Annotated in this window: 54 protein-coding genes, 1 other RNA gene and 1 pseudogene (2 of these 56 running past the window's edge); 16 read left to right on the plus strand and 40 right to left on the minus strand. The window is 54.6% G+C overall.

From position 1 onward, the window contains the following. From RGU70_RS16395 to gyrA, 12 genes are all read right to left on the minus strand, one after another. Positions 1-667, minus strand: the beginning of a protein-coding gene (locus RGU70_RS16395) for a UDP-glucose/GDP-mannose dehydrogenase family protein (RefSeq protein ID WP_322210449.1). It extends 716 nt beyond the left edge of the window; only the first 667 of its 1383 coding nucleotides appear in the window; the start codon lies at positions 665-667; the stop codon falls past the left edge of the window. A gap of 53 nt (positions 668-720) precedes the next feature. Beyond that, positions 721-1896 (minus strand): lipopolysaccharide assembly protein LapB, encoded by a 1176-nt coding sequence (gene lapB / locus RGU70_RS16400; RefSeq protein ID WP_322210450.1) that lies wholly within the window; start codon positions 1894-1896, stop codon positions 721-723. 15 nt (positions 1897-1911) lie between these two features. Continuing rightward, complete coding sequence (locus tag RGU70_RS16405; protein WP_322210451.1) at positions 1912-2235, minus strand: LapA family protein; 324 nt, start codon at positions 2233-2235, stop codon at positions 1912-1914. Between the two features lie 248 nt (positions 2236-2483). Then, positions 2484-2789 (minus strand): integration host factor subunit beta, encoded by a 306-nt coding sequence (locus RGU70_RS16410; RefSeq protein WP_322210452.1) that lies wholly within the window; start codon positions 2787-2789, stop codon positions 2484-2486. Between the two features lie 16 nt (positions 2790-2805). Beyond that, positions 2806-4527 carry a 30S ribosomal protein S1 gene (gene rpsA / locus RGU70_RS16415; protein WP_322210453.1) on the minus strand — a complete coding sequence of 574 codons (1722 nt, stop codon included), beginning with the start codon at positions 4525-4527 and terminating at the stop codon, positions 2806-2808. A 286-nt stretch (positions 4528-4813) separates the two neighbouring features. After that, the gene (gene cmk / locus RGU70_RS16420; RefSeq protein WP_322210454.1) at positions 4814-5473 is read right to left on the minus strand and encodes a (d)CMP kinase; all 660 of its coding nucleotides are present in this window, start codon (positions 5471-5473) and stop codon (positions 4814-4816) included. A gap of 13 nt (positions 5474-5486) precedes the next feature. Beyond that, on the minus strand, positions 5487-6818 hold the full coding sequence (aroA, locus tag RGU70_RS16425) for a 3-phosphoshikimate 1-carboxyvinyltransferase (RefSeq protein WP_322210455.1): 1332 nt from the start codon (positions 6816-6818) through the stop codon (positions 5487-5489). Between the two features lie 9 nt (positions 6819-6827). Continuing rightward, the gene (locus RGU70_RS16430) at positions 6828-7724 is read right to left on the minus strand and encodes a prephenate dehydrogenase (RefSeq protein WP_322210456.1); all 897 of its coding nucleotides are present in this window, start codon (positions 7722-7724) and stop codon (positions 6828-6830) included. Positions 7725-7747: 23 nt separating this feature from the next. Further along, complete coding sequence (gene hisC / locus RGU70_RS16435) at positions 7748-8857, minus strand: histidinol-phosphate transaminase (protein WP_322210457.1); 1110 nt, start codon at positions 8855-8857, stop codon at positions 7748-7750. 111 nt (positions 8858-8968) lie between these two features. Next, complete coding sequence (gene pheA / locus RGU70_RS16440) at positions 8969-10042, minus strand: prephenate dehydratase (RefSeq protein ID WP_322210458.1); 1074 nt, start codon at positions 10040-10042, stop codon at positions 8969-8971. A gap of 145 nt (positions 10043-10187) precedes the next feature. Continuing rightward, positions 10188-11273 carry a 3-phosphoserine/phosphohydroxythreonine transaminase gene (gene serC, locus RGU70_RS16445; RefSeq protein ID WP_322210459.1) on the minus strand — a complete coding sequence of 362 codons (1086 nt, stop codon included), beginning with the start codon at positions 11271-11273 and terminating at the stop codon, positions 10188-10190. A 104-nt stretch (positions 11274-11377) separates the two neighbouring features. After that, complete coding sequence (gene gyrA / locus RGU70_RS16450; protein ID WP_322210460.1) at positions 11378-14044, minus strand: DNA gyrase subunit A; 2667 nt, start codon at positions 14042-14044, stop codon at positions 11378-11380. A gap of 445 nt (positions 14045-14489) precedes the next feature. Between gyrA and ompA the strand changes: the two genes are divergently transcribed. The 5 genes from ompA (at position 14490) to RGU70_RS16475 (ending at position 17816) form a co-directional block, all read left to right on the plus strand. Continuing rightward, entirely contained in the window at positions 14490-15122 is a 633-nt protein-coding gene (gene ompA / locus RGU70_RS16455; protein ID WP_322210461.1) for an outer membrane protein OmpA, read from the plus strand. 116 nt (positions 15123-15238) lie between these two features. After that, positions 15239-15934, plus strand: coding sequence for a bifunctional 2-polyprenyl-6-hydroxyphenol methylase/3-demethylubiquinol 3-O-methyltransferase UbiG (ubiG, locus tag RGU70_RS16460; protein WP_322210462.1), 696 nt, complete (start codon positions 15239-15241; stop codon positions 15932-15934). A gap of 46 nt (positions 15935-15980) precedes the next feature. Next, entirely contained in the window at positions 15981-16640 is a 660-nt protein-coding gene (locus tag RGU70_RS16465; protein WP_322210463.1) for an HAD-IA family hydrolase, read from the plus strand. 55 nt (positions 16641-16695) lie between these two features. After that, positions 16696-17058: a transfer-messenger RNA gene (gene ssrA / locus RGU70_RS16470) on the plus strand. Between the two features lie 527 nt (positions 17059-17585). Next, positions 17586-17816: a SymE family type I addiction module toxin gene (locus RGU70_RS16475; protein WP_322207405.1), complete on the plus strand. Its 231-nt coding sequence runs from the start codon at positions 17586-17588 to the stop codon at positions 17814-17816. 11 nt (positions 17817-17827) lie between these two features. On the opposite strand, the gene RGU70_RS16480 is transcribed toward RGU70_RS16475, so the two are convergent. Genes RGU70_RS16480 through RGU70_RS16490 form a run of 3 tightly spaced genes read right to left on the minus strand, consistent with a single transcriptional unit; the run spans position 17828 to position 20177 of the window. Then, entirely contained in the window at positions 17828-18274 is a 447-nt protein-coding gene (locus tag RGU70_RS16480) for a LacI family transcriptional regulator (RefSeq protein ID WP_322207406.1), read from the minus strand. Next, positions 18271-19695, minus strand: a complete 1425-nt coding sequence (locus RGU70_RS16485) for a recombinase family protein (protein ID WP_322207407.1) — start codon at positions 19693-19695, stop codon at positions 18271-18273. The genes RGU70_RS16480 and RGU70_RS16485 overlap by 4 nt, the downstream gene beginning before the upstream one ends. Continuing rightward, a complete protein-coding gene (locus RGU70_RS16490) occupies positions 19692-20177 on the minus strand; it encodes a DUF2924 domain-containing protein (protein ID WP_322210464.1) in 486 nt (161 codons plus the stop codon). Before RGU70_RS16490 ends, RGU70_RS16485 begins: the two co-directional genes overlap by 4 nt. Positions 20178-20326: 149 nt before the next feature. Here RGU70_RS16490 and RGU70_RS16495 point away from each other — a divergent pair, with 149 nt between their 5' ends. After that, entirely contained in the window at positions 20327-20896 is a 570-nt protein-coding gene (locus RGU70_RS16495) for a recombinase family protein (protein ID WP_322210465.1), read from the plus strand. A gap of 4 nt (positions 20897-20900) precedes the next feature. Here the strand turns inward: RGU70_RS16495 and RGU70_RS16500 are convergent, their stop codons facing one another. From RGU70_RS16500 to RGU70_RS16525, 6 genes are all read right to left on the minus strand, one after another. After that, on the minus strand, positions 20901-21692 hold the full coding sequence (locus RGU70_RS16500) for a cation:proton antiporter (protein WP_322210466.1): 792 nt from the start codon (positions 21690-21692) through the stop codon (positions 20901-20903). A gap of 9 nt (positions 21693-21701) precedes the next feature. After that, complete coding sequence (gene rsgA, locus RGU70_RS16505; protein WP_322210467.1) at positions 21702-22748, minus strand: ribosome small subunit-dependent GTPase A; 1047 nt, start codon at positions 22746-22748, stop codon at positions 21702-21704. Positions 22749-22840: 92 nt separating this feature from the next. After that, complete coding sequence (locus RGU70_RS16510) at positions 22841-24664, minus strand: ABC transporter ATP-binding protein (RefSeq protein ID WP_322210468.1); 1824 nt, start codon at positions 24662-24664, stop codon at positions 22841-22843. 49 nt (positions 24665-24713) lie between these two features. Beyond that, entirely contained in the window at positions 24714-25478 is a 765-nt protein-coding gene (locus tag RGU70_RS16515; protein ID WP_322210469.1) for a thioesterase II family protein, read from the minus strand. Beyond that, positions 25475-26320 (minus strand): thioesterase domain-containing protein, encoded by an 846-nt coding sequence (locus RGU70_RS16520; protein WP_322210470.1) that lies wholly within the window; start codon positions 26318-26320, stop codon positions 25475-25477. Before RGU70_RS16520 ends, RGU70_RS16515 begins: the two co-directional genes overlap by 4 nt. Positions 26321-26335: 15 nt before the next feature. Then, a complete protein-coding gene (locus tag RGU70_RS16525; protein WP_322210471.1) occupies positions 26336-26977 on the minus strand; it encodes an acyl carrier protein in 642 nt (213 codons plus the stop codon). A 4-nt stretch (positions 26978-26981) separates the two neighbouring features. Here RGU70_RS16525 and RGU70_RS16530 point away from each other — a divergent pair, with 4 nt between their 5' ends. Further along, complete coding sequence (locus RGU70_RS16530; protein ID WP_322210838.1) at positions 26982-27092, plus strand: hypothetical protein; 111 nt, start codon at positions 26982-26984, stop codon at positions 27090-27092. 93 nt (positions 27093-27185) lie between these two features. Here RGU70_RS16530 and RGU70_RS16535 read toward each other — a convergent pair whose 3' ends face one another. The 5 genes from RGU70_RS16535 to RGU70_RS16560 all read right to left on the minus strand — a co-directional run bounded on the left by RGU70_RS16535 (position 27186) and on the right by RGU70_RS16560 (position 32857). Next, on the minus strand, positions 27186-28016 hold the full coding sequence (locus RGU70_RS16535; RefSeq protein WP_322210472.1) for a 1,6-dihydroxycyclohexa-2,4-diene-1-carboxylate dehydrogenase: 831 nt from the start codon (positions 28014-28016) through the stop codon (positions 27186-27188). A gap of 80 nt (positions 28017-28096) precedes the next feature. Then, a complete protein-coding gene (locus RGU70_RS16540; protein WP_322210473.1) occupies positions 28097-29434 on the minus strand; it encodes an MFS transporter in 1338 nt (445 codons plus the stop codon). Between the two features lie 632 nt (positions 29435-30066). Then, the gene (locus tag RGU70_RS16550) at positions 30067-31212 is read right to left on the minus strand and encodes a hypothetical protein (protein WP_322210474.1); all 1146 of its coding nucleotides are present in this window, start codon (positions 31210-31212) and stop codon (positions 30067-30069) included. 491 nt (positions 31213-31703) lie between these two features. Then, positions 31704-32309, minus strand: a complete 606-nt coding sequence (locus tag RGU70_RS16555) for a thiamine pyrophosphate-dependent enzyme (RefSeq protein WP_322210475.1) — start codon at positions 32307-32309, stop codon at positions 31704-31706. Beyond that, positions 32306-32857 carry a thiamine pyrophosphate-binding protein gene (locus tag RGU70_RS16560; RefSeq protein WP_322210476.1) on the minus strand — a complete coding sequence of 184 codons (552 nt, stop codon included), beginning with the start codon at positions 32855-32857 and terminating at the stop codon, positions 32306-32308. The genes RGU70_RS16555 and RGU70_RS16560 overlap by 4 nt, the downstream gene beginning before the upstream one ends. A gap of 192 nt (positions 32858-33049) precedes the next feature. On the opposite strand from RGU70_RS16560, the gene RGU70_RS16565 reads away from it, so the two are divergent. After that, positions 33050-33982, plus strand: coding sequence for a LysR substrate-binding domain-containing protein (locus RGU70_RS16565; RefSeq protein ID WP_322210477.1), 933 nt, complete (start codon positions 33050-33052; stop codon positions 33980-33982). Between the two features lie 191 nt (positions 33983-34173). Here the strand turns inward: RGU70_RS16565 and RGU70_RS16570 are convergent, their stop codons facing one another. After that, a complete protein-coding gene (locus tag RGU70_RS16570) occupies positions 34174-35376 on the minus strand; it encodes an ABC transporter substrate-binding protein (protein ID WP_322210478.1) in 1203 nt (400 codons plus the stop codon). Positions 35377-35829: 453 nt separating this feature from the next. Between RGU70_RS16570 and RGU70_RS16575 the strand changes: the two genes are divergently transcribed. The 3 genes from RGU70_RS16575 (at position 35830) to RGU70_RS16585 (ending at position 40232) form a co-directional block, all read left to right on the plus strand. Beyond that, complete coding sequence (locus RGU70_RS16575; RefSeq protein WP_322210479.1) at positions 35830-37260, plus strand: aldehyde dehydrogenase family protein; 1431 nt, start codon at positions 35830-35832, stop codon at positions 37258-37260. A 102-nt stretch (positions 37261-37362) separates the two neighbouring features. Further along, the gene (locus RGU70_RS16580) at positions 37363-38280 is read left to right on the plus strand and encodes an NAD(P)-dependent oxidoreductase (RefSeq protein ID WP_322210480.1); all 918 of its coding nucleotides are present in this window, start codon (positions 37363-37365) and stop codon (positions 38278-38280) included. Between the two features lie 1556 nt (positions 38281-39836). Further along, positions 39837-40232 (plus strand): hypothetical protein, encoded by a 396-nt coding sequence (locus RGU70_RS16585; protein WP_322210853.1) that lies wholly within the window; start codon positions 39837-39839, stop codon positions 40230-40232. On the opposite strand, the pseudogene RGU70_RS16590 reads toward RGU70_RS16585, so the two are convergent. The 7 genes and pseudogenes from RGU70_RS16590 to RGU70_RS16625 form a co-directional block, all read right to left on the minus strand. Further along, positions 40175-40868: pseudogene (locus tag RGU70_RS16590) on the minus strand (transposase); the annotation flags it as partial. The gene RGU70_RS16585 and the pseudogene RGU70_RS16590 overlap by 58 nt on opposite strands. Positions 40869-41202: 334 nt before the next feature. After that, positions 41203-41916 (minus strand): hypothetical protein, encoded by a 714-nt coding sequence (locus RGU70_RS16595; RefSeq protein WP_322210481.1) that lies wholly within the window; start codon positions 41914-41916, stop codon positions 41203-41205. 480 nt (positions 41917-42396) lie between these two features. Then, entirely contained in the window at positions 42397-43371 is a 975-nt protein-coding gene (locus RGU70_RS16600) for a nucleotidyl transferase AbiEii/AbiGii toxin family protein (protein WP_322210482.1), read from the minus strand. 40 nt (positions 43372-43411) lie between these two features. Further along, positions 43412-43621 (minus strand): hypothetical protein, encoded by a 210-nt coding sequence (locus RGU70_RS16605; protein ID WP_322210483.1) that lies wholly within the window; start codon positions 43619-43621, stop codon positions 43412-43414. A 718-nt stretch (positions 43622-44339) separates the two neighbouring features. Then, positions 44340-46007, minus strand: coding sequence for a type I restriction endonuclease (locus RGU70_RS16615; protein WP_322210484.1), 1668 nt, complete (start codon positions 46005-46007; stop codon positions 44340-44342). 212 nt (positions 46008-46219) lie between these two features. Next, the gene (locus RGU70_RS16620) at positions 46220-46588 is read right to left on the minus strand and encodes a hypothetical protein (protein WP_322210485.1); all 369 of its coding nucleotides are present in this window, start codon (positions 46586-46588) and stop codon (positions 46220-46222) included. Then, the gene (locus tag RGU70_RS16625; RefSeq protein ID WP_322210486.1) at positions 46570-47073 is read right to left on the minus strand and encodes an SIR2 family NAD-dependent protein deacylase; all 504 of its coding nucleotides are present in this window, start codon (positions 47071-47073) and stop codon (positions 46570-46572) included. Before RGU70_RS16625 ends, RGU70_RS16620 begins: the two co-directional genes overlap by 19 nt. Positions 47074-47183: 110 nt before the next feature. Between RGU70_RS16625 and tnpB the strand changes: the two genes are divergently transcribed. Further along, entirely contained in the window at positions 47184-47312 is a 129-nt protein-coding gene (tnpB, locus tag RGU70_RS17700) for an IS66 family insertion sequence element accessory protein TnpB (protein ID WP_416186538.1), read from the plus strand. A 226-nt stretch (positions 47313-47538) separates the two neighbouring features. Here tnpB and RGU70_RS16630 read toward each other — a convergent pair whose 3' ends face one another. Together RGU70_RS16630 and RGU70_RS16635 are read right to left on the minus strand one after the other, a co-directional pair. Beyond that, positions 47539-48402: a hypothetical protein gene (locus RGU70_RS16630; RefSeq protein ID WP_322210487.1), complete on the minus strand. Its 864-nt coding sequence runs from the start codon at positions 48400-48402 to the stop codon at positions 47539-47541. A gap of 123 nt (positions 48403-48525) precedes the next feature. Next, positions 48526-48771 carry a hypothetical protein gene (locus tag RGU70_RS16635; RefSeq protein ID WP_322210488.1) on the minus strand — a complete coding sequence of 82 codons (246 nt, stop codon included), beginning with the start codon at positions 48769-48771 and terminating at the stop codon, positions 48526-48528. Between the two features lie 76 nt (positions 48772-48847). On the opposite strand from RGU70_RS16635, the gene RGU70_RS16640 reads away from it, so the two are divergent. The 4 genes from RGU70_RS16640 (at position 48848) to RGU70_RS16655 (ending at position 52280) form a co-directional block, all read left to right on the plus strand. Beyond that, on the plus strand, positions 48848-49273 hold the full coding sequence (locus tag RGU70_RS16640) for a translesion error-prone DNA polymerase V autoproteolytic subunit (protein ID WP_322210489.1): 426 nt from the start codon (positions 48848-48850) through the stop codon (positions 49271-49273). A gap of 18 nt (positions 49274-49291) precedes the next feature. Beyond that, positions 49292-50551 (plus strand): Y-family DNA polymerase, encoded by a 1260-nt coding sequence (locus RGU70_RS16645; RefSeq protein WP_322210490.1) that lies wholly within the window; start codon positions 49292-49294, stop codon positions 50549-50551. Positions 50552-51006: 455 nt separating this feature from the next. Continuing rightward, positions 51007-51732 carry an NADPH-dependent F420 reductase gene (locus RGU70_RS16650; RefSeq protein WP_322210491.1) on the plus strand — a complete coding sequence of 242 codons (726 nt, stop codon included), beginning with the start codon at positions 51007-51009 and terminating at the stop codon, positions 51730-51732. 290 nt (positions 51733-52022) lie between these two features. Further along, positions 52023-52280 (plus strand): hypothetical protein, encoded by a 258-nt coding sequence (locus RGU70_RS16655; protein ID WP_322210492.1) that lies wholly within the window; start codon positions 52023-52025, stop codon positions 52278-52280. On the opposite strand, the gene RGU70_RS16660 is transcribed toward RGU70_RS16655, so the two are convergent. The 4 genes from RGU70_RS16660 to RGU70_RS16675 all read right to left on the minus strand — a co-directional run. Next, positions 52277-52963, minus strand: a complete 687-nt coding sequence (locus RGU70_RS16660; RefSeq protein ID WP_322210493.1) for a cupin domain-containing protein — start codon at positions 52961-52963, stop codon at positions 52277-52279. The two genes, RGU70_RS16655 and RGU70_RS16660, sit on opposite strands and share 4 nt — an antisense overlap. A 42-nt stretch (positions 52964-53005) precedes the next feature. Next, a complete protein-coding gene (locus RGU70_RS16665) occupies positions 53006-53695 on the minus strand; it encodes a glutathione S-transferase (RefSeq protein WP_322210494.1) in 690 nt (229 codons plus the stop codon). Positions 53696-53846: 151 nt separating this feature from the next. Then, positions 53847-55373: an efflux transporter outer membrane subunit gene (locus tag RGU70_RS16670; protein ID WP_322210495.1), complete on the minus strand. Its 1527-nt coding sequence runs from the start codon at positions 55371-55373 to the stop codon at positions 53847-53849. 1 nt (position 55374) lies between these two features. Beyond that, a protein-coding gene (locus RGU70_RS16675; RefSeq protein ID WP_322210496.1) for an efflux RND transporter permease subunit crosses the window boundary here: on the minus strand, positions 55375-57671 show its 3' portion. Its footprint extends 901 nt past the window's final position; the window shows 2297 of its 3198 coding nt (coding positions 902-3198); its start codon lies off the right edge, out of view; it ends in the stop codon at positions 55375-55377.

The following is a 57671-nucleotide window of genomic DNA, read 5'->3' on the forward strand; positions in this document are numbered from 1 at the left end:
TGGCGTTGGCGGCGTATTTGGTGAATTCAGCCGAGCGCACATCCATCCAGAAAGTGCGCTCATGATTTCGGTTAAAGGGCGCATACAGGGTTTTCATTTTCTGTTTCGCGACAATACCGTCACTGGTCTGGTCACAACCGATGACGATGCGATCTGGTCGCATGAAATCCTCAACCGCCGCGCCTTCTTTCAGAAATTCGGGATTCGATACGACGGAAAATCCGAGATCGGCAATCGCGCCACCGCGCTGTTGAAGTTCCTCGCGCAGAGCCAGCGTGACCTTGTCGGCTGTGCCGACCGGCACCGTCGATTTGTCGACGATCACCTTGAAGCCGGTCATGTATTTACCGATATTGCGGGCCGCTGCCAGTACGTATTGCAGATCGGCAGCGCCATCTTCATCGGGCGGAGTGCCGACCGCGATGAACTGGAGTTCGCCATGCGCCACGCTGGCGGCAATATCCGTGGAAAAAATCAAACGGCCGGCTTGCCGGTTACGCTTGACCACATCTTCCAGACCCGGCTCGTGGATGGGTATGCCTCCACCGTTCAACAAGTCGATTTTGCTCTGATCCACGTCGAGGCAAAACACGTTATTTCCCAATTCGGCGAGACAAGCGCCTGTGACGAGGCCAACATAGCCGGTGCCGACAATTGTTATTTTCATACTTACTTCCCCATAAATGCATTTTGTGGCGACGTGGATACGTTAAACACGCATCAATTCATCACATTCAGTTCTTCAGTGCGGCGCGGCGGGTAGGTTTCCCAGCAGTTGCAGCCGGGGCAGTGCCAGTAGAACTGCCGTGCCTTGAAACCGCAATGCGAACATTGATAGCGCGCCAGTTTTTGGGTATAGCCATGCACCAGCGTTTTGACGATCGCCAGCTCGGGCCGTACTTCCGCCGAGGCGTTCATCAGACGGGCTTCCAGGAATTTATCCAGCCCCAGCAAAGTCGGCGTGCGGCGCAATTCATCGGCGGCCAACTGACTGGCGGCTTCGACGCCGTCGCGCTCGAGTACCGCCTTGAAGACCACTTCGAGCAAGTCAATCGAGGGGGCTTCCGCCAGATAGGAGCGCAGCAAATTGACGCCTTCCTGTGGTCGCCCTACGGCTTGATAGTTGTCCATCAGCCGCTGCGCCACTAAGGCGACGTGCGGCACGCTCTGATGCTCCACACGACGCCATGCCATCAATGCGGCTTCGCGGTCGCCTTTCGCCAGATGCGTATCGCCCAGCAATATGGTGGCGCGCACGCTGTTGCGATCAACGGCAAGGGCTTTCTCCAGCATGACCATGGCAGCGTCGGGATCGGTATGCACCAGCTCGTCCTCCGCCAGTTCACAGTAGAACTGCGCGATTTCCTTGGGTCGGGTACCAACGCCAGACTCCTGCAAGGCTTCGGTTGCCTTGATCGCCCGCAGCCATTCTTTCTCGCGCTGATAGATTTCCAGCAGGGCGCGGCCGGCTTGTGCGGTATAGAGCGTGTTCATCAATTTGTAAAACGTGGATTCGGCGCGATCCAGCAAACCGGCTTTCAGGTAATCCTGTCCCAGCTCGTACTGCGCCTGCAGTTTTTGCTCCAGCGGCAAATCGGGTCGTGCCAGCAAATTCTGATGCACGCGGATGGCGCGTTCCGTCTCGCCGCGACGGCGAAACAGGTTGCCCAGCGCAAAGTGCATGTCGGCGGTTTCGGGATCGAGCTTGACGATGTCGATGAAGGCATCGATGGCCTTGTCCGGCTCTTCGTTCAGTAGAAAATTCAGGCCTTTGAAATATCCACGCGGCAAGGTGCGGGATTCCGACAGCAGTTGATTAATGTCGATCCGGGCCGCAATCCATCCGAGACCGAAAAACACGGGAATGCCCAGCAACCACCAGAATTCAAATTCCATAGAAATGTACTGTTCTTAAATGAGGTGCTGGGGGGAGATGATGTTGTCGGGTTGCGGCGAGGTTTGCGCACGTAGCTGCGCTTCGGTTTCTTTGGCGATCAGGGCCAGTGCCTTTTTATGCCGGGAGGCTTCGCGCCGGTGTCTGAGCACAGTGGGAATCATCGCCAAAACGCCTAGTATCACGCCGCCGACAAAACAGACCAGCAGCACCAGCACCAAGGGGTCGCTACGTTGATATCCGAGGAAAAAGTGCAGCGTGATTTCTTGTGTGTTTTTTAGCGCAAAGCTGAAAAAAATGATGAAAAAAATGGCCGCTAACAATCGGGTGATAATTTTCATGGCAAATCCTTATTGAGCACTACTGGCGATATCGCCGATTGCACTGATTGTATTCGATACGGGGATGCCGCCTTTGCGGGTAATTCCCTGTCATGCAACACGGCGATTGGCTGTTCATCCCTAAGCCCAAGCGCAAGTGCGAAATTGTACGTGAAAAAAAACGGCATCCGAGGATGCCGTTTCAATTTATTGCATTGTTTTACCTGGCTTGCGGCAGGGAAACAAGGTGGTCAGGCATGACGCCTGACTCAGTCTTCCAGAATTGGCTGTCCCGCCATGGCGTCCACCCGTTCGCGTAACTCTTTACCCGGCTTGAAATGGGGTACCCGTTTTTCGGGCACCATCACTTTTTCGCCAGACTTAGGATTACGTCCGATGCGCGGTGGTCTGCGGTTCAGCGAAAAACTACCAAAACCGCGGATTTCGATACGCTGCCCTGTGGACAGCGCATCGACCATGGCGTCGAGTATCGTTTTGACCGCGTAATCCGCATCTTTAGCTACCAGCTGCGGATAACGCTCGGCCAAACGAGCAATCAGCTCAGACTTTGTCATTCAGGTTCTCGACAACTTAGTTCTTGTTGTCGAATTTTGCCTTCAACAAAGCGCCCAGGCTGGTAGTGCCCGATGCTGCATTGGAGTCGGAGGCGGTCGACATTTTTTGCATGGCTTCTTGCGTATCGACATTGTCTTTCGCCTTGATCGACAGCTGGATGCTGCGAGCTTTGCGATCGATGTTGAGGACCATTGCTTCGACGCTGTCGCCCACTTTCAGGTGAGTACCGGCATCTTCCACGCGGTCGCGGGAGATTTCGGAAGCACGCAGATAGCCTTCAACTTCTTCGGACAACTGGATCACAGCGCCCTTAGGCTCGACCGACTTGACGATGCCGGTAACCAGCGCGCCCTTGTCGTTCATTGCCGAGTAGTTGTTGAACGGATCGCCTTCGAGTTGCTTGACGCCCAGCGATACGCGTTCGCGTTCGACATCGATGGCCAACACGATAGCTTCCAGCTCGTCGCCCTTTTTGAAGCGACGCACGGCTTCTTCGCCGGTTTCGATCCAGGACAGGTCGGACAGATGCACCAGACCGTCGATATTGCCGGTCAGGCCGATGAACACGCCGAAGTCAGTGATCGACTTGATCGCGCCGCGAACCTTGTCACCCTTTTTGTGGGTCACTGCAAAGTCATCCCAAGGATTGGCTTTGCACTGCTTCATACCCAGGCTGATACGACGACGTTCTTCGTCGATTTCCAGAACCATGACTTCCACTTCGTCGCCCAATTGAACGACCTTGTTTGGTGCCACGTTCTTGTTAGTCCAGTCCATTTCGGAAACGTGGACCAAACCTTCGATACCCTGCTCGACTTCAACGAATGCGCCATAGTCGGTCAGATTGGTGACCTTACCGAACAGACGTGTGCTTTGTGGGTAACGACGTGACAGGCCAGTCCATGGATCGTCGCCCAATTGCTTGACGCCCAGAGAAACGCGGTTCTTTTCTTGATCGTACTTGAGGACCTTGGCCGTAATTTCCTGACCGACGGTGAGCACTTCCGAAGGATGACGCACACGACGCCATGCCAGATCGGTGATGTGCAACAGACCATCGATACCGCCCAGATCCACGAATGCGCCATAGTCGGTGATGTTCTTGACGACGCCGGTAACCACGGTGCCTTCTTTCAGCGTTTCCATCAGCTTTTGACGCTCTTCGCCCATCGATGCTTCGATGACAGCGCGGCGCGACAGCACCACGTTGTTGCGCTTGCGGTCCAGCTTGATGACCTTGAATTCCAGCGTTTTGCCTTCGAACGGCGTGGTGTCCTTGACCGGACGGGTATCGACCAGCGAACCCGGCAGGAAGGCACGAATGCCGTTGGTCAGAACGGTCAGACCGCCCTTGACCTTGCCATTGACAGTACCGATAACAATCTCGCCGGACTCCATCGCTTTTTCCAGCGAGAGCCACGATGCCAGACGCTTGGCCTTGTCGCGCGACAGGATAGTGTCACCGAAACCGTTTTCCAGTGATTCGATAGCAACGGAGATGAAGTCACCGACGCTGACTTCGAGTTCACCGTTGTCGTTCTTGAATTCTTCGATTGGGATAAAGGCTTCAGATTTGAGGCCTGCGTTGACGATCACAAAATTGTGGTCGAGACGAACGACTTCCGCCGAGATAACTTCGCCGGAGCGCATATCTTGACGTGATAGCGACTCTTCAAACAGAGCAGCGAATTCGCTGGAACCGGCAGAGCCAGCAGCAAGGATAGTAGTGGTTGACATAGGTTAGATAGAGAGTTTGTTCCAATATCAGATGAACGCAAGGACACAAACTGCGCACACCCGCGATACTGGGTTAGGTTTATCAAGGTCGGGCAGGACTTTGCGTCTGCCTGACAACAATGGAAATACAAAATGAAGCAAAAACGACAGCGGCAATACACAACAGTAATACAGCAACGAACATGGCAAGGCATTACAAAAGAACACCGACTACATGCGCCTTAAAGCAGAAATCATCGCTTGCTTATAAAGCTGAATTTATAAAGCTGAATTTATAACATTCAATTTATAACGCTAAATACCAGCCGATGACCTGAGCCACCGCTTCTTCTGCACTCATGCCGGACGTATCCAGTAAGTGTGCATCGGTCGCTGGTTTTAGCGGCGCAGACGCCCGATTCATATCCCGTGCGTCCCGTTCAGCCAAATCCTTTGAAAGGTCTTGCATACTAGCAGAAAAACCCTTGTCAATCAATTGCTTATAGCGTCTTTGGGCGCGCGCCTCCACGCTGGCGGTCAAAAACACCTTCAGCCGGGCATGCGGGAAAATGACCGTCCCCATATCGCGTCCGTCCGCCACCAGTCCCGGGGCCTTGCGAAAGCTCTGCTGCAAGCCGTACAGCGCATGTCGCACCATTGGCAATGCGGCAATGCGCGAAGCGGTATTGCCCACTTCTTCGGCCCGAATTGCCGCGGTGACATCTTCGTTGCCCAAAAACACATGCGTCCCGGAAAAATGGCATTGCAAATGCTCTCCCAGCTTGGCAATGGCATGTTCGTCATTGAGCGGCGCCGCCCTGCGCAACGCCGACAAAGCGGTCAGCCGGTACAGACAGCCGGAGTCGAGGACATGGAAGCCAAAGTGCTGCGCTACCAGATGCGCAACGGTGCCCTTGCCGGAAGCGGTCGGGCCGTCGATGGTAATTACGGGAATACTGCTGTTCATGGTTATCTTCAGTTCAAATCAAAGTCTGGCGGGCGATATCGGCGAATACGCTGAAATACTCGGGAAAGGTCTTGCCCACGCACGCCGGGTCGTTGATGCGCACTGCCACGCCGCGTCGTGCCGCGCCGTCCAGTGAGGCCAGCGAAAAGCACATGGCCATCCGGTGATCGTCATACGTATCGATAGTGGCCGGAGTCAATGCTGCCGGCGGGGTCACGCGCAGATAGTCAGCGCCCTCCTCCACCGTCGCGCCCAGTTTGCGCAATTCAGTCGCCATCGCGGCCAGGCGGTCGGTTTCCTTCACGCGCCAGCTGCCGATATTGCGCAGCGTGCTGGTACCGTCGGTGTACAACGCAGCGACCGCGAGGGTCATCGCTGCATCGGGAATATGGTTAAGATCAATGTCGATCGGTTTCAGTACGCCATTCGAGGAGGCTTCGATCCAGTTGTCACCGACCGTAATCTCCGCCCCCATCTGACGCAAGGCATCGACCAGACGGACGTCGCCCTGGATGCTGTTTTTCCCCACGCCCTCGACCCGTACCGGTCCGCCGGCAATCATCCCTGCCGCCAGAAAATACGAGGCGGAAGAAGCGTCGCCCTCGACATGGATCACACCCGGACTGCGATAACGCTGTCCGGCAGCAACCGTAAACGATTGCCAGCCATCGCGTTCCACCTCGACGCCGAAGCGCTGCATCAGGTTCAGTGTGATTTCTATATAGGGCTTTGAAATCAGTTCGCCCGCTACCTCGATCGTCAGCGGCTGCTCTCGTGCCATCATTGGTGCGGCCATCAGCAGGGCAGTGAGGAACTGGCTGGAAACATTGCCGCGCACCTGCATCTTTTGCGCGTTCAGCTGGCCGCGTCGAATATGCAAGGGCGGATAACCGGGATTTCCCGTGTATTCGATCCGCATGCCTACCGCATTGAGCGCATCGACCAGATCGCCGATAGGTCGCTCATGCATGCGCGGTACGCCGTGCAGAGTGTAATCCCCGCCGAGTACCGCCAGCGCCGCCGTCAAAGGACGGATTGCCGTACCGGCATTGCCCATGAACAGATCGGCCTGATGCACCGGCAAAACGCCATCGACGCCATGCACCAGATAATCACGACTGCCTTCGCGCTGTTCCCACTTGACGCCCAGTTGTTGCAAGGCCATCAGCATGACCAGGGTATCGTCGGACGCCAGCAAGTCCTTGATGTCGCTGACGCCTTCGGCCAAAGCCGCCAGCAACAGGGTGCGATTGGAAATGCTCTTGGAACCCGGCAATTTGACGCGTCCCTGCACATGCGCCACGGGGTGCAGATCGATATAACGCGGGTAAGAAATAGATTTCATCGTCGGTAATTAAAGGGGTAAGACAGGAGGAGGTTGGCTGGCTTCAATCGCGGCAAGCCAGTCGTGGCGGGCCTGTCTGGCGCTGTGAAACAGTGATTCCAGTCCAGCCGCGTCGCCCTGCTCCAGCAAGCTGCGCATACGGAGCAGTTGGGTCTGGTAATCGTCCAGTTCTTGTAACAGTGCATCACGGTTGGCCAGCGCAATATCGCGCCACATTTCAGGCGAAGAACCGGCAATCCTGGTGAAATCGCGGAAACCGCTGGCAGCGTACTGAAACAGGGTATCGGCATGCGGCTTGCGCGCCAGATCGTCCACCAGAGCGAACGCCAGCAAGTGCGGCAGATGGCTGACGGCGGCAAATACCTGATCGTGCATTTCGGGGGTGAGCGCGTGCAGGATAGCCCCGCACTGTTGCCAGGCTTGCGTGACCAGCGCGACGGCGGCAGACGAATTTTCCGGCAAAGCCGTCAGCACCACTTTTTTGCCACGATAGAGCGCAGCCGTAGCAGCATCGGGGCCGCTGGCTTCGGCACCGGCAATCGGATGGCCGGGTACGAACTGTCCTATTTTGTCGCCCAGCGCCTTTCGTGCGGCCGCGACGACGTCGCTCTTGGTGCTGCCGGCGTCGGTGACAACGGTAGCAGCATCCAGATACGGGACGATGGCGCTCAAAATGCCGGCGGTTTGCGCTACCGGCGTGGCAATCAGTACCAGATCGGCACCGCTGACTGCCGACACCGACTCGCTGATCTCATCGACAATGCCCAGCTCCAGCGCCCGCTGTAGCGATGCCTTGCTACGGCCTATCCCGACAATCTGCGTGGCCACGCCCGCCTGCTTCAGCGCCAGCGCAAACGAGCCGCCGATCAGACCAACGCCAAACACCACTACTTTACGCAAGATCATCGGTCCGCCCGGGTCAGGGAAATTCAAGCCAATGCCAGCTTCAGAGCTGACAGAAACGCGGTATTTTCGGCGGGCAAGCCCACCGTGATGCGCAGCCACTGCGGCAAACCGTAATTATTAACGGGTCGCACGATAATCCCTTGTTTGAGCAGCGCCAGATTGACCCGGCTGCCAGCGGCGTCATCGGAACCGACCTTCACCAGCACGAAGTTGCCGAACGACGGTACGTAGTCCAGCCCCATGACTTCAAAGGCTTGCGTTAACTGCTCGTAGCCGGAACGATTGAGTTCGGCGCTATCGCCCAGGAAGGCATAGTCGGTCAGCGCGGCAACCGCAGCAGCCTGCGCCAGCGAATTGACATTGAAAGGCTGCCGGATGCGGTTCATCAAGTCCGTCAGAACGGGCTGGGCAATGGCAAATCCCACTCGCAGACCAGCCAGACCATAGGCCTTGGACATGGTGCGCGAGACTACCAGGTTCGGATACTGGCGCACCCACTCCGTCGATTCGTATTGCAGCGCAGCCGGCAGGTATTCGTTATAGGCCTCGTCCAGCACCACCACCACATGCGACGGCACTTGTCGCAGAAAATCGGCCAGCGCTTCGGCCGGGGCAAAGGTGCCGGTCGGATTATTCGGATTGGCGATATAGATCAGGCGCGTATCGTCGCGAATGGCAGCGGCCATTGCCGACAGGTCATGGCCGAAATCACGCGCTGGCACTTCGATCGCCTGCGCTCCTGCGCCCTGCGTAGCCAATGCATAGACCAGAAAACCATATTGCGAGAACACGACGGACTGTCCGGGCTGCACGAAGGCATGCGCTGCCAGCTCCAGAATGTCGTTGCTGCCATTGCCCAGCGTAATCCAGTCCAGCGGCACATCGTAACGGGCGCTGATCGCCGTTTTCAGGGCAAAGCCGTTAGCGTCCGGGTAGCGCCCCAGATCGGCGACGGCCTGCGCAATCGCATGACGCGCCGATTCCGGCATTCCGCGCGGATTTTCATTGGAGGCGAGTTTGACGATGCCGGCTTCATCCAGCCCGAATTCGCGGGCGACTTCGGCAATCGGTTTGCCAGCCTGATAGGGGGCGATGGCTCGGACATACTCTGGGGCAAATTGAAAGGAAGTCATGGTTGCCAGTACTTTATGAAGAATTGAAAATGCATTTCGAAATACGTTTGAAAATGTACACGCCCGACCCGGCACGCACCATTAAGCCGTCACTGGCGATATCGCAGACAATTACAGGGCCAGCGGATACGATCCCAGCAGCTTGAAAAAGGCGGCTTTGTCCTTGAGCTCAGTCAGGGCGGCAGCAACCTTGAGGTCTTGCTCATGGCCTTCGAGATCAACGTAAAAATAGTATTCCCAGGAACCCATGCGCGCCGGACGCGATTCGAAACGCGTCATCGATACGCCATGCCGGGCCAGCGGCGCCAGCAGGTCGTAGACTGCGCCGGCTTTATTCGGTACCGACAGCACGATGGAAGTCTGATCCCGACCGGAGGGGCCGGTATGCAAACGGCCAATAACGGCGAAGCGCGTGCGGTTGTGGGGATCGTCCTGGATGTTGGCGCTGACAATCTGTAACTGATACTTTTGCACCGCGATCTCGCCAGCTATGGCGGCGATGCTGCCATCCGCGGCGGCCATCCGTGCTGCTTCGGCATTCGAAGCAACGGCGTGCCGTTCGATCGCCGGATAATTCTGGTTGAGCCAGGCATTGCACTGCGCCAGCGCTTGCGAATGGGCGCAAATGCGGGTCACGCCTTGCATGTCGCCTTGTCGCGTCATCAGACTGTGGTGAATGGGAATGGCGATTTCACCGCTGATACACAGCGTGGTTTGCAGCAACAGATCGAGCGTGCGGTTGATCACGCCTTCGGAGGAATTTTCTATCGGCACTACGCCGAAATCGGCGGTGCCGGCTTCGGCATCACGGAATACTTCATCAATCGAGGCGCAGGGCAAACCTTCGACCGCATGGCCGAATTGCCGATAAACAGCCTGCTCGGTGAAAGTGCCGGTGGGGCCGAGATAGGCGACGGTCACGCGCTTTTCGAGCGCCCGGCAAGCCGACATGACTTCGCGGAAAATGGTTTGGATATCCGCGCCGAGCAAGGGGCCGGGATTGCGTTCGGCGGCTTTGCGCAGTACTTGCGACTCGCGTTCGGGGCGGAATACCGGCGCATTGGTTTCCGCTTTGACATGACCCACTTCTTGCGCAAGCAGGGCGCGCTGGTTCAGCAGATCCAGCAGCTGGGCATCGATGGCGTCGATCTTTTGACGCAAGGGCAGGAGTTTGTCTTCGCTCATTGTTTTATCGTTTCGTCTTTGTTCTGGCGCACCATCAAACGCAGGGAGGGTGACGGCTTGGCCGGCGTTGCTGCCAGGATAGGGGTCGGGGTGTTGGCCCGGAGTGATGCCCCCCCCTTGTCCTGCAATGACTTACGCCACTATATCAGCCGTGTTTTGCTTCGAATTCTTTCAGATACGCGACCAGCGCCTGTACGCCTTCCAGCGGCATAGCGTTGTAAATCGAGGCGCGCATGCCGCCGACCGATTTGTGGCCCTTGAGCTGCAAGAGACCGTGTTCTGCCGCGCCAGTCAGAAACTCCTGATTCAGGTTTTCATCGCGCAGGAAAAAGGGCACGTTCATTCTTGACCGGCAATGAGGGGCGATACGGTTTGCATAAAAGTCGGTGCTATCCAGATAGCCATAGAGCAGCTCTGCCTTGGCGATATTGCGTGCTTCCATCGCCGCCACACCGCCCTGCTTTTTGAGCCACTGGAACACCAGTCCGGCGATATAAATCGCATAGGTCGGCGGTGTGTTGTACATCGATTCGTTGTCGGCCACGATTTTCCAGTCGAAAGCGGAGGGGCAGCACGACAAGGCGTGTCCGAGCAAATCCTCGCGCACCACGACCAGCGTTAATCCGGCAGGGCCGATATTTTTTTGCGCGCCGCCAAAAATGACGCCGTAACGTGAGACGTCGATCTCCCGTGACAGGATGTGCGACGACATGTCGGCCACCAGCGTGGCGTTGCCGACATCGGGTGGGGACGTGTACTCGACGCCGTCGATGGTTTCGTTGGTGCAGATGTGCAGATAGGCGGCATTCGGCGTCAATTGCCAGTTGGCGGGATCGGGAATGTCGCGGAATTTATCCGCTGCCGAAGTGGCGGCAAGATGCGCTTCGCCGTAGCGCTGGGCTTCTTTATACGATTTGGCCGACCAGGAACCGGTCACGACAAAATCGGCGACCGGTTTGGTGCCGGCGCGACCGATCAGATTCATCGGCACAATCGCATTTTCTGCGAGACCGCCGCCTTGCATGAACAGGATTTTGTAATTCGAGGGGATGGCCAGCAACTCGCGCAGATCGTCGCGGGCAGCATGGATGATGCTGGAGAACTCCTTGCCGCGATGACTCATTTCCATCACGGACATGCCGCTGCCATGCCAGTCCAGCATTTCATCGGCGGCTTGCTGCAATACTTCTTTGGGCAGTACTGCGGGTCCTGCGGAAAAGTTGTAGATCATAGCGTCATTGAAGTAGCGGACAAATTATCAAGTGACCGAAAAAAGGCGATCAAAAAATGATCGCGCTGACTCGCATGAGCCAGCGCGATCTGCCGGAGCCGTTCTTATTCGGCAGGGTCTTTGCTGTCGGTGCTGCCGGCGACATCGGCGTCGTCGGTTGGGTCGTCAGTCTGATCTTCCGTCTTCTCTTCGGCATCACTTTCCATGACGCGCTGCAAGCCGCGCAAACGAGTGCCATCTTCCACGGCAATGAGCGTGACGCCTTGCGTGGCGCGACCCATTTCGCGGATTTCGGAGACCCGGGTGCGAATCAGAACGCCACCAGTGGTGATCAGCATGATTTCATCACTTTCCTCGACCAGCGTAGCGGCGACGACTTTGCCGTTGCGTTCGCTGGTCTGGATGGCGATCATGCCCTTGGTGCCGCGGCCATGACGGGTGTATTCGGTAATCGGCGTACGTTTGCCGTAACCGTTTTCCGTGGCGGTCAGCACCGATTGCTGTTCATTTTCAGCGACCAGCAAGGCAATGACGTGACGTCCTTCTTCCAGATTCATGCCGCGTACGCCGCGTGCGGTACGGCCCATGGGGCGTACATCGTTTTCATCGAAGCGCACTGCCTTGCCGGAATCGGAAAACAGCATTACGTCATGCTGACCATCGGTCAATGCTGCGCCGATCAGGAAATCGCCCTCATCCAGATCGACCGCAATGATGCCGGCCTTGCGCGGATTACTGAAATCGGACAGCGGTGTTTTCTTGACGGTACCCAGGCTGGTCGACATGAAGACATAGCGATCTTCAGGGAAGGTGCGGTTTTCACCCGACAGCGGCAGGATCACCGTGATTTTTTCGCCATCCTGCAGCGGGAACATGTTGACGATAGGCTTGCCGCGTGAATTGCGCGAACCTTGCGGCACTTCCCATATCTTCAGCCAGTACAAACGACCGCGATCGGAGAAGCACAGGATGTAGTCATGCGTATTGCCGACGAATAGCTGGTCGATCCAGTCGTCTTCCTTGGTCGCCATCGCCTGTTTGCCGCGACCGCCGCGTTTTTGCGCGCGATATTCGGAAACCGGCTGCGATTTCATATAGCCGGTATGCGACAGGGTCACGACCATATCCTGCGGGGTAATCAGGTCTTCGGTGCCGAGATCGGTGGCATTGAGTTCGATACGCGAACGTCTGACATCCTTGGCGCCGGTGCCGTAGTCGTTCACGGCAGCGGTCAGTTCTTCGGTAATGATGATGGTCACGCGTTCCGGCTTGGACAGAATATCCAGCAGGTCGGCGATCACGGCCATGACGTCGCCATATTCGTTGACGATTTTGTCCTGTTCCAGTCCGGTCAGGCGTTGCAAACGCATCTGCAAGATTTCCTGCGCCTGATCGTCCGACAGTTTGTACAAACCATCTGGCTGGATACCGTAATGCACAGGCAGGTTTTCAGGGCGGAACGCCTGGATACCGCCGGTGCTGTCGGCGCCGGTACGTGCCAGCATTTCGCGCACGACAGAGGAGTCCCAGGCCCGTGACATCAGTTCGGCTTTGGCGACCGGCGGCGTTGGAGCCGCACGGATAATGGCGATGAAATCGTCGATATTGGCCAGCGCGACGGCCAGTCCTTCTAGTACATGGCCGCGTTCGCGTGCTTTGCGCAGTTCGAATACGGTGCGGCGCGTGACAACTTCACGACGATGCGACAGGAAGCATTCCAGCATTTGCTTCAGGTTCAGCAGTTTTGGCTGACCGTCCACCAGCGCCACCATGTTCATGCCGAACGTGTCTTGCAGTTGTGTCTGCTTGTACAGATTATTGAGTACGACTTCAGGCACTTCGCCGCGCTTGAGTTCGATGACGACGCGCATGCCGGATTTATCCGACTCATCGCGCAGATCGGAAATGCCTTCCAGTTTTTTGTCGCGCACCAGTTCAGCGATGCGTTCCAGCAGGGCTTTCTTGTTGACCTGGTAAGGCAGTTCGTCAACGATGATCGCTATGCGGTTTTCTTTGCCGTACTCTTCGAAATGGGTCTGCGCCCGCATGACCACCCGGCCACGACCGGTGCGATAACCGTCGCGCACGCCAGTGATGCCGTAAATGATGCCGCCCGTCGGAAAGTCCGGCGCGGGAATGATTTCGATCAGGTCATCGATTGTGCAATCGGCATTGCGCAGGACGTGTAGCGCGCCGTTAATCACTTCCGTGATGTTGTGCGGGGGGATATTGGTAGCCATCCCGACGGCAATCCCGGAGGAGCCATTGATCAGCAGATTAGGAATGCGCGTCGGCAGGACCGACGGTTCTTTTTCCTTGCCGTCGTAGTTCGGGACGAAATCGACGGTTTCCTTGTCGATGTCAGCGAGCAACTCGCTGGCGATCTTGTCGAGCCGGCACTCGGTATAGCGCATCGCGGCAGCGCCGTCGCCGTCGATTGAGCCGAAGTTACCTTGTCCGTCTACTAATGTATAGCGCAAGGAAAAGTCCTGCGCCATGCGAACCAGGGTGTCGTAAATGGAGGCATCGCCGTGGGGGTGAAATTTACCCATTACTTCGCCGACTACGCGGGCGCACTTGACGAAGGGCCGGTTCCAGAAGTTGTTCATCTCGTGCATCGCAAACAGAACCCGTCGATGCACAGGCTTGAGGCCGTCGCGCACATCTGGCAGGGCGCGCCCGACAATCACGCTCATGGCGTAGTCGAGGTAACTCTTGCGCATCTCTTCTTCGAGGGAAATAGGGATGGTTTCTTTAGCGAATTGATCCATGCGATCCGAAAGGTATGTGACTCTTGCGTTAGTGGAAAGAAATTGCGTCTCCCGATAGACGGAAAGCGAAGTTTCAAACCGCCGATTTTAGCACGTCGGGAGGCGCTATCCGGCGTTTACCGCCAAGGCCCGGGCCCGCCCCACCCGAGATATCGAAGGAAAGTGATTTCAAAGAGCTCGTTTTTAGGAAATTTTTCGAAGGCGATTTTCGCAGCACAGGATGTTGTTAAAATACAACGCACTAACAAAGCCTACTGAATCCAGACGGCAAGCGGCGCTTTTACCTCCCGGCATGTGGCAGAATATAGGTTAAGTTCTTTACAAGCGAACCATGCAATATGGCTTCAAATGTAACGACCTGAACCATATGGTATTATCCATTTTCTGATGTCGTATATTTTGGTGCGCAGTTTATCTGCGGATATCTCACCTCCAGAGGAGAAACATGAACAAATTAGCACAACTCGTCTTCGCTGCGTCCGCAGCTGTTGCCGCATTTTCTGCTTCCGCACAAGCAGTTCAGGACATCAAAGCAAAAACGCCTACCAGCGCCTATTTGCAAGATGGCCGTGGCGTTATCACCCGCAGCGGTGGCAATCTTTGCTGGCATGATGGTTACTGGACTCCAGCTGACTCCGTACCAGGTTGCGATGGCGAAATTGCTCAAGCACCAACAGCCACTACAGCAGCTCCGGCAGCCGCAGTGGCCGCAGCGCCAACTTCGGAAAAAGTTACTTACGCAGCTGATGCGTTTTTTGACTTTGACAAAGCTGTCCTGAAGCCAGCTGGCAAATCGAAGCTGGATGAGCTGGTTGCTAATCTGAAGGGTTTGAACCTGGAAGTTATCATCGCCGTCGGTCATACTGACTCGGTCGGTTCTGTTGCCTATAACCAAAAACTGTCAGTGCGTCGCGCTGAAGCAGTCAAGGCTTATCTGGTCAGCAAGGGTGTCGAAGCTAACCGCGTCTACACTGAAGGCAAGGGCAAAGCCCAACCAGTCGCCGACAACAAGTCTGCAGCTGGCCGCGCAAAGAACCGTCGCGTAGAAATCGAAGTTGTTGGTACACGCAACAAGTAATCGAATTCAGTTGTACGAATTCGGCTTCACGAAAAACCCCGCTTCGGCGGGGTTTTTTTACGTCTGAATGAAGTCCCGCAGCAGCGCCAATATCGCTTTCAGGCTATCATTCGGAGATGAATGCTGACCCCGCCGAAGTAAAAAAATTCAACGACCTCGCCCACCGCTGGTGGGACCCCACCTCCGAGTTTCGTCCTCTCCATGAAATCAATCCGCTACGACTAGGGTGGATCGATGCGCGCACACCGCTTGCCGGAAAAACTGTCATTGATATCGGATGCGGCGGCGGCATACTGGCCGAATCCATGGCAAAAAAGAACGCCAATGTCACCGGCATAGATTTGTCTGAAAAAGCACTCAAAGTAGCTGACTTGCACAGCCTGGAATCTGGCATGAACGTCCGTTACGAAAAAATTGCCGCAGAAGAACTCGCCGCACGCGAACCCGGCACTGCCGATATCATCACTTGCATGGAAATGCTGGAACATGTCCCGAATCCCGCTGCGGTCGTTCAGGCATGCGCCACCCTTGCCAAACCGGGCGGCAAGATTTTCTTTTCCACGCTGAATCGCAATCCCAAGTCCTATCTGCTTGCCATAATCGGGGCAGAATATATTCTGCGCATGCTCCCCAAAGGCACGCATGACTACGCAAAATTCATCACACCAGCAGAGCTTGCGCAGTTTGCACGTCAAGCCGGCCTGACTGTCGACAGTGTAAAAGGCATGTCTTACAACCCGCTCACACGCATCTACTCGCTGAATCAGGACACTAGCGTCAATTACCTGATGGCATGCAGCAAAGCCGCCTGATAGTTTTCATGTACCCCACCTTTAGTCCTCAGGCGATGCCCCCTCTATGAAGCTGCCACAACCCCGCGCCATTTTGTTCGACCTCGACGGCACGCTCGCCGACACTGCCCCCGACCTCGCCGGAGCAGTCAACCAAATGCGCCTCGCACGCGGACTGTCCCCGACGCCTTATGAAAACCTACGACCTGTCGCTTCATCTGGTGCCCGGGGGCTTCTAGCGGCTGCTTTCGGCATCACCCCCGAGGCACCGGAATACGAAGCCATGCGTATCGATTTTCTGAACAGGTATGAGACCGGGCTGGTCATCGACAGCCGCTTGTTCGACGGGGTTGCTGATTTATTAGTCCAGCTAGAACAGCGTGGCCTTGCGTGGGGCATTGTCACCAACAAAGCAGCGCGTTTCACGGACCCGCTGGCCCCCCTCCTCGGCTTAGGACATGCTGGCTGCATTATCTCCGGCGACACCACCCCCCATTCAAAACCGCACCCTGCACCGCTTCTTGAAGCTGCCGCCCGATTGCAATTAGCACCACAAGAATGCTGGTATGTCGGCGACGATTTGCGCGACATCCAAGCCGGCCGCGCCGCAGGCATGCCCACCATCGCTGCCGCCTGGGGTTATTGCGGGGATGCCGCGCCGACAACCTGGGGGGCAGATGAATTGATTCATACCCCTCTGCAATTACTTGACTTGCTCAGATCCTGAGCCAAAACAGTCCAGCAATGGGAACAGGTGATCATGCTGCTATAATAGGGATGTAGGGGGCGACCTGGTTTCGACGTGGGTTGCAAAGCAGCGCAGGGCATACCGAGGACCGACTACCTCGTAAATACAATCGGAACAGATCTAACTGCAAACGATAAATCGTACGCACTAGCCGCTTAATAACCGGTTAGCTCTACACCACTTCTTCCCTGGGGTGGGCTGGTAAAACAGCAGTAGAGTCATTTACAGGGAATCGCTTTTGGCCGGGTTACTTGGTCAAAGGTTAAATTTAGGTGACTCGCCTGACCGCAGCGTGCGCGTCCGCGTCGTTCGGGCTAAATCAAATGATAGCGCTAAGTATGTAGAACTGTCTGTAGAGTACTTGCGGACGCGGGTTCGATTCCCGCCGCCTCCACCATCACACCCTGCGAAGATATTCTCTTCGCATTTCGACAAGCCCCGCCAAACACCACGTCTGGCGGGGCTTTTCATTTTTTCTTGCGGACTTCGCACCCGGCTGCATGCCCGGTTTTCTGCCGTTTCCGTTCTCTCTCGCCCTCTTTTCTCTGTTTCTTGTGGACTTGCGAAGTCCAAGTCCGCAAGGCACTCTCCCTTTAAAATCAATCACTTACGCGAATCCAATTTTCGCATTTTTGTTTCAGCAATTGCCTACCATCTGATCAACGGAGACAGAAAGACTTGCGTCAAGTCTGCGCAGCAGGCAGGCATTCATCCGCAATCAGGCGATAGCCGAGCAACTCTGTAAAAAAGAAGCGGGATATACGGCGCGGTCGCGGAGAAATGACTTCCCTAGTCCCGGCATCGGTCTTTATGCTGTCAGCGCAGCGAAAGTCGGAAGAGACGCTGGCATGGAATGCACGAACATCCCCTGCCAGCTAACCACCATCAACTAAAACGGAGCTCATCGTGGCTAGAAAGAAGGATATGTCAAACCAGCAAGGCCCCGCCATCGTGATCCGGCCAGAGCGCCACATCACGGTATCTTCCATAGGCTATGCGCCAGGCCAGCCAATTCGGGACCCGGGGAAACGCGTCATGCAGGCAGTACCGTGGATACGCATTCAGGGGAAATGGCTGGAGCAGGCGGGATTCGCCATTCGCACGCCGGTGCGCATTCGGGTGATGGTGGGATGTCTGGTATTAACAGTGGATTAATGAGCGGTGGATTAATTCGTTTTTTTAAGCACCAGAGCGATTTTGGCGCGCTGCTCTTCCCACGATAAAGGCGTGTTCACCGCCAGATCGAACAGCGAGACCGACTCGGGCAGAGTTTCATCGAGAATCGCGGCAACAATATCGGGAGCCAGCGTAGTCAGGTTGACCATCCGGCTGATGTAACTGGGATCGAGCTTTTCTTTTTCGACGATGGCCCTGAGGTTGCTGAATGCGCCGCTGTCGATCTGCCGCAGCCAGCGATGCCCTCGTGCCAAGGCGCTCTGCAAGGCTGTCGGGACTGGGTCCTCGTCTGGCGCGGAGGTGATTCCCGGCGGCACAATGATCTGGCAGCGGCCGCTGTAGCGTTGAATCCGGATTGGTATCGAGACGGTCACGGCTCCGTCGGCACTGCGCAGCAAGAGCGGTTCGCCGGTAAGGGCTAAGGTGGTCGGTCTCATGCGAAATTCTCTTTATTTATTGGACAGCCGGGAGTATCCGGTGCGCGCATCACATCCAGCGCCAGATGGTCAATACCATTGGGATGCAGTTTCACTTGCAGCTCGTTGGGCGAGACGATGATTCTCTCGATCAGAAGCCGCACGATGCGCTGTTGTTCGAGCGGAAAAAGCTGCTCCCAGATCAGATCAATCCGATTGAGCGCGACGGCGACTTGCATTTCGTTGAAGCCGGCGGTGGCATTGGTGCTGGCACTGGAAGTAGTGTTTGCTTGTTGGCTGCGGATCTCGCGCCAGACTTGCGTGACGATGTCAGCCGAGCGCAGAATGCCGCGCAGTTGCGCCATGACGACGGCTTCGATTTCTGCCGCCGGCAGCATTTTGACATCGGAGGCACCATGTCCTTCTTTGGCATCGCGTGTCGAGAGGTAGTAACGATAACGTCGACCGCCCTTGCCTTTGCTGGAGTGCGGCGTCATTGCCCGGCCGTCGCGGGTAAAAATTAATCCCTGAAGCAAGGCTGGGCGAGGGTTCAATGTTGGACGCGTCTGTCCTTTTTGCACACCGCGAGGATGAGCGGCCAAGGCGGTCTGAACCCGATCCCACTGCGCTTGAGTAATTAGCGCTTCATGCTCCCCGGGGTAGACCTCTCCTTTATGCTGAATCTGCCCGAGGTACAGCGGATTATTCAGAATTTTATACAGTGCACTTTTATCAATCAGTTTGCCTGTGCGTTGATTGCCTGACTGCGCGATCCACGATTTAGTGGTCACGCCTTCGTGCCGCAATTGCTGAATCAGCATCGTCGTCGAGCCGACCCGGGGATAGTCATGAAACAGCCGACGCACGAGGTCTGCTTCGTTGCGGTTGATGACGAGTTTCCGCTCAACGACGTCATAGCCGAGCGCCGGCATGCCGCCCACCCATTTCCCCTTGCGCTTGCTGGCGGCGATTTTGTCGCGAATCCGTTCGCCGGTGACTTCCCTTTCAAACTGCGCAAAGGACAGCAGGACGTTCAACATCAGCCGCCCCATGGAGGTGGTGGTATTGAATTGCTGAGTAACGGAAACGAAGGAAACGCCCTGCCGTTCAAAGACCTCCACCATTCGGGAGAAGTCAGTGAGGCTGCGGGTCAGGCGATCAATCTTATAAACGACGACGATGTCGACTTGTCCCGCTTCGATGTCGCGCATCAAGCGCTGCAGTCCGGGCCGCTCCATATTTCCTCCCGAGAAAGCCGGGTCGTCGTAATCCTCGCCCACCGGTATCCAGCCTTCAGCGCGCTGGCTGGCGATGTAGGCGTGACCGGCGTCCCTTTGCGCGTCGATGGAGTTGTACTCCTGATCGAGGCCTTCTTCGCTCGATTTGCGGGTGTAGACGGCGCATCGCTGACGTTTTTTTGTGCTGCCTTCGGGGCCGCTCATTTTTTACTGCCCTTCCGCACTTTGTCCCGTAGACCAAAAAATGCGGGACCCGACCAGCGGGTGCCGCTGATGTCGTTGGCGATGGCGGTCAGGCTGCGGTAGCTTTTGCCGAGATAGTCGAACTGGCCGTCCGGCAGAACCAGGACCCGGTGCGTCGCACCGGCGAATTCGCGAATCAGCATGGTGCCGGGGGCGAGCGTAGGCGATTCGCCTCGGCCTGCTTTGGCTTTGGGTTTGGGTTTGGTGCGTTCCAGTAAGGCATCAAGGCGCGCCTTGTTCTGCGCCAGAAGCGCCGGATCACGTTGCGCGAAATCGAGCGCCTGTATCCGGTAGGCGATGCGCCGTTCCAGATATTGACGATTATGTGTGGGCAGCGGGACGGCGAACAATTGCTGCCACAGGGCTTTAAGTTCATCGAAGGGGGTGTCGGGTAAGCGGGCGATACGGCCTATGACACCTGAGGGGACGGCAGATACTTTCATTGACTCTCCATTTTTTTCACCTGTAAGGCTTGCCGTCCCGGCAATTGCTGGAACAAAAGCTACATGAAGCGGTGACGTTATCGAAGGCGCGGCTGGGGAATCGACTCGGCCCGACCGAGACTGAAGATGAGTAAGGAAAAGACCAGATCATGCGAATAGGTTATGCCCGAGCCTCCACCCAGGACCAAGACAACGCGGCACAGATTACCGCGTTGCATGCAGCGGGATGCAGAAGGATATTTGAAGAAAAAGCATCTGCGGGCCGCTGGGCCCGTCCCGAATTGAGCCGCCTACTCGATCAGTTGCGCAAAGATGCCGTGCTGGTGGTCTGGAAGCTCGATCGTCTGTCGCGCTCGCTCAAAGACGTGCTGTCACTGATGGAGAAAATCGAGCTGGCGGGGGCTGGTTTCCTCAGCATGACCGAAGCCATCGACACGACTTCACCGGCAGGACGAATGATGATGCAAATCGTTGGTACGTTTGCAGAGTTCGAGCGTGCCATGCTGCGCGAGCGTACTCGCAACGGCTTGTTGACCGCCCGTGAGGAAGGCCGCATCGGCGGTCGCAGACCCAAGCTCACGCCAAGACAACAAAAAGAAATCCTTCACTTGGTCGATTCCAGTCAAAAAACGGCTGCTGACGCTGCTCGACTCTTCAATGTCCATCCGTCCACCATTGCTCGGCTATTGGACCGAAATAGGCCAGAAAAGCAGTCATAGAGGCTTAACGTACTTTTTTTCCGTTTCCCCTGTTCTCCCCAATTTCGGCGGTGATCCAGGACGAGATCAGCACATAGCAGAACACCGGCGGCAGCAGCCGCGCGATGCCGGCCGGACCGCGTGCGCGCCGGAACAGGCTGGTCCATATGGGCTGCAGCACCAGCAGCGAGACGGCCGCGAACACGCACAGCAGCACAACATTGCACAAGATGTCATGCCAGGCCAGCACGCCGGCCGTCAGCGCGGCGATCATGGCCAGCATCAGCCACCCGAGCGCGTCGGTCAGCGTCGCCGCCGTCAGCGCGATGGCCGCCGTTCCAGTCCCCGTCATGCCCAGGTCGACCACGATGCGGGCCATCACGGGCACGGCCGAAATCGACAAGGTGACGCCGCAAAACAGCACATAGGCCAGCGCCGGCACATCGATCGCCAGCACCGGCAGCGACAGCCAGGCGATGCCGCAGCCGATGGTGAACGGGACAGCTATCCCCATCAGCGCCACCGCCACCGGCACGCGCATATTGTCCTGCTCGCGCAAGACTTTCAGGTCCAGGTGCAGGCCGAGCTGGAACATCAGCAGCACAAGGCCCAGCTCGCCAAGCTTGGACATGATGGGCGCCACCGAACTGGAAAACACGGCGCCGTAGTAGTCACCGCCCACCGCCCCCAGGATCGACGGACCCAGCAGCAGGCCGGCGGCGATCTCGCCCACCACCCGGCTCTGGCCAATGCGCTTGGCGAAGGCGCCGCACAGGCCCGCCGTCAGGATGATGATGCACAGCTGAATAATCCACATGGCGGCCCCTTACCACTGGTCCTTGTTTCCGCTATGAACTTTCTTGAAGTAGTCGCGGTAGTACTGCTTGACCACGTGTGCCCCTTCGGCACGCCGCGTCTGCGACGCTTCCTCCTTCAACAGCTTGCGGTAATTGTCGAAGTGGGCCTGCGAGATGCGCTGCTCGGCAATCGCGGCCTGGATCGCACAGCCAGGCCCGTCGGCGTGGGTGCAGTCGTTGTAGCGGCATTGCGTGCTCAGTTCCACGATGGAATGGAAGACCCGTTCGATGCCCTGCTCGGCATCGTAGAGCTGCAACTCGCGCATGCCGGGCGTGTCGATGATGGCCGCGCCGTTGTCGCAGAAGAACAGCTCGCGGTGCGTGGTGGTGTGCTTACCATGGGCATCCTCTTCGCGGATTTCTCGGGTCGCCAGCGCGGTGTGGAACAGGGTGTTGATCAGCGTCGATTTGCCCACCCCGGAAGAGCCCATCAGCGCGATGGTGCTGCCCTCGTTCATATAGGCCGACAGCACATCGAGCGAACCGGGGGTGTTGACGCTGAGCGGATGCACATTTTCGGCGCCCAGGCCGTCGAGCTGGCCCAGGAAATGCGCGATATCGTCGCAGATATCGGTCTTGGTCAGGATCACCACCGGGGTGATGTCGAACTCATAGGCCAGCGCCAGATAGCGCTCGAGCCGCTTCACATTGAATTCATCGTTGGCGCTGGTGACGATCCACAAATAGTCGAGATTGGCCGCGATCACCTGCGGCAAGCCATTCGAGACGCGCCGCACCCGGTTCTTCGGCTCGAAAATGCGCTGCAGGCGGTGGTGCTCGTTGGCAGGCTCGGCCATGACCCAGTCGCCCACCGCCAGATGCTGGCTGACCGGCTGGAACTCCGCTGTGCAGATGATCGAGCTTTCGCCATGGGCGCCCATGGCCTCGACCCGGTTGCGGTGGATCGCCGTGATGCGGAAGATACGCTCCAGCGTCTCCTCGGCGCAGATTTCGTCGAAGGACAGCTGCTGGAAGAAGATGTTGGACCAGCCGAATTTTTTCAAAGATGAATACATAGTGACTCCACGAATAAATCTGCCTTGGCCGCCCGCCTGTTACGCCAGGCGGGCGGCCATCTCACTCAAAAAATACACAGCGCGGCCCGCCCTCAGGCGGCCGGCTCCAGTGCCGCCAGCTTGGCTTTTAGGTTCCCGTCGAGATCGGCGATGCTGACGCCGAGCTTTTCGCATTCGACCTGGAGCTGCTGATAGAACGCGCCCTTGAGCGCCAGCAGGTCGAAGAAACTGCCCTGCTCGGCCACGCGGCCTTCACGCAGGTAGACGATCCAGTCGGCGTTGACGATATTGGTGATGCGGTGGGTGATGACGAGTACGGTCTTGCTGGCGGTGAGTTCGTCGACCCGGTCCAGGATTTCCTTCTCGGTGCCCACGTCCAGCGCCGAGGTGGCCTCGTCGAGCAGGAACACACCGCCGTTCTTGAGCAGCGCGCGCGCCAGCGCGACGCGCTGTCTCTGGCCGCCGGACATCTTGTCGCCGCTGCTGCCGACCTGTTCATCGAGCGTGCGCTCCGAATTGTCCAGCCACTCGTCCAGGCCGCCCGAACGCGCGGCGCTTTCGATCGCGGCGCGGTCGGCACCCCAGTTGCCGTAGGCGATGTTGTCGGCGATCGAGCCCTGGAACAGATCGGCGTTCTGCGCCACCACCGAGAATTCGGCGCGCAGCGAATCGGCCGTCAGTTCGCGCACATCGGTGCCGTTGACCAGGATTTCACCGGCGCTCTGCACGTAGTAGCGCAGCAGCAGATTGACCAGGGTCGACTTGCCGGCGCCGCTCTCACCCACCACCGCCACGGTCTGGCCGGAACGGATCTGGAAGCTGACGCCGTCCAGGGTTTTCTTGTCCTTGTTCGATTCATAGGAGAAGGACACATTGCGGAACTCGATGCTCGGCGCTGCCTTGGTCTGGAAGTCGCGCGCGTTGGCGCGCTGGTCCAGGCCGGACTGGGCATTGGTGAAGTCGATGATCTTCTCGCACTCGATCGAGTCGACATAGACTTGCTCCAGGCTCTTGCCCAGCGCGCGCAGCGGGCCGTTCATGGTGGTCGCGAACAGGGCTGCCAGCATCGCGTCCTGCGGCGCCAGCGCGCCCGACTGCCAGCCCAGCATCGCATACGCGCTGATGCCGGCCACGGCCAGGATGGCGATCAGATTATTGCGGAAACCGCACAGCACTTCCGTGCGGTGCAGGATCTGGAAAGCGTTCTTCTGCACGCTCAGCACTTCGCGCGCCTTGCCGACTTCGTACTCGACGTTGCCGAACTGGTGGGCGACGCGGTAGCGGCCGATCGCCGCCAGCAGGCCGCCGTAGGCGCCATAGGCGGCCGCCAGACGATTCTTGCTGGCATCACCCATGTGCGCCGCATTGAACGAGGCCGAGGCGACGTACAGGCACAGCGCGACCACGGCGATCAGGCCGGTCAGCGGATGGATGTAGAACAGGCCGATGAAGATCGCGCTCAGGTCCAGCACCGCCGGCACCAGTTCGCCATGCAGGGTCGGCACCACTTTTTCCACATTGGCGTAGACCGCCGTCAGCAGTTGCGGGAACTTGCCCGTTGGCGAGGAGATGTGCTCGTCGAGCTTCATGCCATAGGTGTTGCGCAGTAAATTTTCCAGCAGCGAGGTCTGGGTATCGGATCGCACCGAAGCGAGCAGATAGCCGCGCGCGATCGGCAACAGATTGACCGCGATGAAGATGGCGGCGATGGCGGCGGCCGTCTCCAGGCTCAGCTGAATCGGCGCGGCGGCGCCAGCGTCCAGCAAATGGCGCACCAGCAGGATGGGACCGCCGACCTTGATGAGCGAACTGAGCACGTCCAGTCCAAGAGCCAGCAGCAGCTTACTGATGTTGTCGCTTCCACTCCACAGGCAGGTGCGAACGAACTGGAACAATTTGATTAAACGATTAAGCATGTTTTTTCCTGAGATAAAAAAATAAAGAATGCCTTCGGTACTACGGTGCCTATGTCGCCAGCGCCCATAACTGATCGGCCAGCAATTTGTTGAGCACGCCGATCACCTGGCGCTCGCTCGATTCAATGAAAAAATGGTCGCCTTCGAACTCATGGATCCTGACCCTGGCCTGCGCTTCGTTTTGCCAGCCGACCAGGTCGTCGGTCAACACCGAGGTATCGCCGCGTCCATGCAGCGCCACCACCGGAAAACGCACCGGCGCGCCCTCGCGGCTGACATGCTGCTCGGCGATGCCGATGTCGGCCCGGAAACGCGGCAGCAGAAACTGCAACAATTCAGGGCTACTCATGACCTCGTCGCTGATGCCGCCATACTTCTCGCGCATCCTGGCGATGAAGGCGGCATCGGGCAGCAGGTGCAACTGCTCCCGGGCCGGCCGGCGGCGCGGCGCGCCGTGGCCGGACGCGACCAGAAAACGCGGTGCCAGGCCCTCGCGCCCGGCCAGTGCCCTGGCCAACTCGAAAGCAAACAAGGCGCCCAGGCTATGCCCGAACATCGCGTAGGGCTTGTCGGCGAACACGGCTCTGTATTGCAATAACTCGCTCACCATCGCCTCCAGGCTGGGCGCGAACGCCTCGCCATGGCGCGTCTCCCGGCCCGGCATCTGCACCGGAATCAGCTGCACCTGCGTGGACAGCGCGGCCGGCCAGGTCCGGTAGAAAGAGGCCGCCCCGCCGGCATGGTGAAAGCAGAACAGATTGAGCCTGGCGGCAGGGTTGTGGCGCTGGGGATTAAACCATTTCTCGCGATTCATTGCGCCGCCTCCTTCAGCACGCAGGCCTGAGCCGATGCGCACCCTTTTTCAAGCAGGTCCAGCAGCAGTCCTCTGATCAAATCGACGTCATCCAATATATCGTTGTGATGGCAAGCATCGAGATTGATCACCTGCAATTGTGTTGCAGGCGACTGCAGCAGCGTCTCGACATTGCTCGCCGCGACCGCGGTGGCATGGCCAAACAACTGCGTCAGACTGCCCGCAGCCAGTTCGGCATCGACCTCCATCGCCTTGAACAGAATGACCTCGGCATGTTCGAGCACACGCGACAGTTTGGCCGCCTCGAATTTCACCGCCAGCGCGATGTTCGGCAAGCTGCGCCGGATGTGGGTCGCAGGATACTGCTGGCTCTCCAGGAACATCAGGTAATCCGCCTCCAGTCCGGCGACATAGGCCGGATCGCTCTTCAACTGCGACAGATAGTGATCGTCGACGATGGTGTCGAGCAGGATCAGCTGGATATTCCTGCTGCCGCGCTGCTCCAGCTGCGCCGCCACCTCCATGGCGATGGTGCCGCCCAGCGACCAGCCCAGCAAACGTACGGTGGCGTCCGGATTCGATGCGGCCAACTCGTCTATACGAGCGAGATAATATGCTGACAATTCGCGCAAGTCCGCAATTTTATTGTCATGATTTAAATTAAATGAATCCACACCGTAGCAATGAAATTCAGCGCGCAAACTCCTGGCCAAATCCGTGTATACCTCGCAACCACCTATGTCCGGATGGAACATAAACAGGCGCTCTTTACCCTGCGCGTTATTCAAGTCAACAATCGCACGGTATTGACCGCGATGCGCGTCAATATAGTCGGCGAGCAAGCGGATCGACGCATGCTAATACAACACCGCCAGCGGCAATTCCATCTTGAACGCCGTGTTCAGCATGCTGGCCAGACGCAGCGCCGACAGACTGTTGCCGCCGGCATCGAAGAAGCTTTCGGACACGTCCATTCCGGTATTCCCCAGAATGTCATGGAAGGCCTGTGCGACCCGGCCTTCTGCCGCGCTGGCCCAGGCCGCATCGCTGACTGCCGGCTGCGCTTGCGGACTTGCTGTGGCGCTCGCCGTGGGCGCAGCAACGACACGCTGCGGCAAGGGAAGCCAGCACACCATCTGCTCGAACTGATAGGCCGGCAGCGGCGCCTGGCGGGCGCCGGCGGGAGTGCGCCAGATGCGTGCCGGATCGATCCCGTAACCGAGGCTCCACAATGCGCCCATCGCTTGACGGAAGCACTGCACATCGTCCGCCGCGGTAATCCCCCCACAAAAAAGTAAAGGCTTAACAATGGGGGGGGGATTACCCTCCGACTGCCAACCATGGGTGGTGTTTTTTCTGCGATCTCTGGCAGAGCAGGTTCGGCGATTGGAGAAAAAGGTAGAACGGGGAAAAATCGTGTTGGCGGCTTTGCCGGAACTGTCGTTGTAGATCGTCGAATCTGCACGAGAACACGGACGGATCACGATCGGTGACGCCATCAGGCTGACCGGCGCCAACCGCAATACCTTGAAGCAGCATTTTCGGAATTTGGTCGCGCGCGGTCATTTCAATCAGCAGGGAAGTGGGCGTGGTGTCTGGTACGAACTCAAGTGATGGGCATTTAATGTAATCGTCTTTCGCCCTGAATGGGAACTGCACACTTTAAATCGGGTGACTGTCAGATCGGATCGCGACTACTACTGCACCTTAGCCAATCCCACCACCGGCTACATACATGATTTGCCCAGTTATATAAGAGGCTTCTGGTGCGGCATAAAAGCAGATGGCTGCTGCGATTTCCTCAGCGCTGCCGAGCCGGTTCATTGGCGTGTCGCGCATGCTCTGCGTGTAGACCACGTCCATCCATTGTTTTTCCTGAAGAGAGAGGTTGTCAGAATTACGTGGCGTGACGCGCACACCATTGTCCAGCGCACCGGGAGAAACACAATTGATACGCACACCGGACTCACCCAGTTCCATGGCCATGCAAACAGTGGCTGCGTGTACACCGCCTTTAGAGGCAGAATACGGTACTCGATGCACTCCCCTGGTGGCGATTGATCCGACATTGACAATCGCGCCGTGCTGTTGCGCGCGCATGACTGGGATCACTTCGCGGCAACTCCAAAGCGTTGGCCAGAGAGATCGGGCAATTTCACTGGTCATTTCTTCAGCAGAATATTCCCAAAACGGCTTAGCCCAAATAGTGCCACCCACATTGTGTACCGAAACATCAATACGGCCGAAGCGAGCAATTGCTTGTCGCACCATTTCCTTGGCTCCATCGTGATGTTCCATGTCCAAGTTCAAGGCCAGCGCTACCCCACCGGCATTTTCGATCTCGGCCTTCACTTCGTTGCATGGGTCGGCCGCACGATCTACGAGAACCAATTGCGCTCCCTCATTAGCAAGTCGCAATGCCGTCGCCCGCCCCACACCCTGGCCCGCTCCTGTGACGATCGCGATCTGGCCGTCGAAACGCAGTGTGTGCCGTGTCGTTCCGACTTTTTGTCCCGGTTGATGCTGTTGGTTTTGCATAATCGTATTCATTCAAAAAGACGGATAAGCTGAATTACCCACCCTATTACCCATGACTTAGTGGCCTGAACATGCGGGATTTAATGCGCAGGGAGTAATTCACTATCTACGTTCTGTGATCGCGGGCGAATGATGGCAAGGCTAGCAGCAGCAATGAGCAACGGTCCGATGAGTGCCATGTAATAACCAGAAGGACCCCCATGTTCCAGAAACCAGCCACCGCTAGCCGAGCCGACAATGGCCCCGACACGGCCGGCGGCAATGGCCCAGCCGGTGGCAGTGGCGCGCAACGCAGTCGGATAGGTTTCTGCCACCATGTAGTTCAATACAATCTGTTGGCCGCCGATACCCAAGCCAGCAGCACCTGCGAGAATGAAGACTAGCGTCCAGTTAGTGCCACTATTGGCAAGTCCCGCGCTAATCACAATCCCTAGCAAAAACAGGCACAATAACAGCATGCGCGTATTAACTTTAGGCAGGATGCTTGCCAGCGGAATCGCGCAGATGACGAATACCGCGTTCACTGCCACGGTTCCCATGGGTGCCTGTGCAGCAGGCAATCCAGTCGCTTTAAGCACCGTCGGCAACCACGAAAGGAACATAAACCATGCGACCCAGTTAAACAGGTAAATCGTCCAAATAGCCACCGTATTCCGTGCCAAACCCTCCGCAAACAAGGACGACACGCGGGTCTTTATATCCTTTTCGGGCACGCTATACTGGGAGTCCTGTGAAATCGGCGTTTGCGTGATGCTAGTCAGGATGCGTGCAATTTTTTCCCTATCGCCTGATGCGTTGCGCCGTGCCATGAATTGCAGTGACTCAGGCAGCATAAACACGAGAGCTAACAACAAGAGCAGCGGCACCGCACCGCCGACTGCAAAAATGCCCTGCCAACCGATGACTGGCAACATTTTTGCTGCTAGCAATCCCCCCAAAATGGCCCCCGCCGGCAAGCCTAAAAGTACTGTGGTCATAATGGTTCCGCGCTTGCGGGCAGGACCATATTCAGCAGCCAGAGAAAGCACCACTGGCGTTGCACCGCCCATGCCCAAACCAGCGATGAAACGCAGTATCAGTATCTGATCCGTGCTCTGCGCAAAAGCGGTAGCCAGAGACGCGAAAGCGAATAACGCCACCGCACTCAATAGCGCAGGCCTTCTGCCGAATTTATCGCCCAACAAGCCGAGCGTCATCGCGCCCATTACCATTCCGGCAATACCTGCTGTCAATATCGGTGCCAGTGCACCGGCACCAAGGCCGAAGGCTTGGATGATAGACGGTCCTGTAAAGGCAATCGCCTGGGTATCGAAACCATCGAAAATGGCCACCAGAAAGCATAAAGTGAAAATACGCCATTGAAGCGGCGTTAATTGCGCCTTATCAATGAGGGAGGGAATAGAATGAATTTTAGCCATATCGTCTCTTTGAATTTATTAGTATGTAATGGAGACTGAATAGTAGGTTTGGCAAGTGAGGAACGTCCAATACTGTTTATGATCTGCCGCATACCTACTGGGTATAATCCAAGCAGGTTTTCGACAAGACTGCCGGGCCAACCAGTGCGGCACACAAAATCAAGACCTTGCAATTTTCGATCCCTTGCCATTGCAATGAGTTTAGGCAAGGGAGGACTCATGCGACCGTCCGTTGCGCTTGAAATGAAGCGGCGTGCAGTGCGCAAAGGGGTAAATCGCTTTCGCACGGCGAACCCGTGCGACTTCGGTTCAGTGCGGCATGGCATCGAACAAATTTCCAGAAAATTTTTTAACCGCAAACTTTATGTCGATTTCTGACTAAATTGGGGGAGCAGGTCATCTTCATCAAGTACTCTCCAGTCCGATTTTAAAGTAGGTAATCGGTGGACTTGACGAACGCCTGCGTAAAACCGAAGTGAATATTAAGTATCTTTTTGCCCTATATGAATAGGGCTTCGGGTGACTCAAATGATGCTTAACACACCATTGTTAGCCCGAACCTCTCGACTATATTTGGCCCGCTGCAGGTGAAGCGAATATTATTAACGCTAAGCAGATGATCCTGACCCGACTCACGCCGACAGGCCTTTACGTAAACGAGGAGGATTCACGTTTGCAATTGCTCGAACGATGCTAGCGCGTAGTTGAGCACGATCAGCAAGCTGCTTGTCTTCCCCAGTCTGACTGAGCCATTCCATAAACCGTTGAAGACCATGCCGGGTATTTGCCTCGTCACGACAGTTGTTGAGGAATGCAAACTGTACTTTCTGAATTGGATCCGCTACGAATATGCCAAAAGGTGCTGCCACTAAGGTCGCGTCAGGAAAACCGAGTAATTTGGCGGCCTGGCTCTCAGTCGCTGTTTTCTGACAAGCAATAATGTGGAGAGGGCCTCCGCGTTCCACATTAAGACTATCCGCCAGTTGGTGATCTCTAAGAAATGGCTGACCAACCAGTTCCCTCGCAGGTCCAACCGTCAGAGCAGCAGGAATCGCGTGCAACTCCACGAGGAGATCACGTTCATCCATTTTAATGATGAGTTTTCCTACATCATCGACGGAGCCGGTGCGGGCTAGAAGCGCATTTCTGAGGACTCCAATCATCTCTTTTTGTCGGGAACCAAAATCGAGGCGCGACCATTCAAGCGCGGCTCCGCTGTGGAACTTGCCCTTTGCTGCATCTCGAACTCCGGCCTGCGCAAGCGCAACAACACAGTCATGCAACGCCTCTTTGACCCGTGCCTTAAGCTCCTTTACAGTTGCTACACTGCCGCCACGAAAAAGATTTTGCTTGCCCAATTCTTCCTGAAATTTTTTATTACAGATTCCTTCCGCATCCTCCGTTATCGCTATTTTTTCGAGAGCAATCAGTCTAACCTTGGCAGGAGCAATGGAAAGACCCGTCACCATCTCCGCGTGGCATATCCCGATATCCCCAGCGCTTTTAACCCGCCCCGCGGAACCATTGCTGATGACGAGAAGGATATCGCAATCTTTTACCGCTTGAATGCAAACATCCCAGGAATCCAAAGAACCTCCCGCTGGAGGCGCGTCTTCATTAATCCACACATCAAATGCTTTTTTACCTGCAATCTCCATGCTTTGAATCTCCTTTTTCAAAGCAATCCGGATATCCGTTAATGTCGTACTCTCTCCAGTTGGAAAATTGTCGCGACATTTACTGGAAAGCATTACACGAAGCTTGGATGAATTAGCCATGATCAGTTTGCATCTTTCAGAATAACCGAAGGTAGGAACCCAAATATAGATGAAACCTGTGATTTTCTTCGTAATGGATCGTCGTTATTAAAGGTGTAGAAACTGCGGTAGAAATTTTCCAAATGCACCCAATTCAATATGAGATACCTGCTCCGAAATAGCGACGGGCTCTACCCTCGCCATGCGCGATGGCTAACCCACTATCAATCAGCTACGCGATGTCGCGGGCGTCTATTCAAGAATTCAACCAGCATCACTCCATTTCCGGATAACTGAATACTATTGAATCAATCAGCCGTGGATGACATGGCCTGATTGACTAAGTTCTGTGCACGATATTAACCACCAATAATGGAACGACGCCATCTTTCATCCACGCGTCACTACTTAATACGAGGGAAGCCCGTAATTTAAAGTGGAGGTTTATTCAAAATCGGGAGTTTGTCAGTGAGTTTAGCTCGTCGATGCGGGTTTACGAGATGCCACCGGTATCACATGGGTGTGAAACCCAACGCAGCGCGAAAGCGATTCTTAACAAATACCCCGTCACGAGGAGGTAGCGCTCGCGGCAGCTCCTCAGCATGCACGAATACTTGCGCCAACAGAGAACCCTCACGTTTATTGATGAGAATAGCCAATGCTGTCAGATCGCCCGGCTGGCAGACCGCAACAACATTTTCAATGCCACAGCCGCGTGCCACGGCAGCCATATCGGTTCCCAGACTGGTGTGGCTGCGCTGCATGCCGGTTTCGCCAAAGTGACCGTTGTCGATCACGATCACATTCAGGTTGGAAGGATGTTGCGCACCGATAGTGGCCAGTACCCCGAGACCCATTAGTTGCTCCCCGTCGCCGGTAATAACCAGGACCGTTTTGGTCGGTTGCGCAAGGGCGATGCCCAAACCAACGGCGGCGGCACCGCCCATGGCACCCCAGAGGTAAAAGTTTTCAGGGCGGTCACCGGCGGCAAACACGTCATAGGATGCGGAACCCAAACCAGTCACCACCAGTGCGCCCGGGCAGGCTGCGATTAGGTTTTTGACAAAGTCGCGGCGGTCGATGTTAGCGCTTTTGCGGGTATTTTCAGGATGCTTCATTTTTGACCTTCCCATTTCTTTTTACCGATCAGGCGCTGGCCCAACAGCACGACCACCGATTCTCCACCTTCGAAGGCCGCATCAAAACCAGCGGACACAGTGGACTCAACTTCTTCCGGGCGATCCGCGCGCAAGACGGTGATGCCCATCAGTTCGATGGCAGCTTGCGTCGCCTTGCCCATCGGCGATTGCCACTGGTTGAATTCAGCCCATTCCCCGCGCATGGTGACGATGGCAAAAAATGGGAAACGGCAATTTGAAATCAGCGAAAACATATTGATGCAGTTGCCCACGCCACTGCTTTGCATCAGCAGTGCAGCGCGCTGACCGCCCAGCCATGCGCCACAAACCGTTGCCACGCCCTCTTCTTCCGTAGTCAGCACGATGCCACGCATGTCTGGATCGGCATGCACACGATTGATGACGTGCGAATGGCCGGCATCAGGCACATATGCCACCTGGCGCACGCCGCCCTCTTTGAGAATGGAAAAAATAGCCTCGCGCCAAGCGGGCTGTGCTTCCGTTGATGTAGTGCCAGAACTGTTCATAAAATGAAATTCCCCGATCGATGAGCTTGAGGAGGTATAGTAGGGCGCACCAAAAGCGGCCGTCCAATACTGAAATCTGTTTAGCCAATCAGTTTTCGGCATAGCAGGAAAACCAGCCCGTTGCCTTGGTAATACCGCCATTCAGACAGCGATGAAGTCAGTCGTTCATAAGAAAAATCAGGGAGAGTTTTTTTGGATGTCAAACAGTTGCGTGCTTTGCTCGCGATTGCTGAAACCGGCAGCGTGACGCGCGCTGCAGAGTTATTGCATATCGTGCAGCCAGCCGTCTCGCGCCAATTGCGCTTGCTGGAAGAGGACATGGGCACTATGTTGTTTGCGCGCGGACGACGCGGCATGGAGTTGACTGCGGCGGGACATATCCTCGCCATTCATGCCCGTCGCGCGCTGCAGGAACTGGATCAGGCCAAGGCTGAAATCGTCCCGGCACCCGGCGCGGTCAGTGGCTCAGTTACCATCGGTCTATTGCCTAGCACCGGCGACCTGCTGGCAGCGACGTTGGTCACTTCGCTGAAGAAAAAATATCCGCAACTGACCGTTAATATTTCCATCGGCTATGCCGGTTACCTGCAGCAATGGCTGGAGGATGGTGATGTTGATGTCGCGCTGCTGTACGACCCCAAGCCTTCGGCCGTGCTGGAAGTGCAAGCCTTGCTGGATGAAACCCTTTACTTGATCGGCTTACCCGACTGCAACCTCTCTGCAGGCGAAGCAATCGCTTTGCATGACATCGCTGAACTGCCGTTAATCTTACCCAGCCAGCCGCACGGTTTGCGCCTGCTGCTGGACCACGCTTGCGCGATGGCCAATATCCATCTATCGGTAGTGGCCGAAACCAATGCGATGAATGTGCAAAAAAATCTGGTTTATAGCGGCCTCGGTTTCACGATCCTGCCAGGCGTAGCTGTGTCTGACGATGTCGCAGTCGGCCGTCTGGTTGCCATCCCTGTTACCAAACCGGCTCTGCAACGAAAAATCGTGCTGGCCCTACCCCTGACGCGACGCGCGTCGATCGCGGTGCGCTGTGCTGTCACCGAATTGCGCGAACTGATCAAAGACAAGATCATGCAGGGTGCTTGGTCTGGCGCAACTTGGCTGGCAGATTGATTCAGCAGCTTACCGACGATGGAATGCATGAAAGCGACGGCGTTATGGTTCGTCGATTCCCATCCGTCCTGAACACTCGTCGCCACAACTGCAATTTCTTGTGCACCCTCTGAATACGACAAACCACCAAAATATCGGAGGTTTGTCGATCGCCTGGGCGCGTTAGCGTAGTGGTGGTTTTCTGCTATGGATTATTTCCAGTAAGCGCACTTCGACTCTGCCTTACTCATGTACGCCTGGTCACCCGGAATCGTTTGTACGATTTTGGCGTAATCCCATGGATACTTGGATTCCGCCGGTGTCTTCACTTGCATCAGGAACATGTCATGCACCATGCGGCCGTCCGGACGGATCGTACCGTTGGTCGCGAAAAAGTCATTGATCTTGTGCTCGCGCATATAGGCCATGACCTTGTCGGCATCGGTACCGACTGCCTTGACGGCGTTGAGGTAGTTGGCCACCGAGGATGCGTCGCCGGCTTGCAACGAAGATGGCATCCTCTTGGTCTTTTCAAAGAAACGGCGCGACCATGCGCGCGAGGCGTCGGTACGGTCCCAGTAAAAGCCGTCAGTGAAATACAAACCCTGACTCTGTTGCAGACCCAGTGCGTGGATATCGCTGATGAACATCAGGATACCGGCTAGTTTCATCGTCTTGGAAATGCCAAATTCCTGCGCACCCTTGATGGCGTTGACCAGATCGTTACCGCCGGTGGCCAGGCCCAACACTTGCGCTTTCGATGCCTGGGCTTGCAGAAGAAACGAAGAGAAATCGGATGCTGACAATGGATGCTTCACTGCGCCCAGCACGGTGCCGCCATTGGCGCGCACGGTGTCAGCCGTATCTTTTTCCAGAGAATTACCGAATGCCACGTCAGCCGTCAGAAAGTACCAACTTTTACCACCCTGCTTGGTCATCGCCGTCCCAGTGCCACGCGCCACCGACATTGTGTCGTAGGTGTACTGCACAGTGTAAGGATTGCAGTCCTCATTGGTCAGGCGCGTCGTACCGCTGCCCGGCGAGAGAAAAACGCGCCTCTTGTCCATCGCAATTTTTGCAATCGCCAGACTGGCGGAGGAATTGGTGCCACCGACGATGACGTCGTAGCCGGCGTCATACCATTCGCGCGCTTTGCTGGCGGCGATATCGGCCTTGTTCTGGTGATCGATGAAGGTCAGTTCGATTTTCTTGCCATTGACGGCACCACCGGCATCCGCGATCGCCATCTTGATGGCTTCTACCCCGCCAGGGCCATCCAGATCGGCGTACACGCCGGAAATGTCGGTGATGAAACCGATACGGATGGTATCGCCGGCTGCAGATACGCGGCCGACGAACGTCAACGCCAGACTGGCTGCAATTGCACTGGTTAATACTTTCAATTTCACATTCATGTCTTCTCCACTCATTATTGGTTTTATCCTGCATCGCCAGTCTCTCGTACAACTGCGAGAATGACAATCAGGCTTTCTCGAACAGGGCCTCAGTCTATTTAAAAGACCAACAGCTAGGGCCTGTTGACAATTAATTTATGAGAGGTGTTTCTCCCAGAAAGTGTGTCTGGGCCCTGCCAGTCTATTGCGACGAGTTGAAGCATTGCCTGACATGGCACGAATGTCCAATCATCGATTGTGATTGAGGTATGCGTAATTGCTATACATGCCAACCGGATTGAGACCACAATGAACTCCCCAGAAAAATACAGGCATGCGCAAATGTGATGGTTCAATCACAATCAGTCATTAGACGGGCGAGTACTACCGTGCAATGCTGGTGATCAATTTCACATCGGACACCGGGGCTAGTGTCCGTTTTTCATTCCAGCAGCAATCAAACAAAGGCAAGTGATGACTCAGTACAAAAATCTGATCGCTGGCGAATGGGTCGCCGGCACCACAGAAGTCAAGAACATCAATCCATCAGATACCGATGACGTCATCGGCACCGCCTCCTACGCGAGTGTGAAACAGGTCGCCGATGCCATTGCCGCCGCGCGCGCCGCATTGCCGAAGTGGAATGTCGGCACCACGCAATTGCGCTCGGACGCCCTGTCCGCCATTTCCAATGAATTATTTTCCCGCCGCGAAGAACTGGGCGAACTGCTGGCGCGTGAGGAAGGAAAGACTCGCGCAGAAGCCATTGGTGAAGTCGGCCGTGCCGCCAACATCTTTCGCTTCTTCTCCGGCGAAGTACTGCGCATGCGCGGGGAAACACTGGCCTCCGTGCGCCCCGGCATTGATGTCACCATCACCCGTGATCCGGTCGGCGTCATCGGTGTGATCACACCCTGGAATTTCCCGATTGCGATCCCGGCCTGGAAAATCGCACCCGCATTAGCGTTCGGTAATGCCGTCGTATTCAAGCCGTCAGAACTGACACCTGGCTCGGCATGGGCGCTGGCCGATATCATTTCACGTTCGGGCGTGCCGGCCGGCGTATTTAACCTGGTGCATGGCACTGGCGCCCTAGTTGGCGATGCCATCTTGTCAGGTGTCGATGCGATTACCTTTACCGGTTCGATCAAGACTGGTCGCCAGATCGTGCAGCGCGCAACAGAGCGCATGATTCACGTACAGGCTGAAATGGGTGGCAAAAATCCGCTGATCGTTCTGGATGACGCTGACTTCGACATCGCAGTCAATTGTGCTGTCGACGGCTCGTTCTTCCAGACCGGCCAGCGCTGCACCGCATCGAGCCGACTGATCGTTACCGAAGGCATCCATGACCGTTTCGTCCATGCCGTAGCAGAACGCTTGGGCAAGATCATGACCGATCATGCACTCAAGGCTGGCACACAAGTTGGCCCGGTAGTCGACCAGCGTCAACTGGACCAAGATCTGCGCTACATCGATATCGGCGTGAGCGAAGGCGCAAAGGTACTGGTCAAGGGCGAGCTGCTCAAGCGCCCGACGCCTGGCCACTTCCTGTCTCCCACACTATTTACCGAAAGCACCAACCAAATGCAGATCAACCGCGAAGAAATTTTCGGGCCGGTTGCCGCCGTGATCCGCGCCAAAAATTACGAAGAAGCGCTGCATATCGCCAACGACACCCCGTTTGGCCTGTCCGCCGGCATATGCACCACCTCGCAAAAGCATGCACGCCACTTCCAGCAGCATTCGGAAGCCGGCCTGACGATGCTCAACCTGGCCACTGCTGGGCTTGACTATCACGTCCCGTTCGGCGGCCGCAAGGCTTCCAGCTACGGTCCACGTGAGCAAGGCACGTATGCGCTGGAGTTTTATACCATCGTCAAGACTTCCTATCTGAGCGTTTAATCGCTTTCCACACTTTCGAAACAAACACGCAGCCCGTACTATCAATGCGACCGGTTCATTACCGGCGCACACCTCATCACACATAAAACTTCAGGAGACAGCATGAGTAACGACAAATCCCCCCTCAAGGTCGGCTTCATCGGACTGGGTCGCATGGGCTGCGGCATGGCATCCAACCTGGTACGCAAGGGCTTTTCGCTGAAGGTATTCGACCTCAACACCAAGGCCGTCGGCCAACTGATAGAGTTGGGAGCGATTGCTGCCAAGGACGTAGCGGACGCATCGTCTGATGTCGACGTCATCATTACCATGCTACCCAATACCGCCGTCGTGCTGGAACTGATTGGCGGCATCAATGGCGTGCTAGCCAATGCAAAAGCGGGCGCGATTGTCATGGACATGAGTACGGTCGAACCGGAAGCCACCGACCAACTGGCTGCTGCTGCATTGGCACAGGGCAAGTCCTTCGTTGATGCACCGGTAGGCCGACTGGCCAGCCACGCAGATCGCGGCGAATCGCTGTTCATGGTGGGTGGCACCGAAGCCGATTTCGCCAAGGTCACCCCCTTGCTCGAAGCCATGGGTACCACCATCCACCATTGCGGCGTAACCGGCACGGGCACCCGCACCAAGATCGTCAATAACTACCTGGCTGTCGTGTCGTGCCAATTGAATGCCGAAGCGCTGACACTGTCGCAACGCTTCGGTCTGTCGCTGGAAAAAACCCTAGACGTGATTTACGGCACCACCGCAACCAATGGTCAGCTCAAGATTGCATGGCCGGACAAAGTTCTGAAGGGCGACATCGCGCCTGGCTTCACCATCGATCTGGCACACAAGGATTTAACCCTGATCGTGGGTGCTGCCAACAGCGCCAAGTCACCGATGCCTATCGGCGCGGCAGCACGGGAAGCCTTCAGCACAGCCCGCGCACGTGGTTTCGGCGGCAACGACTTCTCCGCCATGGTCGACGTCCTATGCGAGCTGTCGAACACTGAAAAGCCTCGTCTGAAAAAATAAGCGGTAACCCGCAGACAATATGACGTTGACCATGTTGACACCGAAACGGCGGCTACCATGACTTAATACAGGCAGCCGTTGCTGCTTATGGCGAGTTATTCAATTGCTATAGCCATTTCACTGCGGCAGTCTGGACTGCAAGTAACCAAAGGCAATTCCGCCGATGGGCACCCTTCTCAGACACATAGTTGATGAACTGCGTGTTGCCCTAAACGTGAGCGCGTTGGTGTTACCGATTACGGGCAGACGCAGAGTTTAGTATGGGAGACCACATTGTCAAGAAGCGCTATTCCAGTGATCGTGTGGAACAGCGGCTCAAGTAGCGAGCTTGTCGGCAGCTTTGCCAAAGCTGTCAAATACACTTTTACATAACTTGATTTGTAAATTGAAAAACAGTTTTTAATATGTACTTAACAAAAAAAGGCCGTGAGCTGTTCACAACTTGAGTTCCAAATTCTGGACTGAGGGCAGATCACCGAACCGGTATTAACTCAAACCAACCAGCATCCATAATTTCCGGTGCGGTTCAATGCGTATATACCCGCGTTCATGATCGACTTCAATGGGCGTTTCGCCAGGCCATCGCGCAATGACTTTGATGCTAACCGACACACCAAAAACCCGCGCCATCATACCTCTTGTGCTGCGACGTAGAACCAGCCTTGTCATCTCGGAATGTAGGTGAATTCGGGTAGCTAAAGCTGATTCGGAATGACTCATTGAAGGCTTCGATTTATGACGAAATCAATTACAAAAACGCTGTTTTTTTCTTTTATTTCAAAGCGGAATTTAGTAAAATAAAGTATGTTTTTCCACAAGAAAAACTACGCTATTTTCTTCTGAAATGCGTCTTCCTCGAGTTCGAATTTCTGACTATTCCGTCCAACGATACCTACATTTTCCAAGCACTGCTTCAGGCAACGCAATATTCACTCAGCAGTAGTCAAAGGCCATCGAAGCAAATACGAACTTCATTGAACGCGAGAAGTAAGACGATCTCCAGCGCGTAACTGAACAAGTGGCGATGGGACACCATCTTCAGTTCGGCGCAAGCTCAGAAGAGATGCTGAATCAAGCTTTTCTATTCGATGAAGCAGGCGCATTGGAGCAATCGAACCCTAAATTAGAAGATATGGTGCCGGTATCGTCCCAGACGCCGTCGACAAATCAAGAAGTCTCTCTAAAAGTAGGCGACTCGCGGCAAATTCAGCCTCGTTTACCGCCTGATTTCCCACGCTGCGGCCAAAGCCGAAAGCGTCGATGTATGCACAACACTGCGATGTTCAAAATCGGGGCAGTTGTTGGTGCATAGACGCAAAAGCGACGATTAAAACAGGGGAATTCAACCGAAGTGATTATTTTTTAAGAGTAGGTTTGAAGGTATAGATATTTTTACGAAAAAATATAACAGCCTATAAATATTCCAATGAGATGGTAGAGAAATATTATTATAAAAATAAAAATCAGAATTTATTATTTGATTAACTATATCGCGAATATCTGTGCAGCCATATTAATTATTAACAAGTCAACACTATAAATATCAATGGGAAAATATGATGCAATATTTCTGGCCAAGTCTTGTCAATAAATATAATCTCGGCGAAATCATGATCAGTCCAATTGATAATGATAAAAAAATAACTTCGTTACTGGGGAGCAACGATGAATTTGATTGGTATATTAACTATATTGGTAGTCGCCATTGGCGATGCCTGAATGCTCATGATGCGAGGGTTTTCCAAATTGAAAGTCCTGGGAATGTCTCTGTCGCCTGGCTTTCGTGGCTAGGACACAGAGGGTGTCGTTGGCATTGCGTCAATCATTTTCCGTTATCTGGCCCTACGATTTTGGCGTCTCATGATGTGGCCTTACAAGATGTTATTGATCGCTATCAAATTGAATGGAAGTATCCATCTTCTCTTGAGATACGTTCGAAGCGATCTTCGTAAAGAATGGCGAATTGGTTCGTCGCTATATTCAATCGAGCGCAGCACGGCTCCAGTCTGCGATGATATTGCTCAGAGCCAGCCAGATCAGTTTGGTTGCTGCTTCATCGCTGGGGAAATTTCTTCTGGTCTTGATGATTTTGCGCAATCGGGCATTGACACTTTTAATCGAATTGGTCGTGTAAATCACCAGCCGCACCGCTGGTGGAAAGGCAAAGAACGGAATCATGTTGCTCCACGCCCGTCGCCAACTCGCGACGACGGTAGGGAATTTCTGTCCCCACGGGCCACTTTCAAATGCGTTTAATTCGGCTTCAGTCGCCTCGGCGCTCGCGGCCGTATAGATGGGCTTGATGGCATCGGCAAGCTGTTTCCGATCTTTCCAGCTGGCGTAGTCGAAGCTATTACGAATCAGATATACGATGCTGGTTTGCAGCGTGGTCGCTGGATAAATGGAATCAAGGGCTTAGGCCATGCCCTTAAACCAATCGGTAACGGCAATCAGAATGTCGTGGGTGTCGTCGGACAACACTGCCAGAGCAGATACACCGCCTTGTTGTGCGCAACGCTGTCCTGGCGAATCTTGACACGCAGCGCGTCGAAGAAAGCCACCGGACACATCGGTTCCAGCGGACGCGATTAATAACTGCGATTCATGAATTCCATGTACACGTGATGTAAATGGTAAGCGGCGTCCAATCACCGCCTAGACATCTAACCTCGGATCCACAACGATGGTTTCCGCTATTTTCTAGTGGGCACCATGGCTTACCTACTGCTCGAAACCAAACTCCCTAAGCGGATCCAAAACGCCATGCCTTTACAGTCACTCAAAAGAAGTCCAATCATTTGATTAATAATGATTCCACATATATTTTTGATAAATATTGTCTGACTTTTCTCCTCCCATTTTCTTTGAAATGAAAATAGTTTGGCGCAAGTCTAAGTGATTCAGCTATCTGCTGAGATTATCTTAATTTTCAAATTGTGATGATCGAACTCGAATAAATTCTGAAATTGGCGCATATGAATGGTTCTGGCAGAATGTATTTATTTCCGAAATAATTTTGCTTGTCAGATTATTTACTCGATTAATGTTGTCACGACTATGAACATATTCTCGGTTGCAAACTGGCTTAAATTTCGCCAAAATATATTTTTCAATATCCGAGACTAAACTACTAGCTTCCAATTGATTAAGCCCATCAAATCTTAAAAGAATAAAATCAAATTTTGAAAGGATTTTAATATTATTATAATTATTAAATTCATTCCAGTTTTCATCAGCAAATCTTACTCGATTCTTAGATGTGACGACCCCAGTATCTCTGAATCGACGTAGATCGTGGTCGTAAGTATGTTGGAGACTTTCTCTAAGAGAGTTATTGCCAATCACTTCACCTAAACGCCTCAATTTTTCCTCCGGATTGTTTGACTCACCAAAACCAACCCGATATCCTCGCAAAGTAATTGTTTCAATATGCCTCAGCCAGCGATCCACAAAAATATCACCATTCAATGGCTGATATTTTCCAACGTAAATAACCTGCGAATTAAAGGAAATAAAATATATTCCGGGTCCTGTTAAATTTTGGCAACACACAAATTTTAAATTGAATGGCGAATTTAAACCTAAAATTTGTTCGACAGATATAATTTTTTCGATATCAATATTTGATTTTTCCATATTTCTTTAACGATTCCAGGGTTTTTTTGAACGAAGTTTAATGCACTTAGACTTTTTTCTATACTTAAAATGCCATATCCTATTTTGATGGATGCAGTGCTGTAAAACCATGATGTTTCTGAATACTTCGCCACGCAGTGCCCAATAGCAAAGGGGATAGGTCAATTCCACGAGACGCTGGGTCACCTTACATCAATGTTGGCCCCCAATTAGCTAAGTGGATAACCAAGTCATGCCCGTGAGCGACACCTGCCACGTCGCAGACCATGGCGATGACATGGTCGATGGCCTGGTTGCTGTGATTGGCACCCAACCACCAACCTGAGCCGCACCTGATTTTGCGGAGGCGCCACACGTTGATGTGGGCCGCAGTCGAAACGATTGCGTCTGTAGTAGTTCAGACTTCCCTCTGGAGGGGAGCGGTATGCAAACAAATACACTACCATCAAATCATTTCAAAGGAACCCTGCGGGAGGGTTCTCATCGCCTGAATCCTGCTTGCGCTTGGCCTTCCTCGACGATGGTTTGATGCTCTGCCGCCCGAATAACCGGCTGCGTCGCAACCACGACGGGCATGGCATTCAGAGCAATCTGCATCTGGCGGAACAGGCTACTCACCGATGATGCCAAATAGTCGTCATAACCTACGACATCCAGCGTTTTGGCGACCGTCGATGAATCGATGAAGCGCCTCATTTGATCTTTGAATTCTGGACTCTTGACGATCTGCGGGATTTGCTGGATCGCACACTCCAACAGCACCAAGTAATCCACCACACCATAATCCTTGATCTTGATGACCACGAGCTTCGGAACAAGCTTGGCTTGGCGCGACGCCATCCACGCCAGGTCCCAAATATCGCGGTGCCAAATCTTGGCCGAGTCGAGACCCACCTGTCGTCCTTCATTATCCAAAAGCGATGTCGGGAAGGCCAGTATCTTGTCTGCCATAATTTCATCAAGCGACTCGGCATTGACTATCACCGTGGGCATGCAGCCCAAGACCTCATAGTTAACTTTTAGCGGGACCAGCTCGCGAGTGTATGCCGGAATATTCGCGATCTCCAGCTTGATCTTCTGTCTCGGCATTGCAGGATTCTCGGGCGATGTCTGAATCGAAAGCCACCACTTGTCGACTCGGACATGCTTGATCACGCCCTGGCCCACTTTGGCCGGCTTGTTGTTGAACAAGACTTGCAGGCCGAAACGCTCTCCAATGCGCTTCTCGATGCACTCCTTGATTTTCTGCATACTCTCGGAGGAGAAATTCACGCCGCCGGCAAAGTCGAGATCCTCGCTGAATCGATCCGATCCACGGCACAAGCGCAGCGAGGTACCGCCTTGGAACACCAGATTTTTGAGAAGCCCCTCGGCATCCAATGCTTGAAATATCTCATAATGCAGCAGCTCCTTCTCCACTACAGGTCGCATTGCAGACAGCCCCGGATTGGCCATGACCAAGTCGACCAGCTCGCAAAATCCTCCGGATCTTCACTCATGCTTCTTCTCCTTGCAACTGGTCTTCGAATTCACTTCGATTGATCATGTTGGCGATGCGCCCGGCACGCAAGAGGTCGCGGACGGTAGCCTGCTTAGTGGCGATGCGAAGCGGCCTACCCTTGGCCAACATCGTATGCTTGATGATCTCCGCGAGCCCACGTTTGGTGTGCGTGAACTCGATTGTCCCGAAAGGGGTGTCAACCACGCCGCTCTTCCCCTGTCGTCATCACGATCATCCGGTTAATCGAAATTTGGGAGATTACTCTATACTCGGACAGAATCGACTCCAGGCTGACGTAGGAAAGATAGCCTGGACGCAAGGGCTTGGCGATCTCCTCTGCAACCCAGCGGTTTTTGCTCGTCGCGGCCGGGTCAGATAGAGACCCTTGGTCACCCGCTGCAGAAGGCCGTCGGCAACCATCCGCTGCAATGACTTCTCTGTCACCTTCTCGCCTTCTTCGGGGAAAATTTTCTCAATGTCGCGCCGAGCCATGACATGTACCCCACGCCGATCGAGCTCTGCGAGCTTCCGAATTAGTTAGATTTTCTTCATCAAGTATTCTGCAACCCGATCTTCAGCTAGAGAATCGGTTGACTTAGTGCAATGCTATGCAAAACCGGATTCAATGTTAAGTAATCTATTACCCTATATATTAGTAGGGCAATAGATTACTTAAATGTCGCACAACACTTCATTATTTGCGCCAACATCTTGGCTATGTTTGGCCTGCTGATGCAGGGGCGAACATTGTTAACCTCGATTAGGCGATACCGACCCCACTTAAGCCGACAGGCGTGTCAATCAGCAGCAAAGTGGCCGCGGTGTTTTGGACGAACTCAAGTGATGCAAGTGCTGAGTGTTTAATGTAATCCTCTTGCGCCCTGACAGGAAACTGCACACGTCAAACCGGATAATAGTCAAATCAGGTCGCGACAACTGCAATAATGCCAGCATCCATTTCTATCACCAACGCTTCCGCTTGACCCAAAAATAATTCATAAGCTGCTGTATCCTCCCAGGCTTGCGTAATCAGATCTTCAAATAAAGTAGAAATCAGTTTGTAATGTGTGAGGTCTGTGAGCTGGTCGCGGACAATCCGCTGGCGAATGTTGCTGATAATGCCTTGGGCAATCGCATTCTTCGAGAGCAGACCCTTCGGGTTAAGCTTTTGAGCAATGGCATTCCGAATCCCTATTGAGGGAATCAGTTCCATGAATGCGGTCGAGCGCAGGTCGCCAAGATCAATCGCGGCGTCGCGCTGAATGTAGAGGTGGATGAGATGGGGCATGTCAGCTTCATAGCTAGGCAGGTCAACTTCAGCGGGATAAAGCTCCGGCTGTTCTCCCAAATGTATTTTGATCGCGGTCCAGATAGCGCAGTAAAACGCCATCCCTTTCGCAAGGGCCACCACGTCCAGCCTGTCGTACCCGACCTCCTCCAAATTTTGAACAATAGCGACGTAAGTGCGAAGACAACTGGCCATCGATTGATTGAATACAATTCTCCGGGACTCGGTTTCAAGAAGCGCTTCCTGATGACGCGCATCGCCGCAGAAATACAGCAGATACTGCTCGATCTCACGCGGTTCGGGCACCGACTTGCTTGTATGAAGCAGGGCTTTACGAGCGGCGTCAAACTGCGCCCTGCCTTCGGTTTTCCAATCGAGCAGAGTGACTTTGCCATCGCCCTTGCCGTCGTCCCCATCAAGTTCGGTTGAGGTGCAAACGGTGAAGGATTCGGGCTGTTGGATCCGCTCCTGTGCCGCCTTCATACCTAAGAATTGATGCAGCCTGGCCTCCTTCTTCTGACCTGCATAAAAGAGGATGAAATGACGGATCAGTTCCAGTAGGCGGTTTTTTTCAAACATTTGCATCAGTGGTTTGTCCAGCAAAGTGCTACCTGCAAGCGGCTCACAACCGGTCGGGCTTTCTTTCCAGTCGACGAAAAATTTCTCCGGGGTGCCAATCGTGCCGTAGCGCAGTCCTTGCGTATCACTAGCGCTCACCACTAATTGCACGGTGCTGAAAAAGTGTTTGCTCCTCGCTGTTTTCTGATGGACGATGAGCTGGCGTATTCCCTCCGTCATCTCTACCGCGCTGCGCTTAAATTCCATCACTACGATGGCGATGCCATTCAAATACATGACCAGGTCAAGTTGCTGCTCGGGTCTGCCGCACAAGCTGACGTCCTCGGCCACCGCAAAATCGTTATGAAGCGCATTCTGCCAATCGACGAGATGTACCGTTTCATATCCCTGCCCAGCTGTCATCTGCACTCGAACACCTTCGCGCAGCAGTTGGTAGATGCGTAAGTTGGCTTGATAGACGCTGGTCTCGTCGCCTTCGGCGGTCAAGGCAGAGCTGTCCGCAGCGACCATCAGCGTTTGCAGGGTGGCCGAAATATGTGCGTCGGAATAGCCTCTTTTTTCCAGGTTTTGACGCAAGTATTCCGGCTCAATTGGGCGATTATTATCGCGTGCGCTCCAGTTCCCGAGAGAGTGGTAGCCAAGACCACCAGCCTGCGTCACCGCAGTGAACAGAGCGGCAATGCGGTGCGGGGTCTTGTACGCTGCGTGGGCTTGCTCGGGCATTGTTGTCTCGCTATCAAATAGAGGTAGATTTTTGTGGGAGGGATTGCCATTTGCATGTAAATTTAGCCGAACGCGGCCATTCTTTCCGGCCCAACATGGCCGCGGCACAAGCGCTTGTTCTCTCTTGCTATGCCATTGTCATCATTCACGTTGAACGAATGACGCTCATGATTTTGTAAAACTATTTTGTCGGAATGTCGGGTCAGTTCACATCATCCAGATAAATTTTCATGAGTCATTCTCTCAATCGCGGTCAGTGCGTCTAAAGCACCTAATGGCAATCCGACATCGCTTTCTCGGGGCACGTCGCATTCGTCAGGATTGATTCGGATTAAATATCCCCCTTGCTGCTGAATAATCCGTTCGCTGAAATTGCGTACAGTTTTGATTGCCGACCCTGCGCCAATCTCTATCACTACGGGATTCTTCATGGCCTGCCGCCATAGCTGCTGCTGGCTGAATTGCACTGCGTTCCTCGCATCATTCCAGGCCCAGTCGTCAAACATCAAGATATTCGGTCGCGCCAGAGCGCCACAATGCATACATACCGGCGCTGCATTTGTTAACTGGCAGGTGTCCATATCAAACTCCGGCAAAAATTCGTCTGCACTCCGAATGTCATCGCTGCAGTTAGCGACACATTGCAAAAATGAATAGAACCGTGGCACTCGTGCACCCGATCTGGATCGAACCCTGCCCTCTGAAAATGACCATCAACATTACTGGTAAATACGCCATATCCTCCCACTATTTTTTCACCCAAGGTCCGCAAAATATCGAAACCGACGTGGGGGCGGGTTTGCCGGTAAAGCGCCAGACGATGACCATAAAAGCCCCAAGCACGGATAGGTGCCGATTGAAATGAACGACCAGAAGCCGCCGCATAAAAATCGATGCCTGATTTCTCCAATGCAGGGTAGGCCTTCCAAAACCCATTTTTGCCACGAAAATCGGGCAGTCCGGAATCGATGCCCATGCCAGCGCCGGCAGCGATAATCAAACTGTCAGCCTGTCCGATCAATTTGACTGCCCGCCGGAGTTGTCCATCCAATTCTTGAACTGGCATAAAAGATATTTCCATTCTCGGAAATAATTCCCGACCTGAATGTATGACGGAACAGCAGTTACCACGCGCTACTTGGATGCAAGTGCCACCAGAGACGATCTGCCAAATCTATGCACACACGCATCAAGGTGCTGGTCTGCGACCGCTTCTGCATTTGGCTGGCAGCTCGCCGACTCAACAAGGGCCGCTTTGTCTGGGGCAATGACCGCTTGAATACGCCGATGCTGATTTGGGGATAGGGGTAATCAGCACGGTCACTCACTTTACATTGGGATACTTTGAAGGGGGAAGGTTAAATGAGGCAAGGTGCTAGAAAATGTAAAAATAATGCTGAAAATTTCCCAGCGAGGGTTCAACTCGGGGCCTAGTTCCTTCACTGTACTTTATGGCTTTGATTTATCAGGCGATTGATTTTTTCAGCGGAGGGCGACGGTTTTTTTATCTTTGCTACCCTCCCCCACTTTTTTATTGATCCACCATTTCTGCCCATGCTAAAGGCGTAACGTCCAATGCCCGATTCTTCCATATTTCGTGAATGCGAAGCACCTCGTCTACGATAACAATGGCCAATTCTTGTTGCGTAATTTGTGGTTTGGCCGCCACCGCATCGGCCCCCGCATTAGTGGCCAATTTCCACAGATCTAAATCTGCGGAAGAATCCGCCGTCACAATTCTTTCTATTTCTTTGTACATGCGTCCAAGCTCTTTTGCATGGACGGTGGACAAGATGGCGTCTACCCCGACGCGATCGGCGAATGCCTCTTGCGTCGGCTGATCGACTGAAATAAGCATCGCACCCGCTCGCGTCCAACTCTGTCCCGTGAACGCAGAATGGACACGAAATGAACGCTCGCCATTTTGCAATTCCATTTTATAGTTTTTGATATTTTCAACACTTTCTATGCAGTGTGCTTTAGCCCTGTTAGTCCATCTTTTATGTATGCGAATAACCTCGTCTATGATCACTACTGCCAATTCACTTCTTGAAATTTCGGGATCGGCAGCCACTGCATTTGCGCCTGCCTCAGTGGCCTTACCCCACATTTCATATTTACTAAAATAATTTTCAGCAGTTATTTTTATAATCAACTTATATAGTCGTCCGATTCCCCGTGCATGCTGGGTACATAAGATAGCGTCTTCGCCCACGCGATGTGCGAATTGATCCTGCGTCTCTTGATCTGACGATATCACCATCGCATCTGCCCCACCCCAACTTTGACCGCGGCGGTGGTCGAACACCAATAAGAAACGTTCGTCCTGCAGCACAGACACTTTCAGAATTTCTAGTTGCGCAATGCTTTCCATGCAGGTAGTTACGAATTCCACTGTACACATCCCTTCTTCTATGAATCGTGATAAATGCGGGTGGTGCGCCGCTGACTTTATCTTCAGCGGCGAAGGGACTGTAACAGTACCACCAAGCCAGCAACGGCGGTAAATGGTGCGGGGTCAGTAAGTGGCACGAATTTCACGAAAGTAATTCGGCTCTGTCTTGCTGCCTTCAGAGACGATCAGAATGCGGTGGTAACTTGCGCGCCGTCCTTGCTTACGTTCAAGCTGTTTTTGTTGCCGCTCTTTTGGGGATTGATCACGGGCCATCAGTGTTTCAACCCTCAGGTATCTCCTGCGAGATTTGTCGGTTTTACTGCTCACATCCGCACGCTGGGCGACCAACAACAAACGCCGCTGAAGCATCCCTTTAGGAATAATCCGCAAACGCTTGTCGAACTTTACCGATCCACATATACTGTGTTTTTGTACAGTATAAATTATGGATATCCCTCGTCCTCTTTCGTCTTTCCCCTTGGCGCTGACCTTGTTCGATGCCGCCGTTTGCGCCGGTTTTCCTTCGCCGGCGGCCGACTTTGCGCAGCAACGCATCAATCTGAACGACTACTTGCTGCTGAACGAACAGGCGTCCTTCATGTTTCGTGTCAGTGGCGATTCCATGTGTGGCATTGGCATTTATAGCGGCGATATCCTGATTGTTGATCGCTCCATCGTATCTGCGCATAACCATATCGTGCTGGCCATCGTCGATGAGGAATTCACGGTCAAGCGTCTGTTCCGCCGTGGCGCGGTGTTGAAGTTGTTGCCAGAGAACCCGGCCTTCTCCGCCATCGAATTCAAAGAAGGGCAGGAACTTCGTATTTGGGGTGTGGTGACCTTCAACTTGCACCGGCTCTTGAATGTGTGAGGGAAAGCTCAGGACGCCATGCGCAGCATTGCCTTAGTCGATTGCAATAATTTCTACGTCAGTTGCGAGCGCGTCTTCCGGCCCGATCTGCTGCATCGTCCGATTATCGTGCTGTCGAACAATGACGGCTGTGCGGTTTCCCGCAGCAATGAGGCGAAGGCGTTGGGTGTCAAGATGGGCGCGCCCCTGTTCCAGATTCAGGATCTGGTGCGCCGCCATGGGATTGTGGTTTTTTCTTCCAATTACACGCTGTATGCCGACCTGAGCAATCGGGTCATGTCTATCCTGCGCGAGTTTTCTCCGCTGCAGGAAATTTATAGCATCGATGAAGCCTTCGTCGACCTCAGTGGTTTTAGCGATATCGCCACTCGTTCACGTTCGATGCGGGAGCGCGTTTATCGCGATACAGGAATTCCGGTGTGTGTCGGCATCGGCCCTTCTAAAACACTGGCTAAATTAAGCAATTTCGTGGCGAAACGGCATCCGCGCTCGCATGGCGTTTTTAACTTCAATGCGCTCTCCGTCCAGCAGATCGAGAGCGTGCTGAAAAATATTCCGGTGGAAGAAATCTGGGGTGTGGGCCGACGTCTGACGATGGCCTTGAACCAGCGGGGCATTGATACCGTGCTGCAGTTACGAGATGCCGATGTTGCCGCCATGCGCCAGGGTTTTGGGGTGGTGATGGAAAAGACTATCCGGGAACTGCGCGGTGAAGCCTGTATTGAGTTGGAAGAAGTTGCGCCGCCGAAGAAGCAGATCGTCAATAGCCGTTCGTTTGGCCACGCCGTGACCACCATCGAGGATTTGCAGGATGCGCTGGCGCACTTTGTCAGCAACGCGGCGAGGAAACTGCGCGATCAGCATTCGCTCGCTGGCCTGTTGCAGGTGTTCATCATGACGGATCGGTTCAGGGAAGATCGCCCACAATACTGCCCGAGTATCGCGATTCCGCTCACCGTTCCTACCGCGCATACCATGGTGTTGCAGGGTTGGGCGGTGGCCGGGCTTGCGGCTATTTATCAGTCTGGATTTCACTACAAGAAGGCGGGGGTCATTTTCAGCGATATAGGTGACGCCTCGCTGTATCAAGGCGATCTCTTCGCTGCCGCACCCAAAAATCCCGCGCTGATGACGACACTGGATGCGATCAACACTCGCTACGGCAAGGGCACATTGAAGCTCAGCCAGGACAGTTCAAGGCCGTCGTGGAAAATGCGGCAGGAAAGGAAATCACCGGAATACACGACCAACTGGGATGAATTGCCGGTTTGTGGATAATTGATTACGCTGTTCGCTTTGGCGTTCGGCTTCCACGATCCGCTATTGCGAATGAACCTGCAATTCGTCAGTGCCCGATCATTACAGGTGACGTTGTGCGTCCATACAAAAATCCCAGATTCCTTCGACCCGAAGTGCGTATGCAAAAACCCTGAATACCGAACCAACAGCACCAAAGAGCGGTCTACCGAATACCCTCGAGTCCACCAACATCACTGAACTGAACCGTACCGGATTTTTACTACTGCCATGCCACACCACTGGGTCTTGCCAAACACTCCGCACCTTTGGCGTGTAGTATGAAGTTTAGTTTTATCAACTTCGCTTGATCAATAGATGTTGCCCACCTCGAACTCCGGCGGCTATCCGCCAAAAAAGCCGTTCCTCGTCGGCGCTGTTTAACTAGCTGCGAGGGCAACTCCTTGCCGAGCAAACCTCTTCAATTTAAGGACTATATGAACATTGGAATCATTGGGGCCGGCCACATCGGCAGCGCCCTCGCTATACGCCTCGTCAGCCTCGGACACTCGGTTTACATTGCCAACTCGCGCGGGCCTGAAACGCTGAAAGACGTGGCCCAAAAAACCGGCGCCAAGCCGGTTACGGTTCAGGAAGCGGCCCGCCACGGCGAAATCATCGTAGTCACCATTCCGCTCAAAAACATCCCCGACCTGCCCAAAGACCTGTTCGCAAACGTGGCGGCCGACGTACCCGTCATCGACACGAGCAACTACTACCCCATGCTGCGCGACGGCCAGATGCCGGAGCTGGAAACCGGTGAGCTCACAGAAAGCGAATGGGTGCAGCAGCACCTGGGCCGCCCGGTAGTGAAGGTATTCAACAACATCTACGCCGAACACCTTCAAAACAAGGGACTGCCCGCAGGCACACCTGGCCGCATCTCCCTACCGGTGGCCGGCGACGATGCGGTGACCAAGCAGAAAGTCATGGCACTGGTTCAGGAACTGGGCTTTGACGCTGTAGACAACGGCAGCCTGCACGAGTCGTGGCGGCAGCAACCCGGCACCCCCTCTTACGGTGCCGACCTGCCCGCCGACAAACTGCGCGAGCATTTCACCAGTCTGGGCCCCCGCCGCACCGAGGCTCAACACGCCGAGTACCTGGCCAACCACGCCAAGCAGGAACAGGCAATGGCTGCGCAAGGCATCAAACTGAAGTAGCGGCCTGCCAAATCACCGGCAAACCCAAACGCCGGGGAATAGCACCCACCTTATTTGTGCATAGTCCATCTGGCAGTAAAAAAAGTTATAGCTAGCTGCCGCACCAAAGAACGCGGAAGCCAATAAGACACCCATTAACGCCCATTTTCTTAGTCACCTTTAAATGGCCGTTAATGGGTGTCTTATTGCTTCCATGCTTCATTCTGACTCTTTGCTGATCACCCCTGACATCCTCAAGCTGATTGCTCGAATTGACGAGTTCAAAGGCGCTTGGCGTGCATTGAGAACGCTTGCGCCTGATCGGCTCTCAGCCTTGCGCAGCGCGCCATTCGGACAGAGGCCCCGACTGGCAACCATGGGGGGTATTTTTTCTGCGATCGCTGGCAGAGCAGGTTCGGGGATTGGAGAAAAAAATAGAACGTGAAAAAATCGTATTGCCGGCTTTGCCGGAGCTGTCGTTGCAGATCGTCGAATCTGCAGCACATGCGGCACAAGGAACGCTCCTAAGCCCGGGCAGTTTGATCTTCTTCCACGCATCGAATCATTAGGAAATCATCGGCCGGTCGACAAAGCGCAAATGGCCTTGCTTGATCCAGACGTGCGCGCCCTGATTTCCAGCTATTGCCGCAAGCCGGCCACCCCGAGGCAAGCGCACCCAGGACATGGCATCCAGTCGGTCGCCGATGTCGGCGTCGGTGAAGTCCCCCGCCAGCACAAGTAATTCAGCACCGTCGGTGCAGTTGAGATGTACGTGTGCGCCAGCTTGCCAATACTCAAGCTGGACGGTTTCACGTTCATCTTCGAACAGCGGCGTGACCGCGACGCCGGGACGGGTCGGGTCGCTGACCCTTTCCATCTTGTGCATGTCGACGACGACATGGGTGCGATCATCCGGCGCAAATTGCCAGAGCTTGACGAAAATGATGCAGCCTGATGCAGAACCCGGCGTGTGTCGGCTGGTGGGAGGATTACGGATGTAGGAACCGGTGGGATAGTCGCCGTGTTCGTCCTGAAACACCCCTTCGAGCACGATGAATTCTTCACCGCCGCTATGCGTATGCGCCGTGAACTGACTGCCCGGAGCATAGCGAACAATCGTGGTCGCACGCGCGACTTCGTCGCCGATGCGGTCTAGCATCCGGCGCTGCACGCCTGCTACCGGAGAATCCACCCAGGGCATGGTCGCGCCGTGCATAACGACGCGTAAATTGAAATCAGCATTAATGTCCATGTGTGGATTCTGTCCTTGTCTTACGTTATGCGAACTGGTCGATCAACTACCCGTGCCACCCATGCTGGTACGCTTGGCCATGCGAGCGCGCCAGGCGAACAGTGCGGTGCAGTCGGCAGGAATCGTGATTTTGGCGAAGTCTGCGAACGACAGGCCGACAAACAGTGTGATGTCGGCAACTGAAAAATTCTCGCCGGCAGCGAACGCTTGAGTGGCCAGCACGTCATTGAAATACTGCATTCCAGAAAGCGCGCGCTCATGCTGCTTCATGCCCCAATCCTTGTTATGGTAAAGCTCGAGCGCACCCAGGCCCGACGTGGCGTAATGAAAATACGCGCCCACTGCGTCCATGACACCTTGTTCCGCGCGGCGCTGCATCATATGAATCACGGCACGCTCCTTGGCTGTCTTTCCGGTCAGCGAAATTCCCTCGAATGCATGGTCGATATACTCGGTGATGGCGGTGCATTCGCTGATGAAGGTTCCATCGTCGAGTTCCAGCACTGGTACCGACGCACTCGGGTTCTTGCTGACAAACGCGGGCAGACGATGTTCGCCTTTCATTACGTCCACATGCACGAACTGCACTTTGTCGGTCGCGCCTTTTTCAGCCAGCGCGATGCGGACCCGGGCCGGATTAGGAAAACCTTCGTAGTCATAAATTTTCATGTTGGATATTTCCGTTGTTGGATGAGTTAAAAAATAAAATGCAAAAAGAGGAATAGTTTCCACCCCAGTATGGGGCCATCCGATATTTTTTCCGCGGGCAACTGAAGTGCTTTACATGGACATCATTTACGAAATACGCCGGCACCATTCAGTACAACCGCATTCGCTTTCTACCGTCGCCCGGAATATGGGGCTGTCCGACCGACAGTGCGAATTACTTCGCAAAGGAAGAGGTACCGACTACCGTCCTTGTATCAGCACTATTGCCATCTATCGCATCCGCAGGACGAGGCTGATCGCCGGTGTGCTCAATCCATCCGCCACCCAGGTAGCGATACAAATCCACCAGATTGGTCAGCCGTTGCAAACGCGCGGTGATCAGGACTAACTGCGAGTTGTAAAGGTCGGTTTGGGCGGTGAGCACACTCAGATAATTGTCTACGCCATTGCGATATCGCATGTCGGAAAGTTCCAGTCGGCGATTTTGCGAATTGGTATACCGCTCCAGGGACGTAATCTGCTTATCGTAGGTACCGCGAGCGGCCAGACCATCGGCGACTTCGCGGAACGCACTTTGAATCACCTTTTCATAATTGGCGATGCCGATGCGTTTTTGCACCTTTGCCAGATCAAGATTCGCTACATTCGCGCCGCCACTAAAAATCGGAATCGAGATCTGGGGAACGAAGGACCAGGCATTCGATCCTGTGCTGAATAAGCCGCCAAATGAAGGCGATAAAGTCCCCAGCGTGCTGGTGAGCGAAATGGTGGGGAAGAACGCCGCCCGCGCAGCCCCGATGTTGGCGTTCGCACCGATGAGGGTTTGTTCTGCCGCAGCGATGTCGGGACGCCGTATCAACAGATCGGAAGGAAGATTGGCCGGAATGTCGGCAAGCAAATGTTGACTATCGAGCGGAAGACCGGCAGGCAGATCATCCGGCAGTGGTTGACCAACTAACAGGACGAGTGCGTTTTCTGCCTGCGCCCGAAGTCGCAGTTGTGATTGCAGATTGGCGGCAGCCTGCTCCAGAAGCCCCTCCGACTGGCGCAAAACAAGTTCCGATCCGGTGCCGGTGTCAAATTGAAGTTTGGCAATACGGAACGATTCTTGGGTATTGGTCAAGGTATTGCGTGTAACGAGCAACTGATCATCATAGGCAAGCATGGTCAGGTACTGGGATGCGACCGAAGACAAAAGCGAGATTTCACCTGCTTTGCGCGCTTCGGCAGTGGAGAGATATTGCGCCAGCGCCTGATCCTTCAGACTGCGAATTCTGCCGAAGAAATCGACTTCCCATGAGGCATTGAGTCCGACAGAATAGAGAGTTGAATTCGTCTGGTTACTCGTGGACAGATCCAGTGGCGTACGCGATCTGTTTTTTGATGCGCTGGCACCGACCGACGGAAACAAACCTGCGCGCGTGATCTGATATCGCGCCTGCGCGGCTTCTACGTTGAGCATGGAGACGCGCAGGTCACGATTATTTTTCAATGCAAGTTCTTCTATCCTTTGCAGGCGTGCATCGGAGAAAAAATTGCGCCAGCCTATATCAACAGCGGCCTGACCATCGGCGCTGCCACCATTGCTGGTGGCAGCAGCGCGGTCTGGTTGCGCGTCGTACACCCCTCCGGTAGGGAAAGAGGTAGCGACAGGCGCATCGGGTCGTTCATAGGTCGGCTGTAAGGAGCAACCCGCCACCAGAATGGCGGCTGCGGTCGCGAAGAGAGAGCGTTTTAACATATCAGTGTTCCTCGCTAACTGTGCCAACTGAGCCAACTGAGCCAACTGAGCCAGCATCGCCTTGATCAGACGGCCCGGTTGTGGGCTTATCTGTTTTCTTAGCCTTACCATTTTTACTGATCACAACAAAGAACATCGGAATCATAAAAATCGCGAGGAAGGTTGCGGTCAGCATCCCACCAATCACACCGGTACCAATCGCATGTTGGCTGGCTGAACCTGCGCCGTTACTGATGGCCAGTGGCAGCACGCCCAGAATAAAGGCGAGCGAAGTCATCAGGATCGGACGCAAGCGCAAGCGTGCCGCTTCGACGGCGGCATCCACCGTACTCATTCCCTGCAGTCGCAAGTCACGCGCGAATTCGACGATCAGAATCGCATTCTTCGCAGACAGTCCCACGGTCGTTAACAAGCCGACCTGGAAGAACACATCGTTTTCCAATCCGCGCATCGAGACCGCGGCCAGCGCCCCCAATATGCCGAGCGGCACGACCATGATGACCGAGAACGGAATCGACCAGCTTTCATACAGCGCAGCAAGGCTCAGGAACACGACGAGGATAGAGATCGCATAAAGCAGCGGCGCTTGCGAGCCGGACTGACGTTCTTGTTTTGACAAGCCAGTCCACTCGTAACCTACGCCTGCCGGCAATTTGGCAGCGATCGCTTCCATTGCTTCCATTGCCTGACCGGTCGATTTACCCGGTGCGGCAGCGCCCTGAATTTCCACTGCAGAAATCCCGTTATAGCGCTCTAGTTTGGGGGAGCCGTAAATCCAGGTACCGCTGGCAAAGGACGTGAACGGCACCATGCCACCGGTGGCATTGCGTACGTACCATTTATTGATATCTTCCGGACTCATGCGGAATTTTGCATCCCCTTGCACGAACACTTTCTTGATCCGGTTATCGGTATCGAGAAAATTATTGACGTAAGAGGCACCCCAGGCGATGGAGAAAGTCTGGTCGATATCGGCGGCCGCCACACCCAGCGCATTGGCTTTTTCACGATCAATGGTGACCTTGAACTGCGGTGTGTCGCTCAAACCGTTAGGCCGCACCAGCGCCAGCATCGGGTCTTTCGCTGCCATGCCAAGCAAGATGTCGCGCGCTTCCATCAACTTCGCGTGACCCACACCGGCCTGATCCACTAATTCCATATCGAAGCCCGATGCAGTACCGAGTTCAGGAATGGAAGGCGGACTGACCGGAATGATGGTCGCGCCTTTGTAATTGCCGAAGTGTTTAAACATCCGCGCCACCAGTGCCGGAACCTTTTGGTCTTCTGCCTGACGATCTTTATAGTCCTTCATCTGTACGAACAGCAGACCAGAGTTCTGACCGCGGGCGGCAAAGCTGAAACCATTGATCGAGAAGGTGGCGTTGACAACGCTCTTTTCGTCCTTGCGCAAATAATCAGTCACATCGGCAATCGCCTTGGCAGTACGTTCCTGCGTCGAACCGATTGGCGTTTGCACCAGCACAAACATCGTGCCCTGATCTTCATCCGGCAAAAACGATTTGGGCATTTTTACAAACAAAATACAAACCGCTACGATGATGGCGCCGTAGATGATCAGCCAGCGCCCGGAGCGTTTGATAATGTTGGCAACGCTGCTATGGTATTTTTCCTGACTTTTGCCAAAGGCGCGGTTAAACCAGCCGAAGAAACCGGTTTTTATTTCATGGTGACCTTTGGGAATCGGCTTGAGCAGCGTGGCGCACAGTGCCGGCGTCAGAATCAGCGCAACCAGCACGGACAAGACCATCGCCGCCACAATCGTCAGCGAAAACTGGCGGTAAATCGCACCCACTGAGCCGCTGGAGAACGCCACCGGCACGAACACTGCCGACAAGACCAAGGCCACACCGATCAAGGCACCGGTAATCTGACTCATGGCTTTGCGGGTTGCCTCTCGAGGCGACAAGCCCTCCTCGGACATGATGCGTTCGACGTTTTCCACCACCACAATCGCATCATCCACCAGCAGTCCGATGGCGAGCACCAGGCCGAACATGGACAGCACGTTGATGGAGAAACCCACCGCCGACATAATCGCGAAGGTTCCCAGCAGCACCACTGGCACAGCGATCGTAGGAATTAACGTCGCCCGGAAATTTTGCAAGAAGAGATACATGACCAGAAACACCAGCACGATCCCTTCGAGCAGTGTCTTGAATACTTCTTCAATCGACAGCTTGACGAACGGCGTGGTGTCATATGGATAATTGACCTCCATGCCCGCCGGGAAATATTCCGACAACTGATTGATTTTGGCGCGCACCGCGTCGGCCGTAT

It is taken from the genome of Herbaspirillum sp. RTI4 (assembly GCF_034313965.1).
Lineage (GTDB): Bacteria > Pseudomonadota > Gammaproteobacteria > Burkholderiales > Burkholderiaceae_D > Herbaspirillum.

Excerpts from the sequence above, each read along its gene's own strand:
- lapB (WP_322210450.1), bottom strand. The coding sequence starts at position 1,896 with ATGGAATTTGAATTCTGGTGGTTGCTGGGCATTCCCGTGTTTTTCGGT.
- RGU70_RS16405 (WP_322210451.1), bottom strand. The coding sequence starts at position 2,235 with ATGAAAATTATCACCCGATTGTTAGCGGCCATTTTTTTCATCATTTTT.
- RGU70_RS16410 (WP_322210452.1), bottom strand. The coding sequence starts at position 2,789 with ATGACAAAGTCTGAGCTGATTGCTCGTTTGGCCGAGCGTTATCCGCAG.
- rpsA (WP_322210453.1), bottom strand. The coding sequence starts at position 4,527 with ATGTCAACCACTACTATCCTTGCTGCTGGCTCTGCCGGTTCCAGCGAA.
- cmk (WP_322210454.1), bottom strand. The coding sequence starts at position 5,473 with ATGAACAGCAGTATTCCCGTAATTACCATCGACGGCCCGACCGCTTCC.
- aroA (WP_322210455.1), bottom strand. The coding sequence starts at position 6,818 with ATGAAATCTATTTCTTACCCGCGTTATATCGATCTGCACCCCGTGGCG.
- RGU70_RS16430 (WP_322210456.1), bottom strand. The coding sequence starts at position 7,724 with ATGATCTTGCGTAAAGTAGTGGTGTTTGGCGTTGGTCTGATCGGCGGC.
- hisC (WP_322210457.1), bottom strand. The coding sequence starts at position 8,857 with ATGACTTCCTTTCAATTTGCCCCAGAGTATGTCCGAGCCATCGCCCCC.
- pheA (WP_322210458.1), bottom strand. The coding sequence starts at position 10,042 with ATGAGCGAAGACAAACTCCTGCCCTTGCGTCAAAAGATCGACGCCATC.
- serC (WP_322210459.1), bottom strand. The coding sequence starts at position 11,273 with ATGATCTACAACTTTTCCGCAGGACCCGCAGTACTGCCCAAAGAAGTA.
- gyrA (WP_322210460.1), bottom strand. The coding sequence starts at position 14,044 with ATGGATCAATTCGCTAAAGAAACCATCCCTATTTCCCTCGAAGAAGAG.
- ompA (WP_322210461.1), top strand. The coding sequence starts at position 14,490 with ATGAACAAATTAGCACAACTCGTCTTCGCTGCGTCCGCAGCTGTTGCC.
- ubiG (WP_322210462.1), top strand. The coding sequence starts at position 15,239 with ATGAATGCTGACCCCGCCGAAGTAAAAAAATTCAACGACCTCGCCCAC.
- RGU70_RS16465 (WP_322210463.1), top strand. The coding sequence starts at position 15,981 with ATGAAGCTGCCACAACCCCGCGCCATTTTGTTCGACCTCGACGGCACG.
- RGU70_RS16475 (WP_322207405.1), top strand. The coding sequence starts at position 17,586 with ATGTCAAACCAGCAAGGCCCCGCCATCGTGATCCGGCCAGAGCGCCAC.
- RGU70_RS16480 (WP_322207406.1), bottom strand. The coding sequence starts at position 18,274 with ATGAGACCGACCACCTTAGCCCTTACCGGCGAACCGCTCTTGCTGCGC.
- RGU70_RS16485 (WP_322207407.1), bottom strand. The coding sequence starts at position 19,695 with ATGAGCGGCCCCGAAGGCAGCACAAAAAAACGTCAGCGATGCGCCGTC.
- RGU70_RS16490 (WP_322210464.1), bottom strand. The coding sequence starts at position 20,177 with ATGAAAGTATCTGCCGTCCCCTCAGGTGTCATAGGCCGTATCGCCCGC.
- RGU70_RS16495 (WP_322210465.1), top strand. The coding sequence starts at position 20,327 with ATGCGAATAGGTTATGCCCGAGCCTCCACCCAGGACCAAGACAACGCG.
- RGU70_RS16500 (WP_322210466.1), bottom strand. The coding sequence starts at position 21,692 with ATGTGGATTATTCAGCTGTGCATCATCATCCTGACGGCGGGCCTGTGC.
- rsgA (WP_322210467.1), bottom strand. The coding sequence starts at position 22,748 with ATGTATTCATCTTTGAAAAAATTCGGCTGGTCCAACATCTTCTTCCAG.
- RGU70_RS16510 (WP_322210468.1), bottom strand. The coding sequence starts at position 24,664 with ATGCTTAATCGTTTAATCAAATTGTTCCAGTTCGTTCGCACCTGCCTG.
- RGU70_RS16515 (WP_322210469.1), bottom strand. The coding sequence starts at position 25,478 with ATGAATCGCGAGAAATGGTTTAATCCCCAGCGCCACAACCCTGCCGCC.
- RGU70_RS16525 (WP_322210471.1), bottom strand. The coding sequence starts at position 26,977 with ATGGCGTCACCGATCGTGATCCGTCCGTGTTCTCGTGCAGATTCGACG.
- RGU70_RS16535 (WP_322210472.1), bottom strand. The coding sequence starts at position 28,016 with ATGCAAAACCAACAGCATCAACCGGGACAAAAAGTCGGAACGACACGG.
- RGU70_RS16540 (WP_322210473.1), bottom strand. The coding sequence starts at position 29,434 with ATGGCTAAAATTCATTCTATTCCCTCCCTCATTGATAAGGCGCAATTA.
- RGU70_RS16550 (WP_322210474.1), bottom strand. The coding sequence starts at position 31,212 with ATGGCTAATTCATCCAAGCTTCGTGTAATGCTTTCCAGTAAATGTCGC.
- RGU70_RS16555 (WP_322210475.1), bottom strand. The coding sequence starts at position 32,309 with ATGAAGCATCCTGAAAATACCCGCAAAAGCGCTAACATCGACCGCCGC.
- RGU70_RS16560 (WP_322210476.1), bottom strand. The coding sequence starts at position 32,857 with ATGAACAGTTCTGGCACTACATCAACGGAAGCACAGCCCGCTTGGCGC.
- RGU70_RS16570 (WP_322210478.1), bottom strand. The coding sequence starts at position 35,376 with ATGAATGTGAAATTGAAAGTATTAACCAGTGCAATTGCAGCCAGTCTG.
- RGU70_RS16575 (WP_322210479.1), top strand. The coding sequence starts at position 35,830 with ATGACTCAGTACAAAAATCTGATCGCTGGCGAATGGGTCGCCGGCACC.
- RGU70_RS16580 (WP_322210480.1), top strand. The coding sequence starts at position 37,363 with ATGAGTAACGACAAATCCCCCCTCAAGGTCGGCTTCATCGGACTGGGT.
- RGU70_RS16585 (WP_322210853.1), top strand. The coding sequence starts at position 39,837 with ATGATGCAATATTTCTGGCCAAGTCTTGTCAATAAATATAATCTCGGC.
- RGU70_RS16595 (WP_322210481.1), bottom strand. The coding sequence starts at position 41,916 with ATGGAAAAATCAAATATTGATATCGAAAAAATTATATCTGTCGAACAA.
- RGU70_RS16600 (WP_322210482.1), bottom strand. The coding sequence starts at position 43,371 with ATGGCCAATCCGGGGCTGTCTGCAATGCGACCTGTAGTGGAGAAGGAG.
- RGU70_RS16615 (WP_322210484.1), bottom strand. The coding sequence starts at position 46,007 with ATGCCCGAGCAAGCCCACGCAGCGTACAAGACCCCGCACCGCATTGCC.
- RGU70_RS16620 (WP_322210485.1), bottom strand. The coding sequence starts at position 46,588 with ATGGACACCTGCCAGTTAACAAATGCAGCGCCGGTATGTATGCATTGT.
- RGU70_RS16625 (WP_322210486.1), bottom strand. The coding sequence starts at position 47,073 with ATGCCAGTTCAAGAATTGGATGGACAACTCCGGCGGGCAGTCAAATTG.
- tnpB (WP_416186538.1), top strand. The coding sequence starts at position 47,184 with ATGCACACACGCATCAAGGTGCTGGTCTGCGACCGCTTCTGCATTTGG.
- RGU70_RS16635 (WP_322210488.1), bottom strand. The coding sequence starts at position 48,771 with ATGCTTCAGCGGCGTTTGTTGTTGGTCGCCCAGCGTGCGGATGTGAGC.
- RGU70_RS16640 (WP_322210489.1), top strand. The coding sequence starts at position 48,848 with ATGGATATCCCTCGTCCTCTTTCGTCTTTCCCCTTGGCGCTGACCTTG.
- RGU70_RS16645 (WP_322210490.1), top strand. The coding sequence starts at position 49,292 with ATGCGCAGCATTGCCTTAGTCGATTGCAATAATTTCTACGTCAGTTGC.
- RGU70_RS16650 (WP_322210491.1), top strand. The coding sequence starts at position 51,007 with ATGAACATTGGAATCATTGGGGCCGGCCACATCGGCAGCGCCCTCGCT.
- RGU70_RS16660 (WP_322210493.1), bottom strand. The coding sequence starts at position 52,963 with ATGGACATTAATGCTGATTTCAATTTACGCGTCGTTATGCACGGCGCG.
- RGU70_RS16670 (WP_322210495.1), bottom strand. The coding sequence starts at position 55,373 with ATGTTAAAACGCTCTCTCTTCGCGACCGCAGCCGCCATTCTGGTGGCG.